This window comes from Salinicola sp. MH3R3-1, from assembly GCF_001937155.1.
In the GTDB taxonomy this organism is placed as follows: domain Bacteria; phylum Pseudomonadota; class Gammaproteobacteria; order Pseudomonadales; family Halomonadaceae; genus Salinicola; species Salinicola halophyticus.
In genome coordinates this window covers 1-57,671 of sequence record NZ_MSDP01000019.1, presented here as the reverse complement: position 1 = coordinate 57,671, position 57,671 = coordinate 1, and the positions used below count along the sequence as shown (strand labels likewise).

The following is a 57,671-nucleotide window of genomic DNA, read 5'->3' as shown; positions in this document are numbered from 1 at the left end:
TTCCGCGTGAGTGATGTGATGGAAAGCGACCGACTCATCGCTGAGCTGGCGTCGAGGCGATAGGACCCAGTAACGGCCATCGGCGGGACGAATCCGTCCCAGCGTAAATGGCATGACGCCGACGCTGACGATGTCATGGCGACTGCCATCGAGACCGGTGGTCTCGAAGTCCATCGCCACCAGCGGCGCCTCGCCGATCGGCGTGTCGGGATCCAGCGTACCCTGCGCATAGAAACTGGCCAGGCGCGGCTCGCGTACCCGCTGGGCCCGCGAAGCCAGATAATCCGGCCAGTTCGGCTCCGTCTTCTTGTCGGCTCCCCAGCGCCAGGTCATCGGCCGCCTCTGCGCGGCGCACCGCCCTGTGGCGATCCCGATCTGTCAGGCTCGGTTTTCGACGAGCTCTGCCGGGTGGGCATGATGTAGCGAAACGAGAGGAATTTCTGCGCGTTGCTGATGGCTTCGAAGGCGTCCTTGAGGTTGTGGCGCTCCCGACTGCCGATGTTTTCCGGATCGACGCTGTTGTCGGGCTCGACGCCCTGCTCGATCGCCTCCGCCTGATGGCGGATTCTCACCATCGACATGAACTCGAACGCGTAGCGCAGACGATCGGTGACCCCGTCCGCGAGCAGTTTCGTCTCGGCGATATCGTCGAGGCGGGTGAAGGTATTCTGCGCCTTCGAACCACACGCCAGCGCATGCACGCGAACCAGATCTGTCAGCGGCGCAGTGCCACGACGCTTGAGGTTGATCGATTTGCGATGCTCGCCGTCCTGATCCATGACGAACTGACGGAAAAACCCCAGCGGGGGCGTGCGATTTCTGGCGTTGCGCGCCAGTGCCGCCAGAAAGACGGGGCGCTGTGGCGCCAGTTCGGCAATCAGATCCTGCAGCGATTCGACCATCGGCGCTTCGCCATGGACCGGTGCCAGATCGAAGAAGATGGAGCTGTGCAACAGGCGTTCGCCGTTGGGCTCCTCCATCCACTCGGTGAAATATCGCTTCCAGACGTGCAGCGGCTGCCGCCAGCGCGAGTTGGTCGCCATGACATCGCCCTTGCAGTAAGGGTAACCACAGGCGTCGAGGCCTTCGCAGACGAATTTGGCCAGCGCCTTGAAGTACTCGCCGTGCCGATCCGGATCGTAGTCGTCGTCGAGTACCAGCGCATTGTCCTGGTCGGCGTTGATGGTCGGCTCTTCTCGCGCCATCGAGCCCAGTACCATGAAGCAGTACGGTACCGGCGCCGGGCCCAGCTCGCTCTCCGCCAGTTCGAGAAGACGCTGCGTGAAGGCGCGACCGATCGTCGCCAGCGCCCGGCACACCATCTCGGAGTTGGCACCATCGGCGACCATGCGCACGAACCCGGTGCGCACTTCGGGCGCCAGCTTGGCGAGCTGCTCCGCGCTATTCTGAACGAAGACGTTATTGACCAGAAACAGACTGCTGTGGGTTTCGTGACGGACGATATCGGAGAGATGCAGCACGCCGATCGGCTGGCGCCGGTACAGCACCGGCAGATGGTGGACCTGGTTGCGCAGCATGCTCAGCATCGCCTCGTAGACCGACTCGTCGGACTGGGTGACGATGAGCTTGCGCGACATGACATCGCCCACCGGGGTCTGGGGCGACTTGCCCTCCGCCAACACGCGGGTGCAGAAGTCGCGATCGGTCAGGATACCGTTGAGTTTCCAGTGGCGGCCGTCCGGCCCGGTGAAGGTATAGGCGGACTGCGTCTCGGTGACATCGATCACCAGCACGCAGGTGGCATTGGCGTCGCGCATCTGCTGCGCGGCCTGCTGGAGGGTGGTCGTGGCTTCCACCATCTGCGGCTGCCGGTTGATCAGCTTGCGCACCCTTGTGGTCATCAGCCCGCTGTCGTCGCGCTGCTGCTCGACCGTCACCTTGAGGCGCTGCCCGCCGGTCTCCACGAACTCGGCGAAGTCGTCGTCCTCCTCGCACACCGCCTCGAAGACATCGCCGGGGATGAAGTAGATCAGCGTATCCTCGATCGCCCCGACCGGATAGCGAACGCGACGATTGCTGCGCAGCAGATCCGAATAGCCAAAGATGTCGCCTTCGCTCAGACGGTTGAACAGGCGGCCACTGCGCTGGTACATCTCCACCGCACCGCTGCGGATGTACCAGAGCGAATCGATCGGCTGGTCCTTGACCAGAAGCTCGCTGCCGGCCTGAAAATAGCGAATTTCGACCTCGCCGGCGATGCGATCGAGCAACGCATCGGGGAGATTGTCGAACGGCGCGAACTGCGCCATGTGACCTCGGATATCCAGCTGTTCAACGTTCATGCCCTTCTCCCCCGTCGCGAGCTCTCATTGTCGAAGGGCCAAGAGATGGCGTCAACGACGACTCGTTCGCTATCCGGTTGATCTCTCGATGGAAACGGTCAGGAACCCGATTCGGGCAAATGCGTCCGATGCGCAAGGATCGGCCAGCGGCGGGCGCAACCCCGGGGAAAACGGATCGGCAGGAGCCGATACGACAGTCAGGCGCTGTCGGCCTGGGAGAGTGGCGTGGGATGCTTGCCTTCGACCCAGCCGAGGCTGCCACTGTCGGTTGGCTGGAACCACTCGAGACGCGATGCCAGCTCGACTACGCTACCCACGACGATCAAGGTCGGCGGGCGGGGCTGATGCGCGCCCAGGCTATCGGGCAGGCGGGACAGCGTACCCAGATGCACGCGCTGATTGGCTGTCGTGCCCTGCTCGATCAGCGCCAGCGGCGTAGCGCCATCCAGCCCGTACGCCATCAGCCGCTCGCGAATCAGATCCAACGCGCCTAGGCCCATATAGAAGACCAGCGTCTGATCGCCACGCGCCAGCGCCGTCCAGTCGAGATCGCAGCTGCCATTCTTGAGATGGCCGGTGACGAAGCGCACCGACTGAGCATGATCGCGATGGGTCAGCGGAATTCCCGCATAGGCGGCGCAGCCGGAGGCCGCGGTGATTCCCGGCACCACGTCGAAATCGATGTCGGCGGCGACCAGCGCCTCGAGCTCCTCACCGCCCCGGCCAAAGATGAACGGGTCTCCGCCCTTGAGACGGACCACCCGGTTACCCGCCTTGGCCCAGTCGACCAGCGCCTGATTGATACCCTCCTGGGGCACACTGTGCCTTGAACGCGCCTTGCCGACGTAGAAACGCCGCGCCGAGGGATCGATCAGCGCCAGGATTTCCTGGCTGACCAGCCGATCGTGTATCACCACATCCGCGCGCTGCAGCTGCCTGAGCGCCTTCAGCGTCAGCAGCTCCGGGTCGCCGGGACCGGCACCGACCAGCGAGACATGGCCGCGTCGCCAATGGCCATCGGTAGGGACGGAGGCAGAGGCGGGCTGCGCGGCATCCTCCACGGTCACCCGCGGCGGCAGACGGACGCTGCACAGTGTCGGATGCGCCGGTACGTAAACCGCGACGCCGGCTTCTACCGCCACGCTGGCGACTTCTCGGTCACGCTCCCCATCCCCGCTGGCGACCAGCCATAGCTGCCCCGCCCCAGCCACCGGTTCATCGTCACGCACCACCCACCCTTGGGCGCCGCACAGAGACGCCAGGGCTGGCATCAGCGACACCGCATGCACGGTCACGACCGGCATCAGCCCGGTGATACGCTGCGCCAGCGCCAGCGCCTCGCTGCCGCCACCGATCAGGTGAACGTCGAGGCGGGACGGATCGTATTGCAGGGTGAGGAAATCGGTCACGAGTCGGGCCGTCGGTTGGGGATGGGCGATGGAACCGTCGCGTCTGGTATGCCGCCAGCCATCGGTTCAGGACGCAAGTAGCAAAGTTTAATGCCCCGTAGCGGATAGGCGAAGTAACGCTTGTTTGTAGGGTTATAACCAAACGACCCTTCATAACCTTTTGCTATGAAGGGTCGGGAATCGTCACACCGTCACTCGGCGTTGAAGCGCGTGAGCCCGCCCATGTACGGCGCCAGGGCTGCCGGCACGTCCACGCTGCCGTCGGCATTCTGGTAGTTTTCCAGCACCGCCAGCAGACAGCGCCCTACCGCCAGACCGGAGCCGTTCAGCGTGTGCACCAGCTGCGGCTTTTTCTGTTCAGGGCTGCGGAAACGCGCCTGCATCCGCCGCGCCTGGTAATCCTCGCAGTTGGAGACCGAGGAGATCTCGCGATAGGTCTGCTGGCTCGGCAGCCACACTTCCAGATCGTAGGTCTTGGTGGCGCTGGCGCCCATGTCGCCGGTGCACAGGGTCACCACCCGATACGGCAGTTCCAGCGCCTGCAGGATCGCCTCGGCATGCCCCCGCATGGATTCCAGCGCCTCGTAGCTGGTGGCCGGATCGACCACCTGGACCATCTCGACCTTGTCGAACTGGTGCTGACGAATCATGCCGCGGGTGTCGCGACCGTAGGCGCCGGCCTCGCTGCGAAAACACGGGGTATGGGCGGTCAACTTCAGCGGCAGTGCGGCGTGATCGAGAATCTCGTCGCGCACGAAGTTGGTCAGCGGCACCTCGGCGGTGGGGATCAGGTAATAGTCGCTGTCGGCAAGCTTGAACAGATCCTCACCGAACTTGGGTAGCTGTCCGGTACCGGTCAGCGTCTCGGCGTTGACCATATACGGCACATAGCACTCTTCGTACCCGTGCTCCTGCGTCTGCTTGTCGAGCATGAACTGCGCCAGCGCCCGGTGCAGGCGGGCGATCGGCCCACGCATTACGGCGAAACGCGAACCGGTCAGCTTGGTCGCCATCTCGAAATCGAGATAGCCGAATCGAGCGCCCAGATCGACATGGTCACGGACGTCGAAATCGAAGTCCCGCGGCGCACCCCAGCGATGCAGCTCGACGTTGTCGCTCTCGTCCGCCCCTTGTGGCACGTCTGCATGTGGCAGATTGGGCAGCCCGGCGACCAGATCGTCCCAGGCCTGCTGCACTTCGCCCAGCTCACGCTTGGCCGTATCGAGGTCGTCGCCGAGCTGGCCGACTTCGGCCAGCAGCGGCTGAATGTCCTCGCCGGCGGCCTTGGCCTTGCCGATCGACCTGGAGCGCACGTTACGCTCGTTCTGCAGCTGCTCGGTCCGCGTCTGCAGCTCACGACGGCGGGACTCGAGCGACTCGAGCTGCGCGGTATCGAGAGTGAAGCCCCGCAGGGCCAGGCGTTCGGCGATGAACTGCGGATCGCTACGCAACAGCTTCGGATCGAGCATGAGTGGGTTCCGTTGTTTGAAATGGAAAGTTCGAAATGAACAGTCTGAAATGAAAACCGTGACGACCGCCGCACGACCGGCGACGGCAGCTAACCGTTCTGGCGATCATTGTTGACGAGGAGAATATTGTAGGGAAAACCCCACCCCGGCACCATGCGCCACCCGGGATTCGTGTCACACCACGATCTGGCGCGCTAAACTGTTCGCCCTCGAGCGCTGTAAGCGCTGTGAACCGACAACCTGCCAGGTGGAAATCTACCCGGCGACGGCCGCCTGACCGGCCCGACCTGATGGCTTTGCTGCATGACGATAATGACACGCCTTGACCCGGCCGATGCCGAGCTGACTCTGCCCGAGCGCTACCGCCGATTCCTCGACGAGCTGGCTGCGGCCGGCTTTCACGGCGATATCGGCGATGACGCCGCCAACCGCACCGTACTGGCCACCGACAATTCGATCTACCAGCGTCAGCCGGCGGCGGTTCTCTATCCGCGCGTCGCCCAGGATCTCGAGCTGATCGCTCGGCTGATCGGCCGGGAGACGTATCGCGATATCGTGCTCGCCCCGCGTGGCGGCGGCACCGGCACCAACGGTCAGTCGCTGACCGACGGGCTGGTGGTGGATGTTTCCCGGCACATGAACCGGATCCTCGAGATCGACGTCGAAAACCGCCGCGTGCGGGTACAGGCAGGCGTGGTCAAGGATCAGCTCAACGCGGCTCTCAAACCGCACGGCCTGTTCTTCGCTCCGGAACTCTCGACCTCCAATCGCGCCACACTCGGCGGCATGATTTCCACCGATGCCAGCGGTCAGGGCAGCTGCGAGTACGGCAAGACCCGCGACCACGTGCTCGGGCTCGATATCGTGCTGCCGGGCGGCGAGCGTTTCGAGAGCTGGCCGCTGGACAACGAGGCGTTGACGACCGCCTGCCAACGCGATGATCGGGTCGGCGAGATCTACCGCGCGGTCAGCGGCATCGCCGAGACCGAGCGCGAACGCATCGCCTCGGTTTTCCCGCCGCTCAACCGCTGTCTGACCGGCTACGATCTGGCCCATCTGATCGATGACCAGGGCCGGTTCGATCTCAACAGCGTGCTATGTGGTTCCGAAGGCTCGCTGGCGCTGCTCAACGAGGCGACGCTCAACGTGCTGCCGTTGCCGCGCCATTCGACCCTGGTCAACGTGCGCTACGCCAGTTTCATGGAGGCGCTACGCGATGCCAAGGCGCTGATGTCGGTAGGCGATCCCACCTCGATCGAGACGATCGACGATCGCGTGCTCCAGCTGGCGATGGAGGACTTCGTCTGGGACAGCGTGGCGGAGTTCTTCCCTGCCGTCGTTAATGACAATGGTGATCGAGGCGCGCCCATTCGCGGCATCAATTTGGTCGAGTTCAACGACGACGATTCGGCACGACTGGCCGAGCGCGTACGGGCCTTCACCGATCATCTGGGCGCGGACGCCAGCGTCGAACGGCTCGGCTATACCCTGGCAGAGGGCCGACCGCAGATCGGCCGGGTCTACGCCATGCGCAAACGTGCCGTGGGCCTGCTCGGCAATGCCAGGGTCGACGCCAAGGGCGAAAAACGTCCGATCCCGTTCGTCGAAGACACCGCGGTGCCGCCGGAACGCCTGGCCGATTATATCGCCGAGTTCCGCCAGCTGCTGGACGCCCGCGACCTCGAATACGGCATGTTCGGTCACGTCGATGCCGGCGTGCTCCATGTGCGCCCCGCCATCGACATGAAGGATCCCGATCAGGCGCGCCTGATCCGCGAGATTTCCGACGAAGTCGCGGCGCTGACCCAGCGCTATGGCGGCCTGCTGTGGGGCGAACACGGCAAGGGCGTGCGTTCGGAGTACTCGCCGCGCTTCTTCGGCGAGCTCTATCCGGCATTGCAAAGCGTCAAGGCGGCCTTCGATCCGCACAACCAGTTCAATCCCGGCAAGATCGCGACGCCTCTTTCCATCCCGCCGCTTTTTAGCCCTCCCGAGACCGAGGGTCTTTCCATCCCGCCCGAAGCCGCGGGCAGCGCAAATGAGACCGCCACGCAATCCGCAGCGTCGAGAGACAGGTCAGCACACATCGGCATCGTGGACGGTCACGATCCCGGGTTGCTGGCGATCGATGGGGTGACGACGCGGGGCGAACTGGACCGCCAGATCGATGAGCGCGTGTGGCAGGAGAACGCCAGCGCGGTCTACTGCAACGGCAACGGGGCCTGCTACAACTACGACCCCGATGACGCCATGTGTCCGTCGTGGAAAGCGACTCGCGAGCGCGTGCACTCCCCCAAGGGGCGAGCCAGTCTGATGCGCGAGTGGCTTCGCCGCCAGGGCAATGCCGGCGTCGACGTCCTCGAGATGGCTCAGGCGCAGCGCCGCGCCGGGTTCGGCGCCTGGCTCGCCGCCCAGCCCGGCAAGCTCCAGCGAGCGATTGCCCGGCGCCGGGGCGAGGACGATTTCTCGCATCAGGTCTACGACGCCATGGCCGGGTGTCTGGCGTGCAAGTCCTGCGCTGGCCAGTGTCCGATCAAGGTCGACGTGCCCGACTTCCGCTCGCGCTTTCTCGAGAGCTATCACAGTCGTTACGCCCGGCCGCTACGGGACTACCTGATCGGCGGGCTGGAGTTCGTGATTCCACACCTGCAGCCTGCCGCACCGCTCTACAACGCCCTGCTCGACAACCGCCTGGTCGACCGCTTCCTGGCGAAAGGTCTCGGCATCGTCGATAGCCCGAAGCTCTCCCGCGCCAGCCTCGGGAAAATGCTCGATGCCTGGGGGATCGCCGAGGCCACGCCGCTGACGCTGGGCAGGCTGACCGACGCGCAGAAGCGTCGCAGCGTGGTGCTGGTCCAGGACGCCTTCACCAGCCACTTCGAGTCGCGGCTGGTGATGGACGTGATCGAACTGCTGTCGCGGCTCGATATTCGGGTGTTCGTCGCCCCGTTCCAGCCCAACGGCAAACCGCTGCAGGTGCAGGGATTCCTCGGCCGCTTCGCGCGCACGGCCGAAAAGCAGGCCGCCGGACTCAGGGCGCTCGCCCGTTTCGGCGTGCCGCTGGTGGGCATCGATCCGGCGATGACGCTCACCTATCGGCAGGAGTACATCAAGACACTGGGGCCGCAAGCGGTACCGGAAGTCCTGCTGCTGCAGGAGTGGCTGCTGTCGCTGGGGCCCTCGATCCTGCCGCCGGATTTCAGCGCCGACGCTCTCGAATCCGTCGATCTCGGGTATCGTCTGATGAGCCACTGCACCGAGAAAACCAACGCACCGGGCAGTCCCAAGGCGTGGCAGCAACTGTTCGCGCGTTTCGGGCTCACACTGGACCTCGTTGCCACCGGCTGCTGCGGCATGTCAGGCACTTACGGTCATGAAGCCCGCCATCGCGAGACGTCGGAAACGATCTACGATCTCTCATGGCGCGCGCCGGTGGAGGACGATGCCCATTCAGGCCGACTGCTGGCCACCGGCTACTCCTGCCGGAGCCAAGTCAAGCGGCTCTCCGATCAGACATTGCCGCACCCGCTGCAGGCGCTGCTGAAGCACGTCAGGATCGTCGGCGCAGTGTCTTGACGTTGAGACGAGGCGGTAAGCCATCGGCGGACGTCGGCAACCGTCGATCTCGTGCCATACTTTGCCGACCCAGAGCCTGTCGCTTCACGTTCTGGCCTGTCGCTTCATTGAATAGGAGCACGCTTCATGTCGAGCAACTGGATTCTGGTCAATTTCATCGCCATCTGGACAGTAGCTGCCGTCACCCCGGGGCCTAACTTCTTTCTGACGCTGCAGACGGGGATCGTACACGGGCGCCGTGCAGCGATGATCGCCGTCGCCGGGCTCGCCACGGGTACATTCGCCTGGGGGCTGTTCGGCTATTTCGGCATTGCCCTGCTGTTTGCGCTGGCGCCGTGGCTCTACCTCACGCTCAAACTGGTCGGCGGTGCCTATCTGCTGTTTCTCGGCGGACGACTGATTCTGCACAGCTTCCGCGGCGCGGGCGATGAGGCGATCCACACGCATCCCGGGCTATCCGGTAGTCAGGTCTACCGCCGAGGCGTGCTCACCGGCGCCTCGAACCCGAAGACGGCGCTGTTCGTGAGCAGCCTGTTCGCCTCGACGCTGCCGGCCCACGCACCGGCATGGATGGGCATTATCTGTATCGCCGCGATGCTGGCGGTCTCCGTGTGCTGGTACAGCTTGATCGCACTCGCCTCTACCACGCCGCGGCTGCGCGCCCTGTATCGGCGCACGCGGCACTGGATCGAACGCTGCGCTGGTGTCGTGTTCATCGGCTACGGCGGTCGACTGATCACGCTGCGCTGAAGTTGCGACATGAGAGCGCGGTACATCTGAAGCGCTACCCCGAAACCGCATGACTCAACGGCCGTCGATCACCCGAGCAACCGCACTCTTCTTCATCTATGCTCGGCGGCAATCCTTTCATCCGGAGCTCGTCTCGCCATGTCCGAAGCCCAACACGTCGTCTGCCCCCACTGCCACGCCGTCAATCGCGTCGCCAACGCTCGCCTGACGGACAGTCCCAACTGCGGGCAGTGCCATAACGCGCTGTTCACCGGCGAACCGTTGGCGCTGGATTCCGCCAACTTCGACCGCCACCTGTCGCGCAGCGATCTTCCGCTGCTGGTCGATTTCTGGGCCGACTGGTGTGGGCCGTGCAAAGCGATGGCACCGGGATTCGCCAAGGCTGCCGGCGAGCTCGAACCGCAGATCCGCCTGGCCAAGCTGGATACCGAAGCCGCCACCGATGTTGCGTCACGCTATGGCATCCGCAGCATCCCCACGCTGATTCTGTTTCGCGGCGGTCGCGAGATCGCCCGCCAGGCCGGCGCCATGGGTCAGGCGGATATCATCAGCTGGGTCCGGCGACAAACTGCCACACCCTGAAAATCTCGTTTCTCGGGCCGTTCGGCATTGCATCGGTCGCATGCCCCGGCTAGTCTGCGCGCCCTTTGCCCCGGCCCGGAGAGACTGCCATGGAAAATGCCGCCCTAGCGCTGACCGGCATCGGCCTGCTGGCGCTGATCTGTCAGTGGGTCGCCTGGCAACTGCGTGTCCCGGCCATTTTACCGCTGCTGATAGCCGGCATCGTCGTGGGTCCGGTGACCGGCGTGCTCGAACCCGACGCGGTGCTCGGGGAGCTGCTGTTTCCGCTAGTGTCGCTGGCGGTGGCGGTGATCCTGTTCGAGGGGGCGCTGACGCTCGACTTTCGTGAGCTGCGCGGCCATGGCCGGACCGTCAGTCGGCTGGTGACCTGGGGCGCGCTGATCACCGCGCTGATCGCGATCGCCGCCGCTCATCTCATCTTGGGATTGTCGTGGGAAATGGCCAGCGTGCTGGGCGCCCTGCTGGTGGTTACCGGGCCGACCGTGGTACTGCCGATGCTGCAGACGCTTCGCGCTCGCGAACACGTCAGCCAGATTCTGCGCTGGGAAGGCATTCTGATCGATCCGATCGGCGCCATCGGTGCCGTACTGGTCTATGAATTCGTCTCGCTGGGGCTCTCCAACGGTGCCGCCGCCCACACCTTGATCAGTTTTGCCCAGACGGCGGTGATCGGCTTCGGGCTAGGTACCGCAGGCGGCTACCTGTGGGGCAGCGTGCTGCGTCATTACTGGCTGCCGCAGCGTCTTCACAGCTTCGGCACCCTGATGATCATGCTGACGCTGTTCACCCTCTCCAATCAGCTGTTCCATGAATCCGGTCTACTGACAGTGACCGTCATGGGCGTCTGGATGGCCAACATGCGTGGCGTGCCGACGCAGCCGATCCTGGAATTCAAGGAGACGCTGTCGATCCTGCTGATCTCGGGACTGTTCATTCTGCTGGCGGCACGCCTGAGTCTCGAGCAGCTGGGACTGCTGTCGTGGGAAGCCTGGGTGTTTCTGGCCATTCTGGTATGGGTGGCGCGTCCGCTGGCGGTGTGGTTGTGCACCTGGGGTAGCTCGCTCAACTGGCGGGAAAAGGCGTTACTGGCGTGGCTTTCCCCGCGCGGTATCGTCGCGGCGGCGGTGGCGTCGCTGTTCGCGATTCGACTCGAAGCCTTGGAAGTGCCCGGGGCCGAGCTGCTGGTACCGATCACGTTTCTGGTGATCATCAGTACCGTCGTCGTCCAGAGCCTGTTTTCGCGGCCGCTGGCCCGGCTCCTGAAGGTCAATGCGCCGAGGGCGTCGGGCTTTCTGGTCATCGGCGCCAACCCGGTCGCCAGAGCACTGGGCAGCGCTCTGCAGGAAGCCGGCTTCGCGGTGCGCCTGTGCGACCACAACTGGGATGCGATCCAGGAAGCGCGAATGGCCAATCTGCCCATCTACTACGGCAATCCGCTATCGGAGCACGCCTCCCAGCATCTGGGCCTGGCCGGTCTCGGCCATCTGCTGCCGCTGTCGCCCTATCGCGAGCTCAACAACCTCGCCGCGCTGCACTTCGAGCATATTCTGGGTCATGGCAAGGTGTTTCGCCTGGCCGTCGAATCATCGCGCAGTGCGCGGCGCCACCATCAGCAGGCACTGGCCCACCTGCCACTGCTGTTCGACGGCAATACCACCTTCACCCGGCTATCCAGCCTGATCTCTCAGGGCGCCGTCGTTCGTCACGCCAAGATCAGCGATAGCTTCGACATCGACGACTATCGGCGCATCCATCGCGATCGGCTGTTGACGCTGTTCACGCTCTCGACCAGCGGTCGCATCCGTATCGCCACCGCCGACAAGCCTCTGACGCCCAAAGCCGGCGACACCCTGATCAGCCTGATCTTTCCCGACTCGCCGGAGTTCTAACCCGCCCTTTCCCGACTGGACTTCCCGGCTGGCCTCGCATCTCCACGAAGCCATGCCGTCAATGCGTCGAGAGTGACCGCCTAACCAACGACAGACGCCGCTCCTCGACTAATACTCGAGCAGCGGCGTCGACAGGATCGATGATCGTTCCGGGGCCGTGGGTCAAACGCGAATCGACGCTAGAAGAACATTCGGCGTAGCGCGCTGCCCGGCTCTTCCTCACGCATGAACGCCTCGCCCACCAGGAAGGCGTTGACGTCATATTCGCGCATGCGGGCGACATCGTCGCGGGTGTTGATGCCGGATTCGGTCACGACCGTCACCCCTTGGGGGATGCGCTTGAGCAGCTCGAAGGTGGTGTCGAGCGAGGTTTCGAAGGTGCGCAGATCGCGATTGTTGATGCCGACCAGCGGCAGATCCAGCATCAACGCCCGCTCGAGCTCGAAGATATCGTGTACTTCGACCAGCACATCCATGCCCAGCGCCGTCGCCTGCTGGTGGAGATCCTTGAGCTGGGCGTCGTCGAGCGCCGCCACGATCAACAGGATGCAGTCGGCGCCGATCCCTCTCGCTTCGGCGATCTGATAGCCATCGATGATGAAATCCTTGCGGATGACCGGCAGGTCACACGCTTCCCGCACGGCGATCAGATAGTCTTCGTGGCCCTGAAAATAGTCGGCATCGGTCAATACCGACAGACAGCTGGCGCCCGCTGCCGCGTAGTCGATCGCAATTTCCGCCGGGCGAAAATCCTCGCGGATAACGCCTCTGGACGGCGAGGCCTTCTTGATTTCGGCGATCACGGCGGGGTCTCCGCCATCGATGCAGGCGTTGAGCGCCGAGACGAATCCCCGCGGTGCGCTCTGCGTTTTCGCCCGCGCGAGCCATTCCTGCTCACTGACCGCCTGGCGACGCTCGGCGATCTCCTCACGCTTACGCGTCAGAATCTTGGCCAGAATGGTCGGCAGTTCATTATCGGCGGCGTCGGTCATCTTGGATTCCTGTTGAGCTGGTTCGGCTACAACGCTCGTTCGGCGAAGGCACTTAGGCTAAAAGGCATTTAGGCTAAAAGGCACTGGGGCTATAAGACGCGCTGACATCAGTCGGCAAAGACGCGAGTGAAATCGGAGAGCTCCTTGAGCTTCTCCAGCGGCAGCTTGGAGGCCTGGGCGTCCTGCGCCATCAGCACGCCTTCCTTGAGCGAGTCGGCGATGCCGGCGGCAAATAGCGCCGCGCCGGCGTTGAGCGCCACGATATCCCCTGCCGTACCCTTGCCGACCAGCGCCTCCTTGACCAGCTTGAGACTGTCTTCGGCGGTCACCACCTTCAGCGCTTCGAGCGATTGCCGTTCGATCCCCAGGGATTCGGGCGTGATGGTGTACTCGCGGATCTCGCCATCGCGCAGTTCGGCGACCCGCGTCGGTGCCGCTACCGAGATTTCATCCAGACCATCCTCGGCGTGGACGACCAGGACGTGTTCGCTGCCCAGCTTGCGCAGCGATTCCGCCACCAGCGGCACCAGATGCGGCGCGTAGACGCCCAGCAACTGATTGGGGGCACCGGCCGGATTGGTCAACGGCCCGAGAATGTTGAATACCGTGCGCACGCCCATCTCACGTCGCGGACCGATGGCATGACGCATCGCCTGATGATGCCGTGGCGCGAACATGAAACCCACGCCGACCTGTTCGATGCAGCGCGCAATGGTCGCCGCATCCAGATCGAGATAGATGCCCGCCACGTCGAACAGATCCGCACTGCCAGCGGAAGACGATACGCCCCGGTTACCGTGCTTGGCGACGTGGCCGCCAGCCGCCGCGACGACGAAGCTCGAGGCCGTGGAGACGTTGAACAGGTTGGCGCCGTCGCCGCCAGTACCGACGATATCGACGATGTTGTCGCAGTCGATCGAGACCGGCTGCATCAGTTCACGCATCACCTGTGCCGCCGCCGTGATCTCGTCGGCGGTTTCCCCCTTCATCGCCAGTCCGATCAGGAAGCCGCCGATCTGCGCTTCTGTCGCTTCCCCGGTCATGATGGCGTGCATCACGGCATGGGTATCTTCGTAACTGAGGTTGTGACCGCGCATGACCGCGCCGATCGCGTCCCGCATTTGCATGTTGTGTCCTCGCCCTTCCCGGCCGACCGTTTCGGATCAGGCGCGCCGTTTCAAGAAATTGGCCAGCAGTTCGTGCCCCTGGCGAGACAGAATCGATTCGGGGTGAAATTGCACCCCTTCGATATCCAGCGTCTTGTGCTTCAACCCCATGATCAGCCCCGGGGTCGGATCGTCGTCGTCCACCCATGCCGTGACTTCGAGGCAGTCAGGCAGGCTTTCCACATCGACTACCAGTGAATGGTAGCGCGTCACTTCCAGCGGATCTTCGAGCCCCTCGAAGACCCCCTTCTCCCGGTGGCGAATTCGTGAGGTCTTGCCATGCATCACCTGCGGCGCCCGAATCACGTCGCCACCATACACCTGACCGATCGCCTGATGACCCAGGCACACGCCCAATATCGGAATCTTGCCGGCAAAGTGGCGAATCGCCGCCATCGAGATACCCGCCTCGTTGGGCGTACACGGCCCGGGCGAAACCACCAGATGAGTCGGTTCGTAGCGCTCGAGGTCAGCGAGGTCCACTTCATCGTTGCGCACGGTAATCACTTTCGCCCCCAACTCCCCCAGATACTGGACGATGTTGAAGGTAAAGCTGTCGTAGTTATCGATCATGAGGACGGACATGGAAACAAACTCCTGGTATGTCGAATCAATCGGCCTGAGTTCCCGATTTCCTGCTCGGCATCATCACCCGAGCCGATCGTTTCAGCGATGCCACCTCATGGAACGAAACGAGCACACAAAAAAAATGCCGCCCCATGGGGCGGCATTGTTATCGAACGTCAATCCACAGACGCCGGCGAGCCACCCTTGCGTTAAAGGCGCCACCACCACTGGTTCGGTCTGTGCGATTGGTTCGTTTTCATGTCCGGTATAGTGCCGTGTGCCGACTCGCCCTGTCAATCGGTGGCGCGGCCTTGTCGACACCTCGTTCGTCCGCGTTCCCGGTCTCTCTCACGCAGCACCTTCACTCGTGTCAGGCCTCGTCACTCGACTTCTGCTTCTTCCGCCGACAGGTCCTCGACGATGCCCCCTTCGAGTCTCGTCATCAGCTCGCCGATATCAGGAAAGATCGGCTCGATCGCGATCTGCCCGGCCTTCAAGGGACCCAGTCGCACGCTCAGGAATTGCCAGAAAACGAGGCCATAGCTGCCGACGTATTGACCGACTCGAGATTGCCGGGGAACGCCTTCGCCACGCGCGAGTCGCCGCGCCAGGTGAGGAAGGATCTGATCCTGGATCTGCTCGAAGGCCTCCATGTCGCTTGGCGCCTCCGTCGTCAGCCCCGGCAGAGCGGGTACCAACGCCTCCCAGCATCGCGGAGACGAAAATTTAGGTCTGATGACCACATCGAAAACGAACTCTTGCATAGGGCTCCCCGCCGATATCCCTGACCACATCGCGGCTTATCATTGTGACTGCTCGACACGAATCGCTGTCGCGTTCGCGGCGTGAAACATTGTGGGAGACGTTCGGCGAGGCAAACGGGCGAAGAAGCCCGCATAATTCGCCTAATTCGAATGGCCAGAACTTAGGTCAGAACTTAGGTCAGAACTTAAGCCAGAACTTAGGCCGTAAACACGAAAAAGCCGCTCGACGCGTTGGCGGCGAGCGGCTTTTTCGAAAGCGATTCTGGTGGAGCCTAGCGGGATCGAACCGCTGACCTCAACACTGCCAGTGTTGCGCTCTCCCAGCTGAGCTAAGGCCCCTGATAACGACTGTCCCTCAGGACGCGACGCACTATAAAAGGCCTCGAACTCGAGGTCAACCCCCGAGTGAATTCCCCGCCGCGACCTGCGCCCGGCACGCCGAATATCGCCGCCCGACGCGATTTTGTCGGCCGCAAATTCCCGGCTCGAATAGGGAGCATATGATCGGGTAATCTGGCACACTCGATCAACAAGGGATAAGCAAAATCGGACATCGCAGAATACCGATCCAGCGTTCCTCACTATCATCGAGGCCTCAGCTAGACGGATCCTGGCGTTAACACCTTGGACCTCAGCGCGTGGCTGGCCCATGCAGAAAAAGCAGATTTCAATGTTGCCATTGGTGGGCGCCCAATATGGTCGTCCACGGCGAGTTTGCGCGGATAACGCCAGAATTCAGGAGTCATCTTGATCAAGGTACTGGTAGCCGACGACCATCATCTGGTGCGTACAAGCATTGCTCGCGTACTGGCCTGCGAGCCTGACATCGAGATCGTTGCCGAAGCCGACAGCGGAGAAAGTGCGCTGCAAGGCTGTCGGGAGCATCTGCCGGATATCGCGATGATCGATATTCGAATGCCGGGCATCGGCGGTCTGGAAACGATTCTGAAACTGCTCAAGACGCAACCCGCGATCCGGATCGTCGTCCTCACCGGCCAGGTCGAAGAAGGAACTGCCCAGCGGCTGATCGATTCCGGCGTCAGCGGGTTCATCAGCAAGGGCACCGAACTGGACCTGATGATCGACGCTGTGCGCCGAGTTGCCGCCGGCGAGCGCTTCATTAGTCCCGACATTGCGCAGCGATTGGTGCTCGCTCGCAGCGCAGGACTTCAGAGCCCGTTCGATCAGCTCTCGCACCGCGAGCTGCAGATCGCGACCATGATCATCCACTGCCAGAAAGTGAATCGGATCTCGGAGCAGCTCTGCCTCAGCCCCAAGACGGTCAACACCTACCGCTACCGTATCTTCGACAAACTGCAGGTGCAGTCGGACGTGGAACTGACCCATCTCGGCCTGCGCTACGGCATGCTGGAAGGCTTCGAACCAATATCGTGATGGCCCGGAAATCATGGATTCTACGCCTTTCCACAGCGGTAAACCTCGGCGTGTACCGCCAGGATTTTGATATACTTCGGCGATGAATGAATCCTCGATCGATACCCTGCCACGCTTTGATGCCAAGCACTTCCTGAAGTCGGTTTCGGAGTCGCCGGGCGTGTACCGCATGCTTGACGAGCATGCCAACGTGCTTTACGTCGGCAAGGCCAAACGGCTGAAGCCGCGGCTGGCCAGTTATTTTCGTGGCGCCCTGAATGCCAAGACCCAGGCGCTGGTCGCGCGAATCGAAGACATCCAGGTCACGATCACCCGCAGCGAGACCGAAGCACTGCTTCTCGAACAGACCTTGATCAAGGAGCTGCGCCCGCCCTACAACATCTTGTTGCGCGACGACAAGTCGTATCCCTACGTCTTCGTCAGCGACCGGCACCCTTACCCCGCGCTGGAGTTCAAACGGGTTCGGCAGAAGCGGCGTGACGGGCGCTATCTCGGGCCCTACCCGAGTTCAACCGCGGTTCGCGAGAGTCTGTCGCTGATGCAGAAGATCTTTCGTATCCGCAACTGCGAAGATAGCGTCTTTGCTCATCGCCACCGCCCTTGTCTGCAGTATCAGATCAAGCGCTGCAGCGCGCCCTGCGTCGACTACATCAGCGAAGCCGACTACCGTCAAGATGTCGAGCACGCCATGATGTGCCTCGAAGGGCGCAGCGAGCAGGTCACTCAGCAGCTGACCGCCAGCATGGAGCGCGCCAGCGACTCGCTGAATTTCGAGGAGGCCGCACGCCTGCGGGACCAGGTTCAGCAGCTGCGCCGGCTGCAGGAGAAGCAGTACGTCGACAACGCCGATGGTGATGCCGATATCTTCGCGCTGGCCGAGCAGCCCGGCGGACTCTGCATCAGCGTCCTGGCCATTCGCCAGGGGCGCATGCTCGGCGCCAGGCACCATCAGCCCGACAACGGCCTGGATCTCGCCGCGGACGAACTGCTCAGCGAATTCGTCAGTCAGTACTACCTGGGGCAGTCCAAGGAGATTCCGCTCGAGATCATCGCCTCGCATCCGTTGACGGATAGCGAACTGCTGCAGGCTGCGTTAAGCGAGCACGCCGGACGCCGAATCCGCGTTGCTGCCCAGGTACGCGGCCACCGCGCGCAGTGGCGGAAACTGGCCATCACCAACGCCGAGCAGCACTTGGCGACCCAGCTCGCCAATCGCAGTCAACTGGGCAAGCGTTTCGAGTCGCTGCGCGAGGCGCTGGACGTGCCGGCGACTCCTGCTCGCCTCGAGTGTTTCGACATCAGTCACAGCCATGGCGAGGCGACTGTTGCCTCCTGCGTGGTGTTTGATCACAACGGCCCCGCCAAATCCGACTATCGGCGTTTCAACATCGAAGGCGTCGCCGCCGGTGACGACTACGCGGCAATGCGGCAGGCATTGACCCGACGCTTCAAGCGTCTCCAGAAAGGCGAAGGCAAACTGCCGGACATCCTCATCGTCGACGGCGGCAAGGGCCAGTTGAACATGGCCCGGGAAGTGCTTGTGGAACTGGAGGTCACCGGGGTCGCATTGATCGGCGTCGCCAAGGGAACCACTCGCAAGGCCGGCCTGGAAACCTTGTTCATCGAGACGGTGGACCGCACACTCGATCTCGATACCAGTTCTCCAGCGCTGCACCTGCTTCAGCATATTCGCGACGAGGCGCACCGTTTCGCGATCACCGGGCACCGTCAGCGCCGCGACAAGCAGCGCCGGACCTCGACGCTACAGGATATTCCCGGCGTCGGGCCGAAACGTCGCCGTGAGCTGTTACGCTTTTTCGGAGGGCTGCAGGGCGTGCGCAAGGCGACCAGAGACGATCTTTCACGCGTTCCCGGGATCAATGAACAGATGGCAGCTACCATTCACCAAGCACTTCATGGATGAGCACACTCATCAGGCGTAAACTGCCCGACTTTCACCTCCCAGTAAGGATGCTAGAGGCACGATGAACATTCCCAACATGCTCACCCTGGCAAGAATCGTGTTCATCCCGCTCATGGTGGTGCTGTTCTATATTCCCTACAGCTGGAGCATGCTGGTGACGGCGGCGCTGTTCGGGCTCGCCGCGATCACCGACTGGCTGGATGGCTATCTGGCCAGGCGCTGGGATCAGAGCACACCGTTCGGCGCCTTCCTCGATCCCGTCGCGGACAAGGTCATGGTGGCGGTCGCGCTGGCGCTGCTGATCGAGCGCTACCAGGTCTGGTGGCTGACGCTGCCGGCCCTGGTCATCATCGGCCGGGAAATCGTGATCTCGGCCCTGCGCGAGTGGATGGCGGAAATCGGTCAGCGCAAGCAAGTCGCGGTATCCTGGATCGGCAAGTCGAAAACGACGCTGCAGATGATTTCCCTGCTGCTGCTGCTGGGCTTTGCTCCGACTTCCTCGATCGCCCATCTCGGCATCGTACTGCTCTACGCGGCGGCATGTCTGACGCTGTGGTCGATGGCTCAGTATCTCAAGGCCGCATGGCCGGAACTGACGCGCTCGCTCTGACCGAAAAACGACATAAGCGTTTGACACTTACGCACTTATCCTTATAATGCGACGGCGTGTTCAGCGGGAATAGCTCAGTGGTAGAGCATCGCCTTGCCAAGGCGAGGGTCGGGAGTTCGAATCTCCTTTCCCGCTCCAAACATGATGTGATGGAAACGGTCAGCGAGGGTCGGAAGCTGGAACGCCAGCCCGGTCAAATCTCCTTTCCCGCTCCAAACGCATATTTCGATCCGAGATATCCAAGTCATCTGCACTGGAAAGATCAGTCCAAACGACAGATTCTCGTAACTCGAAATCAGGCTGGATGGCAGAGTGGTTATGCAGCGGACTGCAACTCCGTGTACGCCGGTTCGATTCCGACTCCAGCCTCCACTTCTCAAGTAGATCGAATCCGAGCGATTCGGTTACTCCTCTGGTTACCGGCACTTCGTTTTTCAGAAAGCGACCGGACAAGATTGACCGGATGTCGTCGGCCCGGATGGCGAAATTGGTAGACGCAAGGGACTTAAAATCCCTCGGTGGCAACACCGTGCCGGTTCGAGCCCGGCTCCGGGCACCATCTTCAGGCTAGACCCTTCCCTCGCTGCAAATGATCGACGGTTCCGGTGTTCATCATCACTACACTATCGGCTCCCGGTAGATCACGGCCCGTGTGATAGATGATTCGCCCCCTGCGATAGATACGCCCTCCCCAGAAGCGTGATTCCCATTCTGAAAATGCCCGCTTCATGCCAAGCTTGAAGGCGGAGTGCCGTTCTCGAGAGCCATCAATCGAATGTAGAGTGTGGAAAACTGGCGCTGAGATTCGCAGGGAAAAAGCGACTCGATGACACCTGGCGTTGCCACCCCGTGCATCGAGTCGAAGGTGTCGCAGGGAAGCGACAAAAAGCGTCGGACGACTCGATTCGAAGTCATCGAAGGTTGGCCCGATCATCGGCGGCGAACGTGCGAGCCCGGCCTTTGATGGGAATGTTATCGACCAATGCTCCAACGACTTGAGCACACGGCGCCACGCGGGCCGCGCCAGGCGATTCGGTTTAGAATAGGTGACACTTTGCGTGCCACCGTTTCGATATCGCCACCAGGACCCGACACCAATCCAACGCCACAACGACAACGCTCAACCGTACCTTCTCCGTGGCGCCCATGAAGGGTTCCAACACGGTGTAACACTGTCTTTTGCTGAAACCTGCCGTTAAGATGAAAGCAACTGCTACACCTAACCTCGTCCTCGCCCGCCAAGCGGTCGGGGTCTTTTCGTAGCAGAGGGAGAAAACATGACAGCACTCACAGGCATCGGGCTTTACAGTCCGCGACAAGCGGCGGAGCTGACGGGTATCGAATCCCGCACACTCAGGCGCTGGCTGCTGCGTGATAACGACACCCATGAACCTCTCTGGCATCCGGAGCCGGAAGCGAAGGGGGCGCCGGACGCCTTGAGCTTCCGCGATTTGCTAGAAGTAAAAGCAGTGTGGGCGCTCAAGCAACAGGGCGTTTCCCTTCAAACCATTCGTCGTGCACTCGACAACCTGAAAAGCCACTACCAGGTCGACTACCCGCTGACGAACCCGCACTTGGCGACCGACGGCAAGAACGTCTTCTTCAGCACGATCGCGGAAAGTGGCGAAGAGTGGATTTCGGATTTGGCCAAGCGCCAGAAAGTATTCGCCGAAGTCATGAGTCCCGCGATCCTGAAGAGCATCTCTTTCGATGAACGCCAAAATCCTGTGACCTGGCAGCCGGACCCGACTGACCCATTGATCCAGATCGACCCAAGGCGCGGGTTTGGTAAGCCATACGTGCTACCCAGCTATCTTTCCACGTACACGCTGTCCAGGGCTTACGAAGCCGAGAATGAAAACGCCGAGACTGTCGCTCGGTTTTTCGATGTCACCGAGGATGAAGTAATCCGCGCCGCGAACTTTGAAAAAAGGATAGCCGCGGGTGCACATCTTCATTGACGAAAACCTGAGCCCACATCTCGCCATCGCCCTGCACCACCTTCAGACGTTGCTGCCTGAAAACCACACTATCCAGCATGTCACCGACAAATTCGGTGGCTATGGCACGCCTGACCTTGAATGGCTGCAAACGTTGGCCGATGAAGGGAACTGGGTCATTCTCTCCAAGGACCGATTCCGCAAGGGAGCAGCGGAGATACACGCTTTTCGTCAAGCGGGAATAACCATCTTTTATCTCGACAATCAGTGGTCAAAGCAAGACGGCTGGAAAGAAGCGATGCGATTGCTAAAGTGGTGGCCAGATATTTCTCGGCTGATAAACGCCACTTCCCAACCCACATGGTACGAAGTGCCGTGGCCACATAAGCCAAATCTCAAAGGCAGTCGCCTCCAATAGCCTGAGCCTCACTCTCAGCTGAACAGCGCTGCCCTAGCCCCGCTGGTCTTCCAGCCGACGTCACCGCCGAACCGTACTTGTCCACAACCGGTGCGCCTCCGCCCTGCCGAGCCCGGTGACTGTGTTCGGTGCTGATTGCACTTAGCGACCTAACGTCACACTAACCCGGAGCTTACCCCATGAATCCTAGGCCGTCGAAGCCTACTCTTGGTCCGCGTGGCGTCGTAACACCGACAGCGATCCGGAATTTCCAAAGATGAAGCGATTGATACTGAAGAACGTGATCAAAAGGTAGTCAAGCAAGGACAAGATGCAGCGCCATTCTGTGACGGATGCCCTTTCTTCCGTACAATGGCGCGCCACCGTGTACCACACCGCTGAAAAGTCGCCTGGTGTACCACACGCCCCGATGAATCAGGTTCAAAGGGTCGGCTGGTACACTAGCGGTACGGCAAGCCCGGTATCGACGGGATTTGATGGTATTAAATAGTGTGTATTTACACAGCAGGCCATGACGCAACTAACTGATATGCCGACACAAAACCCAGCCGATCAAGCACGCCGATTTTCGGTGGCGCCCATGATGGAATGGACGACCAGAGACTACCGGGCGCTGGCTCGCTGTCTGACGCGGCGTGCTCTGCTGTACACCGAAATGGTCACCACCGGTGCGATTCTGCATGGTTCGCCGCGGGAGCGCTTCCTGGGCTACAACGCCGATGAACATCCGCTGGCGCTACAGCTGGGCGGTAGCGACCCGGGGGAACTGGCCGAGTGCGCAGTCATTGCCGAAGAATGGGGCTACGACGAGGTCAATCTCAACGTGGGTTGCCCCAGCGATCGGGTGCAGAACAACATGATTGGCGCCTGTCTGATGGCCTACCCCAACAAGGTAGCCGAGGCGGTGGCCGCGATGCGTCGCGCCGTTTCGATCCCGGTCACGGTGAAGTGCCGTATCGGTATCGACGACCAGGACGAGGATGCCGATCTCGAGCGCTTCATCGAGCAGGTGGCGGCGGCCGGTTGCGACACCTTCATCGTGCATGCGCGCAAGGCGTGGTTACAGGGATTGTCTCCCAAGCAGAACCGCGACGTGCCCCCGCTCAACTATGAACGCGTCTATCGCCTCAAGGCCAATCATCCGGCGCTGCATATCGGCATTAACGGCGGCGTGAAGACGATGGAAGCGTGCCAGACGCATCTGGCGGCGGGCGTCGATAGCGTAATGGTCGGCCGCGAAGCCTATCAGAACCCCTGGCTGCTGGCCGGAGTCGACAGCATGCTCTACGGCGAGAACGCGCCGGCTTTCAGTCGTCACGATGTCGCTCGCGCCTTTCGTCCCTATGTGATCGAGCGGCTCGACGAGGGCGCCAAGCTCAACCACGTGACTCGGCATCTGCTGGGGCTGTTTCAGGGTTGCAAAGGAGGCCGTCGGTTCCGCCGTCATCTGTCGGAACATGCTCATCGAGACGGCGCCGGCATCAGGATCTACGATGACGCCGTGGGTCTGGTGGACGAGCAGAAACTGATGGAAGCCTCATCTGAAGCGATCTAGAAGCCGGCCGTTTAGAAACAGGGAGTCTAGAAGCCTGTGGTCTCGTAGCGGGACTGAAAGCTTTCCACTGCGTTCTCGACGTCGTCGATCTCCTCATAGCGAGCGACGTGGAATAGCGCCTCGCCCTCATTGACCAGCGGCAGATTGCTCATGCCGATGACGATGCCGTCGGCACTCGCGACCACCGGGGCCTCGGCATTGCCGAACGGATCGGCGACCACCCCCAGCGTCTGCTGCTTGGCAACCCGCGCCCCCAGCCTGACCCGTGGCCGCAGGATGCCATCGATCGGCGCCCGCGCCCAGCTCGAGCCGTTGGCGATCTCCGCCGCTGGCGGCGTCCGTCGGCGGCTGTCCGCCGGCAGCATGCCGATCAGACGCATGACACGCCGGATCCCTCTAACCCCGGGCGCAATTGCCCACTCGTCAAAACGCAGGGCCTCGCCGGCCTCGTAGGTCAGCACCGGCACGCCGCGGTTCTGGGCATACTCACGCAGGCTCCCTTCTCGCAGCTCGGCATTCAGAATCACCGGCACGCCGAATGCCTCGGCCATAGCCTGGGTCTCTAGATTCTGGCGCAGCTGGGAGCGAATCTGCGGCAGATTGGTACGATGAATCGCCCCGGTGTGCAGATCGATAATGTGCGTGGCCCGATCGACCATCTCTTCACGCAACAGCGCGGCGATCCGCGAGCCAAGCGACCCGCCCTCGCTGCCCGGAAAGCAGCGGTTGAGATCACGCCGGTCAGGCAGGTAGCGGGACTGCTGCACAAAGCCGAAGACATTGACGACCGGCACGGCGATGAGCGTTCCCCGAAGCCGTGAGAGGTTGGGCAACCTCAGCAGTCGACGGACGATCTCGACGCCATTGAGTTCGTCGCCATGAATGGCGCCACAGACCAGCAGTACCGGACCCGGCTGACGGCCGTGCACCACCTCGACCGGAATATGCATTGGCGCGTGCGTATAGAGTTTGGCGACCGGCACATCGACCTGGCGACGAGTGCCCGGCTCGATTCGCTCGCCAACGAGGGTAAAAGCTTCCTGCGCCATGAGTAGCCTTGATAATGAATGGATCGGTAAAGAAGATCCTGAGATCGTAAAGCCATCAGGCCATCATGGCGAGCCGTCTTGCTCCACGGCTTCCAGTTCGAAGATCAGGGTCACGTGATCGCCGACCATGCCGTTGTCGACGCCGTAATCCATGCCCCAGTCGCTGCGGTCGAGCGCCCCGCGGACCGATAGACCCAGGGTGGGACGTCCATGCCCGAAAGGGTAGACCTCATCCTGATTCAGCGTGACGTCCAGGGTTACCGGCTCGGTGCGTCCCAACATGGTGAGTTCCCCGTTCAGCGTCCCGGTGGTCGGTGAAGAGGGCTCGAAATCGGTGGCCACGAAATGCAGTCGGGGGTAATCATCGGCATTCAGAAAATCGTCGTCCCGGAGGTGGCGGTCACGAGCATCGAGATTGGTGAAAACGCTGTTGGCCTGGATCGTGACCTGGGCTGAACTCAGCTCCTGCGTCTCGCGGTCGTAGACGAAACTGCCCTCGCCCTCCAGAAACTGGCCCAGCAGGTTCTCGTATCCCAGATGATTCACCATGAAAGCGATGGTGAAGTGCTCGGGATCGATCTCGAAACGCCGCGGCTCAGCCTGCGCGGTCGAGATCGACGAACCCAGCACGAACGCCATGGAAGCGGTGAGTAGAGGCAATCGCATCAGGCCCATGGTGAACTCCTTGTCTCGAGTGCGAATGACGGAAAAACGTCACGCGCGAAGGGAATCAAAGCCCGCTGGCGTCAACGGTTCGGCGCTGCCACAGCCAGACGATATCCCGGCCGAAGGAGAGCGCCAGCAGCAGTGCCGCCAGCAACGTGAAGCCGGTTACCCAAGTCGGCTCGACGAAAGGCAGCAGGCAGGCCATCAACGTTGCCACCTGCCACACGCAGACCGTCTTGCGGAAGACGCTATCGGGTAACGTGCGGTGAAGCCAGGGCGCGTACATCCCCGCCATCACGAAAGCGTAGCGCGCCAGCCCGATGATCAGAATCCAGGCACCGGCCTTGTCCAGCGCGATCAGTGCGGTACACAGCACGACGATGAAAAACGCGTCCAGCTCCATGTCGAAGCGCGCACCGAAGGCGCTCGCCGAACCGGTCCGGCGCGCTACCCAGCCGTCAATACCGTCGAGGGATAGCGCCAGCAGCGCCAGCGCGGCAATGCCCTCGGCATGACGCTGGATGAAGTCCGGATAGACGACCACGCCCGCGATAATGGCGATCAGGACGGCCCGAATCAGCGTGATCCGATTGGCCCAGCCCAGTCCGTGACGAGACGCCGGCCAGGCCCACAGCACGGCCGTGGCGATCGCCACATAGATCCCGCCTGCCGTGAATCGCAACCCCGAGGGGGCGGAAAATGCCCACTGTACCCACTCGGTCAGCAAGGCAACCAAAGCCAGGCCCGCCGCCAGCTCGATCCATCCTCGAACGGATTGAAGCCGCCGTCGAGGCGCCACCGCTATACGCGCCGACGAATGTCGCATCGCTGGATCCCTCCACTTCGCAAGAACATTGCCTGATTCCCGTTCGGCATACCGTCCACGTACTTTCCGAATAGTCGCCGTTGACATGGATACGCGACTCGTACAACTCTGGATGCACTTCGACCTGCTGACGCTACAGGGTCGTTACCGCCGGTCTCGGCCGGTCTCGGCCGGTTGCAGGCAGGCCCCCAGGCTGAAACGCCAGCCAGTGCTCGCCCGCCGGGGAGGCGATCGAGATCGGCCGCCGCAGCCGTGAATTTCGACCGACACCGTTTATCTGTACACTTCTTGTACAACGCCAAATCGTCACACTCTGCCATACTCGTCTCAGGGTAGCGACGAACCAGCGCCACGACGAATTCATCAGTCATGTCCGACTTCAAGGAGCGCAAATCTCGATGACCACGCCTTACGCCCATGCATTCTGGTCTCTTGGCGACGGCAGCGGTGAAATTCGCCAGGCCGAACTTAGTGCCAGCGGTGATCTGATGGTGAGAACCTGTTACTCCGCCATCAGTCGCGGCAGCGAAACCCTGGTCTTCAATGGCCAGGTGCCGGTCAGTGAATATCAGCGGATGCGCGCCCCGTTTCAGAGCGGCGAATTCCCTGGGCCGGTCAAATACGGCTACTCCAATGTCGGCGTCGTCGAACAGGGCGCGCATGACTGGCACGGCCGCTACGTCTATTGCCTCCATCCGCATCAGACCCACTACCGCGTGACCGTCGACGATGTCGTGCCGCTGCCCGCCGACGTACCGCCGCAACGGGCGATCCTCGGCGCCAACATGGAGACGGCACTCAACGCGCTATGGGATGCCGCCCCCGGTATCGGCGACCGCATCAGCGTCATCGGTGCCGGCGTGGTCGGCTCGCTGGTGGCGTGGCTGTGTGCCCGGCTACCCGGCGACCGCGTCCAACTGATCGATATCGACGAACGCAAACGTTTCCTCGGCGACGCCCTGGACGTCGATTTCCATACTCCCGAAACGGCAGCGGCCGAGCAGGATTTGGTCATCCACGCCAGCGCTTCCGATGCCGGCCTGCAGACCGCCCTCTCGCTGGCCGGATTCGAAACGACCGTCCTCGAGATGAGCTGGTACGGCAGCCGCGAGGTCAACCTGCCGCTCGGCGAAGCCTTCCACGCTCATCGCCTGACGCTGCGCTCGAGTCAGGTCGGCAGCGTTTCTCCCGGGCATCGACCTCGCTGGGATCACAAGCGGCGGCTCTCTCTGGCGCTATCGCTGCTCAATCACGACTGTCTCGACGTGCTGATCAGCGGTGAAAGCCATTTTAGAGACCTGCCCGAGACGCTGAAGCGCCTGAGTCAGCGCGAAGACGATACGCTGTGCCAGCGCATCCGCTACGGCTGATACCACGTAAAGCTATTGAACTCGTCGCCGTAGTGCCTCAGCGGTTCAGTGGCTGGATCGAACGAATCATGCAACAAGGACGCACTCGTCAAGGAGCGACAACAATGTTCAGTTTGACCGTCCGCGATCACATGATGATCGCCCACAGTTTCAACAGCGAGACCTTCGGCCCGGCGCAGAAGCTGCACGGTGCCACCTACGTCGTCGACGTCACCTTCAAGCGCCCCGAGCTCGACCACGACGATCTGGTGGTCGATATCGGTCTGGCGAGCGAAGTTCTGAAACGCATTCTCGGCGAGTTCACCTTGAACAATCTCGACGAGATCGACGAGTTCAAGGGTCGCAACACCACGACCGAATTCATGGCAAAGGTCGTGTTCGACCGTCTGTCCCATGCCATCCGTGATGGCGAACTGGGCGATGGCGCTCGCCATCTCACCGCGCTGGACGTCACGCTGCACGAGTCGCACGTTGCCTGGGCAAGCTACGAAGGGGGCCTATGAGCGATTTCACCCTGATCGTCGCCGGCGACCCCGGCCAGTTGACCGGCGGCTATGTCTACGACGCGCGAATCGTCGAGGCGCTGCGCGCCGACGGTTGGCAGATCGACGTGGTCGGACTCGAGGGCCGCTTTCCGGAGCCTGACGCCGTCGCCTCTCATGCTCTGGATAGCGCTCTGACCACGCTACCGGACGGCAGTCGAGCCGTTATCGACGGCCTCGCATTGGGCGGGCTGCCGGCGATCGTCGAGCGTCATGCGTCACGGCTATCGATCACCGCGCTGGTGCATCATCCGCTCGCCGATGAGACCGGGCTGGGGGCGCCCGAACAGCAGCGCTTCCGGATCAGCGAGACCCGGGCCCTGGCGGCCGTCGAGAGTGTCATCGTCACCAGTGTCTATACCGCCCGGAGGTTGGCCGATTTTGCCGTACCGGCCGAGAAGATCGCAGTCATCGAGCCCGGCGTCGAAACCGGAGAGTTGGCGAGCGGCGACGGCAGCGGGCCCCCGCGCCTGCTGTGTATCGCTACGGTCACGCCACGCAAGGGCCAGGATCTGCTGGTCGAAGCCCTGGCCGGCCTGACTTCGCTACCCTGGCAGTGCGATCTGATCGGTGCCCTCGATCGCGCCGAGGCTTACGTCGACAAGGTGCGAGAGGCGATCGCGCGCCATCAGCTGGACGATCGCGTCCACCTGCTGGGCTCCCAGTCCAGCGAGAGTCTGAACGCCCATTATCGGCAGGCCGACCTGTTCGTACTGCCCTCGCACTACGAGGGCTACGGCATGGTGATCACCGAAGCGCTCGCCCACGGTCTTCCTGTGGTGACCACGACAGGGGGCGCTCTAGCTCATACTCTGCCGGACACCGCCGGAATCAAGGTGCCGCCGGGTGACGTCGACGCGCTCCGCGAGGCGATCAGGAGCATGCTGGAAGAGCCTGAAACCTACCGACGCTATCAGGCGGGCGCTCGAGAGATTCGCGCCACGCTCGGCAACTGGCAAACCGCCGCCGAGGCTTTCGGCGAGGCCCTGAAACGTGCCACGACAGCGGAGGCGACGCGCTGATGTCGATGCCTTCATCACCTGCCACCGACGCCCTGTACGGCAACGCCCTGTTCAGCGATGCCCTTTTCAGCGATCAATGGCTGACGCTGCGGGAGCCTGCCGATCATCTGGCGCGGGATGCCCAGCTCACCCATGCCGCGGATCGCTGGCTGACACGACGAGCCACGCCGGCCCGGCCGCTGGAAACGCAGCGCACACTGGTGGACCTGGGATGCGGCAGCGGTTCGAACCTGCGCTATCTGGCACCGCGACTTCACGGCACCCAGCACTGGCGCCTGATCGATCACGACGCCGAACTGTTGGCCCATGCTCGACTGCGCTGCGAGCACCTGTCCAGTGCCGATGCCCAACCGATCCATCTGGAGTCCCGGCATTCGAGCCTGACCGAAGCCTGGGAACACGGCCTGCAAGGCGCCGATCTGGTCACGGCGTCGGCACTGTTCGACCTGCTGACGCCCGCCGATGTCGAAGCGTTGGCGGACGCCTGCCAGAACCACGGCTGCGCCGTGCTGTTCGCGCTCAGCGTGGATGGCCATATCCGCTTCCACGATGCCAGCGGGGCGCCGTTATTCAGCGACGACGACCGTTTCATGCTGGCGGCGCTGGAGACACACCAGCATCGCGACAAGGGCAACGGCCCGGCCATGGGGGCGCAGGCATCTCGCCATCTTCGCGAAGCCTTCCATCGTCGCGGTTACCATATTCGCGAAGCCACTTCGCCCTGGCGTCTCGGCCCCGAATCACTGACGCTCGCCGAGTCCCTGCTCGCCGGCTGGCGCAGCGCGCTCCACGAGCAGCTACCGCAGCAGAGCAGCCGCGTCGATCGTTGGCATGGCGAACGTCTCGAAGGGCTGATGCGTGACAAGCTGACATTGACCGTCGGCCATAAAGACCTGTTCGCCACACCGATGGCGACTGCTTCGGGAGCGCCAGCGTGAACCGCTGGCTATCGCCCGGGCTGCGTCTGGCGGCAACGCTTACGCTGCTCGGCCTGCTGGCCTGGCAGCTGGACACCCGGGAACTGCTGGATCGACTCGGCGCGCTGTCGCCCGGCTGGGTGATACTGGCCATTCTCATCGGCGTTCCCCAGGTCTTACTGTCGGCCTGGCGCTGGCGCATGACGGCGCATCAGATAGGGATCTCCCTGCCCTGGCCTACCGCCATTCGCGAATACTATCTGGCGACGTTCCTGAATCAGGTGTTGCCCGGCGGCGTCGTGGGCGATGCCGCGCGGGCCTGGCGCCACGGCAGCGCCAAGCAGACGTCGAATACGGCGTCAACGTCGCAGTCCGGCCCGGCGATACGCGCCGTGATCATCGAACGCGCGTCCGGTCAGGTCGCTCTGCTGGCCGTCGCCATTCTGGCGATAGCCCTTTCGCCCGCGCTGCGCGGTGGCATTCGTCAGCTATGGCACGCACACGCTGGGGCCGGTTGGGTAGGCATCATCGGGCTATCGTTGACTGCCGTTTTAGTGCTTGTGGCCGCTTTCTGGCTGACGCGAAGCCGAGCGGGGGCAGCGTTGAAACGGTTCTGGCAGGATCTTCATCGTGCCCTGCTGACGGTCAAAGTGTGGCCGGCACAACTCGCAAGCTCGCTGCTGATCGTCGCGACCTATATCGCGGTATTCCTGTGCGCCGCCCGCGCGCTCGGACTCGAACGTCCCGTTGGCGAGCTGTTGCCGCTGATCCCCCCGCTACTGATGGCAATGGCGATTCCGCTGACCATCGCCGGCTGGGGTTTGCGTGAAGGTGCCGCCGCCGTGATCTGGCCGCTGGCCGGCCTGCCGGCGCAGGAGGGCGTGATGCTATCGGTGACCTACGGCCTGCTGATCCTCGCCGCGAGCCTGCCCGGCCTAGCCGTGCTGTTGATGGATCATCGGTCGGCCCGCCGGAATGCTGGCCGACGAGCGGCTGATCGGCGAATCGTCCGGGACCTCCAGACTTTCGCCCCCGATAGCGTCGTTCCCGATAACATCGCTTCTGATCGCCTCGCCTCGGGAGGAGAGCCAAGATGAGATCACTCTCCAGTCGCTACGCGATCGCGCAGGTCCAGATCGAACAGCATGTCGTCGCCCAGTCGAAAATGGCGGCAGGCCGGTCGCAGCGCGTCATCCAGCGTGTCAATCTCCGGCAGCGTCAGCGCCGGACGGCCGGAGCCGATCAGCATCGGCGCAACAACGCTGTGCAGACGGTCGAGACAGCCCGCTTCGAGAAACCGCGAGATCGTCAGCCCGCCGCCCTCGACCAGAATCCGTCGATGGCCATGCTCGGCCAGCAGCGCCACGATCTGCGCCGGATCGATACCGGACGGCCCCGGCGACAGCGGTTTCACGCTGACGTGATCAGCGTCGCCGTGGCCGGCCACGCCTTCGTTGACGAGATGCCAGGTCGGCGCGACCGGCTGTCGGAACACGCCGCGCTCTGCCGGCACCCGGCCGCGCGGGTCGAGCACCACGCGCAAGGGATTGTCCCCCTCGACGTGGCGAACCGTCAGCTGCGGATCATCGGCGGCCACCGTTCCTGCGCCCACGACGACGGCATCCACCAGCGCCCGCAGTTGGTGAAGGTGAACCAGGCTCTGCGCGCCGGTGACGTAGTGGGAAGCGCCACTCGCCGTGGCGATTCGGCCGTCCAGGCTCTGACCGAGCTGGGCAATGACACAGGGGCCACGAGACGTGTCCGTCATGCACCACGGCAACCAGATCGACAGCAGTCGAGCGGCCTGATCGTCGAGCTGATGATTACAGGACCAGCCGCCGTGAGCGTCGATTTCGAGGCGCAGATCGCCCTCGACGATGACACCGTCGAAGCGCGCTTCGGCCCTGCCATCCCGGGTCAGCGCTGCCACGCGACGAATCCAGCGCCAGGCCTTGACGCTCTGCTCGGAAGCGATCGGCAGGGAAGGTTCGCGAAGAGTCATGGTCACTCCTTGGCCAGACGGCATGACAAAGTAGCAAAACAGAGTAGTAGAACCGAGTCGTAAAACCGAGTAGCAAAGATCGTCGTGGCAAAGATCGTCGAACGGGAAACGCTGGCCCGACGATCGCGGAAACCCGCCAACCACGCGGACTGCAGGATGACAGGTGAAACGGATCACGGATGACACGAATCATGGACGACAAAGCGAGGAGACGAGCATGCGACAGGTAGAACGCGCGATTTTCGATCTGCGACGCGGCCTTCCGGTTCTGGTACGAGCCGACCAGGGCGACGTGATGGTTCACCCGCTCGAGGGCTGCGACGATGATGCCCTGGCAGCGCTGCACGTCTTCAGCGGTAATCGCCCCGCCCTGGCGTTGACGCGCCACCGCCTTTCCCGGCTGGGCATCGAGTTCGAGCCGAGGGTTGGACTGATGCCGATCGATCCCGCCGACAGCGCCGACGACGTCATCGCCCGAGCCAGTGCCGTCGGGCATCGATTGGCGCCGGATCGTCGACCGGACGCTGCCAGTGAGGGCAGCGTGGCAGCGCTGGACCTGATGCGAATCGGGCTGCTGATCCCGGCGGCGATCGTCGCCGACATCAGCGATGCCCAGCGCGACCATGTCGAGACACTGGTTGCCGAAGGCACGGTGCTGGCCGTCGCTGCCGAACAGGTCTCGGACTACGCCGACGCTCGTTCGCACTTCCTCAAGCGCACCAGCGACGCGGAAATTCCGTTGTCCCACGCGGAGCGCGCGAAGTTCGTGATGTTTCGCGAAGCGGACGGCATGCGGGAACATATCGCTATCGTCATCGGCGAGCCCGCGGAATGGAGCGATGCCGTCCCCGTGCGGTTGCACTCTGCCTGTCTCACCGGCGATCTGTTCGGCAGCCTGCGCTGCGACTGCGGCGAACAGCTGCGCGAGAGCGTGCGTACCATCGATGAACGCGGCGGCGGCGTGCTGCTCTATCTTGCCCAGGAAGGACGCGGCATCGGCCTGGCCAACAAGCTACGCGCCTATACCCTGCAGGATGGCGGACTGGATACGGTGGACGCCGATCACGTCCTCGGTTTCGGCAACGACGAACGCACCTACGGCGTCGCGCTGGAGATGCTCGAACAGCTCGAGATCACTCGCATCGAGCTGTTGACCAACAATCCGGAGAAGATCGCCGCCATGGACCAGGGCGGTGTCGAAGTCGTCAATCGTCGCGGCGTCTACGGCAAATTGACCAAGCAGAACCGGCGCTACCTGGATGCCAAGGCCAAGCGCGCCGGCCACTGGCTGGAAGAGGTGCTCAACGATGGCGACGAGGGTCCGGTGACGCCGCTCAGACGACCCGCGGCACACTGAGCACTCAGCACTTAGCACTGACTGAGCCGCCGCGAGCGTCCCGGCAGAACCGTACGCGCTATCGCAGCGTCGCCAGATCGAAGCGGCCCGTCTCCTCGATGATCCGTGCCAGGCGATCGGCGAAATGGGAGACCAGCCGGCGTCCGGTCTCGGCGTCGGCCAGGGTTGCATTGCCGGTGACGCCGCTCGGGTGCAGATCCTGCGCCATCCAGGCGTAGCCGGCGTCCCCTTCCGGGCCCAGCGTCGAACCGGCCTGCTCCTGCAATTGGCCCGCGGACACCGCATCGGCCAGATGCTCGGCGCGAACCTTGTGGGGCGCCAGATACAGCATCATCGAGGTTTCCAGTGCGCCGCCGTGCAAGCCGTGGCGCAACTCCTCGGCGGGCAGCGCCTGCGCTGGCGGTGCGAAGCGAAAGTAGTTGGCCTTGACCACCAGCATGGCGTGGGCCGCGCGCAGTTGGAGCGCCGTCAGATCGATCACCGCCTTGTTGCCGCCGTGACTGTTGAACAGCACCAGCCGTCGAATGCCGGCACGATGAACGGCCTCGCCCAGCGACTCGATCACGCGAATCGCCGTTTCCGGCATCAGGCTCAGCGTGCCCGCGAAAGCGGTATGCTCGAGACTCGAACCCAGTTCAAGCGGTGGCAGCACGATCACCGTCTGCCCCGCCTCTAGCTGCTCGGTTGCCGCCTCGAGCAGCCCCAGGCCGATATCCAGATCGGTGGAGAGCGGCAGATGGCCGCCGTGCTGTTCGATCGCCGCCAGCGGTAACACTGCCACCGTCGCGTCGTCGACCAGCCCCGCGAGCTCCGTCGTGGTCAAATCCTGCCAGTGATGGACACTCATGCGTCACTCCCTATCGAATCGGTCGAGCTGGATGCCGGAATACCGCGCAGCAAGCGTTCGGCGATCGCGCTTTCCCGCACCACCTGCCGCCCCACGGCGTCGCGCAGCTGGCGCTCGTCTTTGCCTCCTCGCGCCAGCGCCAAGGTCAGCCGCGAGCGCGCCCGGGTGATACCCGTGTAGATCAGCTCCCGGGTGACGATGGGGTTGGCTCGCCCCGGCAGCGCGAACAGCACATGCTCGAATTCCGAACCCTGCGACTTGTGCACGGTCATGGCGAATGCGGTTACAGCGGCATCGAGTCGGGACGGCAGCACCTGTCGCACGCCGTCGCCCTGGGGGAAGCAGACTCGCAATCGCCCCGCCTCGTCGGTCAGTGTCAGCCCCAGATCGCCGTTGTAGAGCCCCAATTGCGGATCGTTATGGGTCACCATCACCGGACGGCCGGCGAACCAGCCATCGGTGCGCGAAATAAAGCCCTGCTGCCACAATGCCCGCGCGATCCGCTCGTTCAATCCCTCGACGCCCCACGGCCCCCGCCGCAGTGCGCAGAGGACCTGAAAGCGACTCTGCAACGCCAGGATCGACGGTAGAGAACCTTTGTCCCGCAACGCCTCGAACAGCTCCCGATAACCCGACACCACGGCCCGTTCGAACGCCGAAGCATCGATATCCAGCGTCGAGACGTCGGCAAAACCCGCGGCCAGCGCTCGGGTAAATGCCCGCCCGTCGCCGGCATTGGCGGCGCGAGCGAGCTCGCCGATGCCGCTGTCAGCGTGGAAACGGAAACTCTTGCGCAGCATGGCGACATGGTCGGCCAGCAGATTGGAGGCTCCGGCTGCCGGAAGCGATTCACCGGTCATGGTCTGCAGATAGTCGCGGGTCGCTTCCGAGTAGCCAAGCGTTCCGGCAGCCGAGCTAGTGGCAATCGAGCTAGTGGCAGCCGAGGCGGCCGCATCGAAAACATTGGCCCCGGCACACAGATCGCCGAGTACCGACCCCGCCTCCACCGACGCCAGCTGATCCTTGTCGCCGAGCAGGATCAAGCGCGCGTCCGCCGGCAGCGCATCGAGCAGCGCCGCCATCATCTCCAGATCGACCATCGATGCCTCGTCGACCACCAGCAGGTCCAGGCTCAACGGCTCCTCGGCGTTGTGACGAAAATGACGGGTGTCCGGTCGCGCGCCCAATAGCCGATGAAGCGTCAACGCCTGCTGCGGTATCGCCTCACGCACGGTCTCATCAATGTCCAACCGGCCCACGGCGCCGGCGATCGATTCTGACAAGCGAGCTGCGGCCTTGCCGGTGGGCGCCGCCAGCCGGATACGCAGCGCCGCGCCACCGCCGGCCAGCGACTGCTGCTGCAGCAGCGCCAGCAGCCGCGTCACCGTGGTGGTCTTGCCGGTGCCCGGGCCGCCGGAGATGATCGTCAATCGCTGACGAAGTGCCAATGCGCAGGCCACGCGCTGCCAGTCGGGTTCGTCACCCTCACGCTGGTTGCCGGCGAACAATGCCTGAAGACGATCCGCCAGGTCGGCGGCGACCGGTAACGGCTCGCCCAGCCGCAGGCGAAGATGCGCCGCGACCCCGCTTTCGGCCTGCCAGTAACGACGCAGGTAGAGCCGATCGCCTTCGAGCACCAGCGGCGTGGCGAGGCCTGCGGCGGCATCGCCGGCAGCCACGGTGGAGGACCCGCGCAGCGCCTCGATCCAGTGCGCCAGCGTCACGCCCTCGAGCAGCGATTCCGGTAGCATAACCGGCACGTCCGTCTCGAAGCCGCCATCCAGGGGCGGCAACGACAGCGCGGACCTGGGCGCGGCGAGAGCCCGCGGTAGCGACAGGCACACATGGCCCCGCCCGACCTGATGGCTGACCAGAGCCGCCGCCAGCCACACCAGCGGATCGCTGGGCGTTCCGACATCGTCATCGCGCGCTGCCAGGAAGATTGCGAAATGGCGATCGAGCTGTCGCAGCCAGCCGAGTTCGACCCACAGCGCCAGGGTCGCGAACAGCGTCTCGCGATCGAGCGAGGACGGTGGCAAAAGTGATGACGGCGCCATATCGAGCGCCAGCGAGAACTGATCGTCGTGTCCGGTTCGACTCATGAATCGGCCTCCGCTGGCTGCCGTCGGGTTTGCTGAATCAGCGCCCGCGCCGGCTCGGCGTCACCGTCGAGCCACGCATCCAACGCCTCGATCAACGCCCGCGACGGCCGACGATGAAACACCCCGCTCGCCGACGAACCCACGACGCCCTCGGACGCGTCTCCGGGCTCCGTAGAAAGCGATATCGTGGAAAGCTCTGGCGCGCCCTCGGGCGACTTGGAAATCGGCGCCTTGGAAGGGTCTGGCGCGGCTTCGGGCGCCATAGAGAGCGGCGCCATAGAGAGCGAGTCCCTGGAAAGCCCCCTCAGAAAAACATAGCAGGCGCCGCCGACGTGGCGGTCGTAGTCGTAATCTTCCAGCCGGGACTTGAGCAGCCGATGCAGCGCCAGCACGTAGAGCACGTACTGCAGATCGTAGCGGTGATCCACCATCGCCGCCGCCAATCGCGCGCCCTGATAATCCTCCGGGTCGTCGCCCAGATGGTTGGACTTCCAGTCGAGCACGTACCAGCGCCCATGAACCTGAAAGACCAGATCGATATAGCCCTTGAGCATGCCGTTGAGTTTGCGCGGCGCCAGCCGAGGACGCGGACCCGGCAGCGGCTCAAGCCGAGTGACGAGCCGATCCAAAGGTTCGCTCCAGGCGGCTGTCGCCGGGAGCCAGAATTCCAGCTCGGTGCGCCATGCCTCGAGCCGATCGAGCTGCACCGGCTGCCCGTCGAGGTGGATCAACGGCTGTCGCAGTCGCTCCAGCAGCCACTCGAGCAGCAGTGGCGCCCACGCCACGTCGAAACCACTCGTCACCAGTCGGCGTTCGACATCCCGGCGCAGCGTATCCGCATAGGCGGGATCCGCCAGGCGGTCGAAATCGAGCATCTCGAGCAGCCCGTGAAGAAAGGTCCCAGGGCGCGGGCCACGGGGGAAATCGAACAGCGAACGAATCCTGGGCCGAGGCACGGGGTCGCGCTCGCGGCTGACCTCGACGTCCAGCGTCGCAGGCAGATCCTCGCTGGCCGCGGCGTCATCCTCGCCGATACCTTCGCCCTCATCCTCGCCGATACCCTCGCCCTCGCCCTCGCCTCGCTCGCTTCGACCCGTATCCTGACGAGCGTCGGCGATCAGCGCGGTATAGGAGGCGATCCACCAGTCGTCATCGATCCGGCCCTGAAAGCGCCGCGCCGGCTTGGTCTGCGGCACGACGCTAACCAGACGCAGCCGATGATCCGGCAGTGCCGGCGGAGGCTCGATCGCCAGCCAGCCCGCCCGCTCGCCTTGTCGCAGCCGTTCCAGCAGCGCCGCGCCGTCGTCGTCCTTCTCGCTGCCCAGCAGTCGCCCCAGGGCCGTTTCGTGCAGGCATCCGCTCTTGCCCCGGCCACGCCCCACGTGCGCCACACCCATCCGGCAGGCGTAGGCCGCGCGGGTCATGGCGACATAGAGCAGACGCACATCCTCGTCCAGGCGGGCCAGGTCGGCCTCGCGCGTCTGCGCGTCATCAGGCGAGGCCACCATCACGCTGCCTTCGCCCTCGGCCGGCCGCAGCGCCAGCAGCTTGGTATTTCTATCGGGTTCCGCCGGGCGGTGCGAACAGATGAACGGCAGCAGCACGATGGGATATTCGAGCCCCTTGGACTTGTGCACCGTGATCACCCGCACCAGGTCTTCGTCGCTCTCCAGACGCTGACTGAGCGCCTGGCTATCCAGCGTCTCGACGCCTTCCTGCAGCGCGCGGTGCCACCAGCGCAGTAGCGCCTGCTCGCCATCGAGCCGCTGCTGGGCATTCTGTGCCAGTTCACCGAGATGCAGCAGATCGGTCAGCGCGCGTTCGCCGTCGGCGCGTTGGGCGAGGCGCTCGGCGATCCGGAAATCCCGCATCACCGCGCGCAGCATGGGGAGCACGCCACGCCGCTGCCACTGGCGATGGTAATCGCTAAAGCGTTCGACCTCGCGCTCCCAGGCCAGCTCGTCGGCCAGCAGCGGCTCCAGCGCCTGCGGCGACTCGTTCAGCAGTTTGGTCGCCAGCGCCGCCTTGAGCCGCGAGTCCTGACGCGGCTGTGCCACGGCTTCGAACAGCTGCAGCAGCTCGAACGCCTGAGGCGTATCGAACACGCTCGAACGCTCGCTCAGATAGACGCTGCGAATGCCGCCGTCGGCGAGCGCGGCGCGCACCTTGAGCGCCTCGCCGCCGTGACGGACCAGGATGGCGATATCGGCGGGTTTCACCGCGCGCTCGCCGGTCCCACCGACGAAGCGCCACTCGCCTTCCAGCAGCCGCTGCACCTCGGCACGGGTCGCGGCGGCCATCACGTTCTGATAGTCGTTTCTGGCGTGGCGCTCGGTATCCGGCCACCACACCCCGAGCGCCTCGACCGGCTGGCCTTCGCGGTCGACCAGACGCGTCGCCTTGGGGTTCGACTCGACGGCGACGAAAGGAATCTCGTCGCTACCAAACGGCTGCGGATGACGCAGAAACAGCGCGTTGGTGGCATCGACCATGGATTGGGTCGAGCGGAAGTTGCGCATCAGCGTGAAACGACTGGGCGTCGCCCGGCGCGCATCGAGATAGGTATGGATATCCGCGCCGCGGAAGGCGTAGATCGCCTGCTTGGGATCGCCGATCATCAACAGCGCGGTCGCGGCCGGATCGCTATCCGGCGCGCGGTAGATGTGCGAGAAAATTCGATACTGGACCGGATCGGTGTCCTGGAATTCGTCGATCAGCGCCACCGGCAGCTCATGGCGGATGCGCGCCGCCAGCCGCAGCGCCGGACTGTCGGTCGCCGCCGCCGATTGCGGGCGAGCCAGCGCGGCATCGAGATCGTTGAGCAGATCCGAGAACTCCCACAGCCCCCGGCGACGCTTGTCGGCGGCAAAGCTCACCGCGACCTGGTCACGGGCGTGAACGAGAACCTGCCTGGCAATCGTGGAGAAAGGTTGACCGATGGCAGCGAGGCGATCGAGCAGCGCGAAGAAAGGGTGCGTTGGCGCGGTCTGCCCTTTGCTGGCGGCGGCCTTGACCAGCGCCCCGTCGAGCTTCTGCTGGCTCAGCCAGAATCGCCCGCTGCTATCGGTGATGCCGTCGCCCGCGCCGAAATCCCCCTGGGCCAGCCAGGTCTCGAACGCCGCCAGCCGATCCTCCAGCTCGTGGCTCTTGTAGCTGGTCTTGTTGAGCGTCTGGTTGCGAAACGCTTCCGCCATGATCTCGGCGATGGCCTCGCGATCCCAGGCGGCCGTCAGCGACGTCTCAAGCGTCGCCCGCTCGTCCAGGCCGCTTTCCAACTCGGCGAACAGCGGGCCCAGCGCGCGCGGTGCTTCGACCTCTTCTCCCGCGACCCAGAGCGGCTGCGGCTGGCCATCCTTCAGCAACGGCCGCAGCGCCCCCGCAAGCGCCTCCGGCCCGCTCCACTGGGCGCGAATCTGGCGCTGCCAGCGTTCGTCGAGCGGATAGAATTCGCGCCGCCAGTAGTCCTCGACGGCCTGATTCAGCAGTGTCTGACCATCCTGCAGCAGTTCGGCGGAAAACCGCGCGCCGGCATCGAAGGCGTGACGAGTCAGCATCCGCTGACAAAAACCATGAATGGTGAAGATCGCCGCCTCGTCCATCAGCCTCGCGGCCTGGTCCAGTCGTCTGGCGCCACTGCGGCAGGCTGCCTCGCCCGCCGTGGCCAGCGGCTCGAGCAGGTCCGCCAATACCGCATCCTGTCGCGTCTCGGGACTCGCCAGCAGCCAGTCGCGGGCCTGCTTGAGACGCGCCCGAATACGCCCGCGCAGCTCGGCGGTGGCGGCCTCGGTGAAGGTGACGACCAGAATTTCCGGCGGTGTCAGCGGGCGTGGGAAATCGACCGTTTCACGCCCGGGCAACGGCCCCAGTACCAGCCTCACGTAGAGCGCGGCCAGCGTAAACGTCTTGCCGGTGCCGGCACTGGCTTCGATCAGATGATGGCCGGTCAGCGGCAGGCCAGTCAGTTCGAGCGGTACGGTCTCATCAGGCATTCGCGGGTCACTCATTGACTCGACCATGCCCTCGGTCGCTGGCTCATTCGAGTCGTTCATGCTTTTGCCTCCGCAGATCGCTTCGCCGTCGCGTGTGCATGAACCTGCTGGGAGGCCCGCAGCAGCGCCTCCAGAATCGGCTGATAGTGCGCCACGCTCTCGCGGACGCCGTCCGCCGCTTCGAAGGCGTCGAAATCCGGCCATAGCTGACCCAGACTGCCTTCGCGCTGAATCAGCGACGACATCCCGAAGCCGCCTTCCTCGTACTCCTCCGCCAGACGGTCGCGCCAGCCGGCGTCGAGGGATTCGCCCGCCGCCAGCCCCGCAAGCGCCTCGCGATCGCCCAGGCCCCACAGCATCCTGGCCAGCGCGCCGTTGGCGGGCAACGGTGCGCACCAGGCTCGCCACCAGGTCCGAAGCCACGCTTCCAGCGACTCGCGAGCCTCGAGCGGGGCCAAAGCCGGGAACTCGAGCCAGCGGTCCTCGAAGATCGCCGTCCAGCGGCACGGGGACTCGCCGCGAGCGTTGGCCAGCAACCAGCGGCCGTAACCGGAGAACAGCCGATGCGGCTTGCCCAGCTTTTTCCATGGGCCGTTTCCGGCATTCTGGCCCTGGCTGTCGAAGTGGCCGAAATGGCTCACTTCCAGGGTTACCAGGCTCAGGCTGCCATCCTGCTCCCGGTGCAGCCCGTCGACGCGGGATTCCAGCGCCAGCGCCGGACAGTCGTCAGTGTCGTCGATCGAGAAACGCAGCATCGGCGGCGAGATCGGTTCGCTGTCGGCGATCCGCCGATGCCAGCTCTCCAGCTGAATCTGCAGTCGCTTGAGCGGGGGCTCGATCAGCGCCAGACCGAAGCCCGCGGCGGGCAGACGCCCGGCCAGCCGTAGCCGATCGGCGACCTGCAGCAGCGGCTCGCCACGACGCCCGGCATCCAGCAGCTCGCGCTTGAGCGTGTGGTCCTCGAGAGCGTCCAGAATGAACGGTTCGCTATCCTCGTCAGGCACCTCCGGATCCTGAAAGCGCACGCCCAGCCGGCCGAGGTAGACGCTCCAGGGCCGTCGCAGCAGCCGCTGCAGATCCGCCAGCCCCAACGCCTCCGCCGGCAGCGCGACGGAGTCGGACCCCGCGGGCGAAGCAGCCTGCTCTGCGCTCTTTGCAGTCTGTTCTTCGCACATGGCAGCCTGTTCTTCGTCCTTGGTAGAGAGGTGCAGCGGCTCCCAGCTGGTATCGAAGGTGAAACGTGAATCCTCGGCCTGGAAATAGCGCCGCGAGAACGGCTGCAACGGATGCGTCTCGATCAGTCGCTCCACCAGCGCCGCTTCGTCGCCCGGCGTCGCTGCGTCAGCCTCACCTGACGTGATGGCCGGACGCCAGCCCTGCTCCAGCGTATCGAGCAGTTCGCCGATCAGCACCGAGGGCGGTCGCGGCGTGTTGTCGCGTTGATCGAACCCGACCCAGGAGAGCGTCAGCCGTTCGCGGGCGGAGAGCAGCGCCTCGAGCAGCAGATAGCGGTCGTCGTCGCGGCGCGAGCGGTCTCCCGGCCGCGGCCGCTGCGCCATCAGATCGAAATCCTGAGGCTGGCGTGTTCGCGGGTAGGCACCGTCGTTCATCCCCAGCAGATAGACCTGCCGGAAGGGAATGGCACGCATCGGCATCAGCGTGGCGAAGTTAACCTTGCCGGCCAGGAAGCGCTGGGCCAGCCCGCCATCGTCAAGTTCGGCGCGGAGCGCATCGCGCACCACGGCGAGGCTGATCGGCTGGGTGAAGGATGCCAGCTCACAGCTCTGCTGCCAGCGACTGAGCGATTGATCCACCCGCGCCAGCACGTCGTGCTCATCCAGCGCCGTGGGCGCAAACAGTGCATCCATCAGCTCGCGCAGTCGCGTCAGCCACGCTTCCGGCGTGCCGTCATGGCTCAACGCTTCGCACTGAGCAGCCATCACCTGCATCAGCTCGGCCAGGCGCCCGGCGAGATCCGCTTCCAACCCGCCGACCTCGTCGTAGGGCACGATACCGTCGAACTGCCACGCGCTGTCGACAGACGTCCCTTTCGGGACTTGCGGCCCGGCATCGGGCCGGTGGACGGCCCCGGTGGATTGCCCCGGCGGCATCGGGCCGGAAGATGGCAAAGCTCCGGTGGATGGCAAAGCTCCGGTGGCATACCCCAGCAGCATGCGCTCGAGCCCGAAGGCCCAGCTGTTCTCATGCAGCCCGGGGAAACCGAGCGACTCGCGGTGCGCGCCGGACAGCCCCCAGCGCACGCCGCTTTCCGCCAGCCACTGCCGTAGGCGCGGCAATTCCGACTCCTCGATGGCAAAGCGCGAGCGGAATGCCGGCACGTCGAGCGCATCGAGCAGCTCGCTGACCCCCAGCCGCCGTTCGGGGAGCTCCAGCAACGACAGTATCAACACCATCATCGGATGCGCCTCGCTGGCGACCTGATCGGCGATGGTGAACGGAATATGGCGGGGGTCGTTCGGCGGCACCTGGCCAAAGACGGCTTCGATATACGGCGCGTAAACGTCGATTTCCGGCACCATGACCAGAATGTCCCGCGGCCGAAGCGGCGTGCCCTGGCCACTGGCTTCCTCGAACGCCGCCAGCAGCCGATCGTGCAGCACTTCCACTTCACGCAGCGGCGAGTGCACGCTGTAGAGCGACAGCGAGGCATCGTCTTCGGCGATCTCTCGCTTGCCGCCGGTTTCGCGGGTCCGCTCGCCGGGGTGCTTGAGATCCAGGATGTCCTGCTGCAGCTGATTGAGCAGCGGCGCCTGCTCGGCAGGAAATTCGTCGCCCGGCGCGGGATCGCGGAACAGGTCGGTTTCGACATCGAAGCCGCCATCCTGGCTCTCGAACTCGTAGAGACCGACGATGAAATCCCGCCCCTGGGCGCCCCACGCCGCCAGCAGCGGGTTGGCCTGAAGATGCAGCGCCTCTTCGTCCAGGGCCTCGAGCCATGGGGCCTCCGGGTGACGGGATTGCTGACGCGCCACGGCGTCGGCTGAGAGCCGCCCGGCACGTTTGATCGCCTCACGGTCGGAGATGATGTCGCCCCAGTAGTGCCGACAGGGATTGGTGATCATCAGGAACACGTCGATGACCCCGGAAAGCGCGTGCAGTGCTTCGAGCGTCTGTGCCGGCAGCGTCGAAATACCGAACACGAAAACTCTTGGCGGTAATGCCTTGGGGCAGCTTTCCAACGCCCGGGCGGCACGCAGGAAACGCCCGTGCAGATTGGCGCGATGGAAGGCCCGTTCGTCGGGGTCCGCATCGGCGATCAGCGCTCGCCAGAGCGCCGGCTGCCAGCGCTGATCCGCTGGCAGATCTTTCGGCGAGTCCTCCCCCGCCTCCCAGGCCGCCAGCCAGTCGGGGCGGTAGTTGAGGTACTGATCGAACAGGTCGGCCAGTCGCACCGCCAGTTGCCAACGTTTGCGCTCGGCCTGCTCGGCGGCCTGGCGCTGCATCAACCCATGCGTCGGCGACGCCCGTCCGGGGCTTGCATCCTCACGTTCAGTATCCAGATAGTGGGCCAGCGGCGCGAAGGTGACCGGATCCCGCACGATCTCGCCCTCCAGCAGACGCAGAATGCGCCACGCCAGCGGGCGTTTGTCGAACGGCGAATGCAGCGGAATCGATTGACGCTCGTTTTCCGGCCCGGCCTGCTCGAGTACCGCACGGTAGGCCCGCCAGACGAAGCTCGATGGCAGCGGGAAATCCACCGACGCCGCGATGCCGTCCGCTTCCGCCAGTGACAGCCGCAGCCATTGCGCCATGCCGTTGGACTGCACCAGAAAGGTTTCCGGTGTCAGCGGCGGCATGCGGTGACGCTTGATCAGCGCCAGGGCCAGATCGTGCAGGTCTTCGAGGTGATTGGCATGCAGGACGCTGAACATCCGCTCTCCCGGGTTCTGGAGTCGATGAGATATCGGTAACGATCGTGCCATCCTACCGTGGCGCAGGGCGACGATCATCCAGAGCCTGTGGCAAGATATGACGATCTCATGACTGCGCTATCGTCGACGCCTCGTCGCTGCCGAGACAAAACTGCGAATAAGTAAAACCCCGAATAAGCAACCCCCCGAACAAGCCAAACCCGAATAAAAAGGATTCACGTTGACGACGCCCGTCTTCCTCGCCGTACTCGCCGGCGCCCTCATGCATGCCAGCTGGAACGCGCTGGTCAAGGTGGGCCTCGATCGGCTGCTGAGCATCTCGTTGATCCAGGCCGCCTGCGCGCTCATTGCTCTCGCTGGCGTGACCTTCGTGCCACTGCCGCAACCGGCCGCCTGGCCATGGCTTGCCGGTTCGGCCGTTCTGCATATCGGCTACAACGTGTTCCTGGCACGCGCCTACCGGGTTGGCGATCTCGGCCAGATCTATCCGATCGCCCGCGGCTGCGCGCCGTTGCTGGTCACCGCGATCAGTGTCTTCGCGCTCAGCGAGCACCCTTCCTGGCTCGGCTATCTCGGCATTATGGTGCTGGTGCTGGGCATCTTGTGCATGGCATTCCGCGGTGGAAAGGGGCCCCGCCTGGAACGTGCGTCGCTGATCAATGCGCTGACGACCTCGGCTTTCATCGCGGGCTACACCCTGGCCGATGGCAGCGGCGCTCGCACCAACGGCGATGCCATCGGCTATGTGATCTGGCTGTTCCTGCTCGACGGTTTCGGCATGCTGCTGGTCCTGATCGCCATGCGTGGCGTTCGCGTTCTCCCCGAGCTGACGCGCCATTGGCGAGTGGGCCTGATCGGCGGCGCGCTCTCCATCGGCGCTTACGGCATCACGATCTGGGCCATGACTCAGGCCCCGATCGCGCTGGTCGCCGCGCTGCGCGAAACCAGCGTTCTTTTCGCCATCGCCATCGGCGTGGTCTGGCTGAAGGAACCGCTACGCCGTGAACGCCTGCTGGCTGCCGGGCTGATTCTGGGTGGCGTCATTCTGACGCATTGGGGATGACTGCCATACCACGGCAAGACTGCTAGGCTTAACGATACTAAGCCACTGCTCTGCCAACGCCGTTCAACCGTCTTGCGGCGCGCATCGACGCTCACTAAGACGAAAGCCATCCAGGCGACAGCGATCGGCAAGGAGCCCATTTTGTCTCTTATCGCTCCACCCAACGCCACCAATGCCGACGGTCAGCCGCGCAAGGTCGGTGTCGAACTCGAATTTGCCGGTGTCGGCCCGATTCAGGCCGCGCGCCTGGTCGAAATGACCTTCGGCGGTCACGTCGAGCAGCACAGCGCCCATCGGCTGACGGTAACCGGCACCCCATGGGGCAATTTTCATGTCGAGCTGGACAGCAAGTATGTCCACCCTGATGAGCAGATACTCGACCGCATTCGTGCCAGCGATGGTCAACCCCCGGGGATCGGCGAACACCTTCGTGCCAGCGTGCACAGTCGCACCCGCGAGTGGCTAGGCGACATGGTGGCAGGTCTGGTGCCGACCGAAATCGTCTGCCCGCCGATCCCCTGGGACGAGCTGGAACGGCTGGATGAGCTGTTCGTTGCCCTACGCAGCCATGGCGCCCAGGGTACCGATGCCAGTCTGCTCTACGGTTTCGGGCTTCATCTCAATCCGGAGATCCCCTCGCCGAGGGTCGAGAGCGTGCTGGCCCATCTTCGCGCGTATCTGATTCTGGCAGACTGGCTACGCGACGAGATCGTGGTCGACGTGACGCGGGACATGCTGCCGCATACCCAGCCCTTTCACAGCGACTACACGCGGAAGGTACTGGCACCGGACTACCATCCCTCCTTGAAGACGTTGATCGACGACTACCTGCTCGCCAATCCGACGCGCAACCGTGAGCTGGATCTGCTGCCACTGTTCTCGTGGCTGATGCCGGATCACCCCAACGAACTGCTGCGTGAGACGCTGGTCAAGCCGCGCCCGACCTATCATTACCGGCTGCCCAACGCGGCGCTATCCGACCCGGAATGGGGCGTGGTCGTGGAGTGGAACCGCTGGGCGGAAGTCGAGCGGCTCGCCGCCGATCGGGATCGACTGGCCGAGCGCGGCGCCGCCTATCGCGAACATCTCGCCCAGCCGACGCTCAGCCGCTGGCTCGACTCCCTTCGACACTGGATGCGTCATTGATGAATTCAGCGAAACGTCCGGGAACGGAAGCCAGATCGCGCCAGACTCGCCCGGTCATCGGCATCACCACCTCGGATCACAAGAGCCTTCTGGCCTGGTGGTGCGACTGGCTCTCGGTCTGGCGCGCGGGCGGGAAACCACTACGTATCTCGCCGTCACGGCCTCTGACGCAGCCAGTGGATGGCCTGGTCATCGGCGGCGGTGACGACATCGGCGCCCAGCGCTACGGTGGCGAAGTGCAGCTTGACGTTCGTATCGATCCGGCTCGCGATGAACTCGAACTCGATCTGCTCGGCCACTACCTGCCGTCGAGTCTGCCGATCCTGGGCATCTGCCGCGGCGCCCAGATCATCAACATTCACTGCGGCGGCAGCCTGATCGAAGATATTCAGACGACCTACAGCCACATCAAGAATCGGCGCATGGTTCTGCCTCGCAAGCGAATCGAGATCGAGCCGTTCAGCCAGTTGGCCGACATTCTCAACCGCCGCTACTGCAACGTGAACAGCCTCCATCATCAGGCCGTCGACCGCCCGGGGGACGGCCTGAAAGTGGTCGCCCACGATCGCGACGATCTCGTTCAAGCCATCGAGAGTGAACGCCACCCGTTCCTGATCGGTGTGCAGTGGCATCCGGAATTCCTGCTCTTCAGTCGCTCCCAGCAGCGCCTGATTCGAGCGCTGGTGGAGGCGGCTCGACAGCAGCGCCAGGCGCCGATTGAAACCGGGGAGCGACAGCGGCCGGTGGATGAAGACTGACCGCACCGCCGCATTCCTTGCCGTATCCCTGGCCGCACCAGGTTGCTATCACCGAGCCATCAGGACGGCATCACCGCCAACCTCCGCCCTGCCGGGGAGCGCAGCAGGAACAGGCCGATGCCGATGCCCATCACCGATAGCGCCGCGACGTAGATCGCCGGCGACATGGGATACCAGCGCATCAGCGTAGTGACGATGATTGGTGTGAAACCACCGAAGAGTGCGTAGGCGACGTTGTAGGAGAACGAGAGCCCGCTGAAACGCACTGCCGCGGGGAAGGCCTTGACCGCAATCGCCGGTATCGCCCCGGTGATACCCACCGAGAAACCGGCCAGCGCGTAGAGCGGCAGCAACTGCTCCGGGCGCTGGCCGACCACGCTCATCATCAGCCAATAGCTCGACCCCAGCAGCGCACTCCACCCCACCAGCGTCGCCCCGCTACCGAAACGATCGGCGCACCAGCCGGCGACCACGCAGCCGACTATTAGACACAGAATCGCCACCACGTTGGCGAGCGAGGCGTCGAGCCCGGCGTACTGCGCCGCCAGCAGCGGCGGCGTCATCAGCATGACGACGACGATGGCTGCGGTCAGAATCCAGCTCACCGCCATGGCCAGCAGTACCCCGCCCAAGTGATCGCGGAGAACTTTCTTGACCGGCAGTTCGGCCGCCAGGGCGCGGCGTTCGCGCATTTCGGCGAAGACCGGCGTCTCACTCAGCCAGCGGCGCAGGTAGACCGCGATGAGTCCGAACGCGCCACCGAGCAAAAACGGTATGCGCCAGGCGCCGCTCGCCAGTTCTGGCGCAGAGAAGTGCGATTTCATCACCGCCGCCACCAGCGAGCCGATCAGAATTCCCGCTGCCAGCCCGGCCGATAGCGTACCGCAGGCCAGGCCGACATGACGGCGCTGGACATGCTCGGTGACGAACACCCAGGCGCCGGGTACCTCGCCGCCCACGGCAGCGCCCTGCAGCATGCGCAGCAGCACGAGCAACAGCGGTGCCAGATAGCCGATCGACTCGTAGGTGGGCAGACAGCCGATCGCCAACGTGGGCAGCGCCATCAGCAGGATCGACAACGTGAACATGCGCTTGCGCCCCAGCAGGTCGCCGAAGTGCGCCATCACGATGCCGCCCAGCGGCCGCACCAGGTAGCCGGCGGCAAAGATGCCGAACGTCTGGATCTGGCGCAGCCACTCCGGCATGTCCGGCGGGAAGAACAGTTGCCCGATGACCGTGGCGAAGTAGACGAAGATGATGAAGTCGTAGAATTCCAGCGCGCCGCCGAGGGCGGACAGCGACAGCATCTTGACGTCGCCACGGGAGAGCGGACGCGACGACTCGGACGAGGTGGGGTCGTGAGACATAGTGATCTTCCAAAAAGGACGGCACCCGAAGGTGCCGTCGCGATCATTCCATAGCGGAACTGCCGAGATCGAAACTCGCTCGTCAGCGCGGTTCGGAACTCGAGACGCGGCTCAGTGCTGCATCAAGGCCAGACGCTGTCCGTTCGGCGCGCGCAGCAGGAAGATACCGATGACGACGCCGAGCGCCGACAATGCGGCGATATAGTAAGCCGGGGCCGCGGGATGGCTCGCCATCAGCGTCGAGACCACCACCGGCGTGAACCCGCCGAAGATCGCATAGGCAACGTTGTAGGAGAACGAAAGCCCGGAAAAACGCACCGCTGCCGGAAACGACTTGACCGCGATGGTCGGCACGACGCCGACGATACCCACGCCGAAGCCGGCCAGGCAGTAGAGCAGCATCAACTGGTCGGGATGGGTCGGCACGGTGTGCATCATGACCCAGTAGGTGATTCCCAGCAGCAGGCTCCACAGAATGATCGTGATGCCGCTGCCGATGCGATCGCAGCACCACCCCGACACCACGCAGCCGATGATCACGCAGACGATCGCCCAGACGTTGGCCAGCGAGGCGTCGATACCGTAGACCGACTGCAGCAGGCTCGGCGTCATCAGCACGACCACTACCACCGCACCGGTGAGAATCCAGGTCACCGCCATCGACAGCACCACGCTGTCCAGATGCCGACTCAGCACACGCTTGACCGGCAGCCCGTCGGAAAGCGCCTTCTTGGCGCGCATCTCGGCAAACACCGGGGTCTCTTCCAGGTAACGACGCAGATAGACCGCCAGGAATCCGAATACACCGCCGATCAGGAACGGCACGCGCCAGCCGTAGGTGCTCATCTCTTCGGGGGTGTAGTAGGACTTCAGAAACGCCGAGATGATCGAGCCGATAAGAATGCCGGCGACCAGCCCCGAGGCCAGCGTGCCGCAAGCCAGGCCCACGTCCTTGCGTGACACGTGCTCGGTGACGAACACCCAGGCGCCCGGGACTTCACCACCGACCGCCGCGCCCTGCAGGATGCGCATCAATACCAGCAGCAGCGGTGCCAGATAGCCGATGGTTTCGTAGGTGGGCAGGCAGCCGATCAGCAGCGTCGGCACCGACATCAGGAAGATCGACAGCGTGAACATGCGCTTGCGACCCAGCAGATCACCGAAGTGCGCCATGATGATGCCGCCCAGCGGGCGCGCCAGATAACCGGCGGCGAAGATGCCGTAGGTCTGGATCATCCGCAGCCACTCCGGCATGTCCGGTGGAAAGAACAGATGCCCGATGACCGTGGCGAAATAGACGAAAATGATGAAATCGTAGAATTCCAGCGCGCCGCCCAGGGCGGAGAGCGACAGGATCTTGATGTCACCGCGTGACAGCGGACGCGACGGAGCCGCATCGTATTGGGGTGCGTTAGCCATGGCCGTGTTCTTTTTTCTGAGGCGTTGAAACGTACGTGTCCAGTAGCCTACGTGCTTCACGGAAGCTCGACAGAGGGTGTCATCCGCCGCACGAAGGGGTCATGACATTATCAGACTTTATAAGTTCCGTCAGTGTGGCCGACGGGTCCTTGGTTGGCTTCCGCGCAAGATCCAGATACCGATACAAAGAGGCTTGCGCTAGAGTCTCTTTCGTCCGCTCCAATCACAGGCCCAGGTCATGAAACCCTTGCTCATCCTGTTGCTCCTCGTCTCCGCGCTGGGCGTATCGACCGTCCATGCATGTCCCAAAGGCCAGCATCCTCACGGCGGAACTGGATCGCACCACAAGGGCGGCTGGTGCTCCTAGCCCCGCGACAGAGCGCCTAATACCCAGACATAAAAAAACCGGCCTCCGAGGGCCGGTTTTTCATCATCGACGGATGTTCAGCTTTCCAGCTTGGCATCCAGCGAAATCTTGGCGTTCAGCAGCTTGGAGATCGGGCAGCCTTCCTTGGCCTTCTGCGCGGCGCTGTCGAAGGTCGACTGATCGGCGCCGGGGATCTTGGCTACCGTCTTGAGCTGGACTTCGGTAATGGTGAAGCCGCTGTCGTCCTGCTCCATGATCACCGTCGCGTCGGTCTTGATGCTCTCCGGCTCGATGCCCTCTTCACCCAGCATCATGGACAGCGCCATCGAAAAGCAGCTGGCGTGCGCGGACGCTATCAGCTCTTCCGGGTTGGTGCCCGGCTCGCCCTCGAAACGGGTATTGAAACCGTAGGGGTTTTGCTTGAGCGCGCCGCTCTCGGTGGATACGACACCCTTGCCTTTCTTGAGACTACCTTTCCATTCGGCGGATCCGGATTTCTTGATCGTCATCATCAACTCCTTCTGGTTCGATGTAACCGTTCGAGGCTACCTGCCATCGCAGTGGATGGAGTGGCAGTCAGTGTAGACCACCTGCGCCAGACGTCATCCCAATCGCTCTCCAACAAGCCGATTCGAAATCGAAAATCCTGTTTTAGGCCTTGAGTGCTGCCAACGCGGAGTCGTAGTCAGGCTCGTTCTTGATCTCGCTGACCAGTTCGGCATGCAAGACCTTGTCCTGCTCGTCGATCACGATGACCGCCCGCGCGCAGAGCCCGGCCATGACACCGCTCTGCAAGGCGACGCCGTAGCGTTCGCGGAACTCCGGATGACGAAAGCACGACAGCGTGATCACGCGGTCCAGACCCTCGGCGCCGCAGAAACGGCTCTGGGCGAAAGGGAGATCCGCCGACACGATCAACACCGCGGTATTGTCGAGGCCGCTGGCATACTCGTTGAACTTGCGCGTGGACATCGCGCAGGTCTTGGTGTCGACGCTGGGAATGATATTGAGCACCTTGCGCTGACCGGCAAAGTCGGAAAGCGAGCGCTCCCCGAGTTCGGCGTCGGTCAGGGTAAAGGCGGGCGCCGTATCGCCAACGACGGGAAATTCACCACCCACTTCGACGGGCACCCCGCCTCGCGTCACGCTTTGCATGATTGTCTACTCCCGCTGGAATGATTCAGAGATCAAAGGAACTAGAGAGGTGGCGTGCCTCGCGGCGCGCCATTCCAGACCAGCATAGCCTATCCCTCGACCTTGCCGGCCGATCGCGTCAGCAGTTCCCGCGATGCTGCCAGGGCTTTCGAATCCGAAGCGCGTAATAACGTCATGTTGCGCTCGGGGATGGCCTCGGGGTCGGCGTGACTTGCGAGTGCTCGTTCGAGCTCGGCTTCGCGCAGGATATGCAGCATCGGGTAAGGCGAACGGTTGGTGGCATTGGCCGCATCGGTCGCCTCGACGCCATCGAAGACATAGTCCGGATGAAAACTCGCCAGCTGATAGATCCCGCGATAGCCCAGATCGTCGAACAGCCGCTCGGCCAGCTCGAGCCAATCCAGATAATCATCGAAATCGTCCATGCCGGCGGGCGCAATCAGCAGCGTGGTGGCAATCGAAGGCTCCGCGTCCAGTCGGCGACATTCGTCCACCAGCTCGTGCAGCAACCCTTCCAGTTCGGCGGACTCGGCCAATGCATAACGAATGGCATCCCGGCGCATCTCGCGCCCGGCAAAAGGACAGATATCGTGGGCCACGACGAAGGATTCGAGCCAGGCTCGGGTGAGGCTGATCGAAGAAGATTCGATGGTGGAACTCCTGAATTCGGATGGGTCACCCGGGTGGCGTGTTCACACAAATCGCAAATCGATTCACGTAAAGCGAACGTACGCGCCACACAAGTCGAGTAATGTTACGCAGTTACCGCGAAAGTGATTTGCGAAACCCGCGAGCGGCGGCCAGCATAACAGTAACACCTTCATGGAAAGGGAGTTTCCGATGCCAGATACGCCGCCGCATATCGTCCTGCCCGAAAGCCTCGGGGCACCGTCAATTGCCCTCCCGGCCATGGGTCAGGGCACTTGGTACATGGGAGAGGATCTCGTTCCCCGTCAGCAGGAGATCGACGCCCTGCGTTACGGCCTGGATCTCGGCATGAGCCTGATCGATACCGCCGAGATGTATGGCGACGGCGGTGCCGAGCGCGTCGTCGGCGAGGCGATACGCGGTCGCCGTGACGACGCCTTCGTCGTCTCCAAGGTCTATCCCTGGAATGCTGGCCGGGATAGCGCCATCGCCGCCTGCGAGCGCAGCCTCGAACGCCTGGGGATCGATTGCCTGGATCTCTACCTGCTGCACTGGCCGGGCAATATTCCCCTCGAAGAGACGTTCGAGGCCTTCGAGCGGTTACGTGATCAGGGCAAGATCCGGCGCTTCGGCGTCTCCAATTTCGATGCCGACAATCTCAGGGCCCTGGACGCCATTCCTGCCGCCACCGAATGCGCAACCGACCAGGTGCTCTACCATCTCGGCTCCCGCGGTGTCGAAGTCGACATCATCCCGTGGATGCAGGACCACCACATTCCAGTGATGGCGTACTGCCCGCTGGCCCAGGGGGGCCGGCTGCGATCCAAACTGCTTTCGTCGAGCGTGGTCAACGAGATCGCCGACAAACACGGTGCCAGCGCCGCGCAGATCCTGCTGGCCTGGGTGATTCGCCCCACCTGCGTGAGTCAGGACGGCATGCGTGGGGTCGTTGCGATTCCCAAGGCGTCGAATCTCGCCCACGTCGAGGCCAATGCGAAGGCGCTCGAAATCGAACTCGACAGCGAGGACCTCACGCAGCTCGATGACGCCTTTCCGGCACCCAAGGAGCCGGTATCGCTGGATATCGTCTGAACTATCGGCGAGGCCGTCGTCTAAAACCGTGTCAGCGCCCTTTCTCATTCAGCACTTTCCCCACTCAGCCCCATCAGGAGCGACGCATGCAAGCGATGTCAGCGACCCCGGCCTCTCCCTACCGCCGTTGGCTACCGGCCTTGAGCCTTGCCCTGGGCGCCACGCTGGCTGGCGCAACGGTGAGTGCCGAGGCCCAGGAAGCCGACGCTGCCGAGCCAGATCGCAAGACAACGCCGCGCTACGGCGCCGAACTGGAAGGCTTCGACTATCCATACCCGGTGGAGCGCTTTCGCTTTACCTCCCAGCGTCAGAAGATGCAGATGGCATATCTGGACGTCCCTGCCGACGAGCCCAACGGCCATACCATCGTGCTGCTCCACGGCAAGAATTTCTGCGCCGCAACCTGGGAAGACTCCATCAAGCGTCTCAACGAGGCGGGCTACCGCGTGATCGCGCCGGATCAGATCGGTTTCTGCAAGTCGAGCAAGCCCGAAGCGTATCAGTTCAGCTTTCATCAGCTGGCGACCAACACGCATGCCCTGCTCGAAAGCCTCGATCTCGACGACGTCACGATCATGGGCCATTCCATGGGCGGCATGCTGGCGAGCCGCTACGCGCTGATGTATCCCGAACAGACCGAGCAACTGGTCTTGGTCAACCCGATCGGGCTCGAAGACTGGAAGGCCATGGGCGTGCCCTATCAGCCGATCGACGAGGCCTACGCCAGCGAACAGAAGAAAGACGCCGAGGGGATACGCCGCTATCAGCAGTCGACCTACTACGTCGGCGAATGGGAGCCGCGCTACGATCGCTGGGTCGACATGCTGGCCGGCATGTACGCCGGGGATGGTGGCGATCTCGTTGCCTGGGATCAGGCGCTGACCTCCGACATGGTCTTCACCCAGCCGGTCATTCACGAGTTTGGCGAAATCAGGGTCCCGACGCTACTGCTGATCGGCGAGAAGGACAACACGGCGATCGGCAAAGGCCTCGCTTCCGATGAGGTCAAGAAAACCCTGGGCCACTACGATGTGCTGGGCGAGCGCGCCGCTGAACGTATTCCCGACGCCGAGCTGGTCGAATTTCCCGAGCTCGGCCACTCGCCGCATATTCAGCAGCCCGAGCGATTTCATGAGGCGCTGTTCGACGGCCTGAAGCGCCTCGACGACTCCTGAGCTCGGCGAGCGATCCTCCAGACCGAACGCTACAGCGATAGCTGGCCCGTCTTTGCGACCGAGCCGCGTCGGGACGCCAGCCGATCCGCCAGCCGGGTCGGCTCCGGCAGCTTGGTCTTGCCCAGGCAGCGCACGACCCAATTGACCGCGCTATCGAGAGACATTCGATGCCCCGGTGACACGAACAGCGGTTTGACGCCTTCTCTCGAGCGCAGAACGGCGCCGACTGTGACGCGGCCGCGTTCGTCGACGGCAACGTCGCTCGGGTCCTGTTCACGTCGGCGGTCGGTCAGCGGCGTCCATTCGCCTTTGACCGACGGTACCTCGCCGAACTGCCCGCACAGCCGGCTCTTGCCCACGCCGATGGTCGGCAGATCGAGCCACAGCCCCAGATGGGAGGCGATTCCCAGTCGACGCGGATGCGCGATGCCTTGCCCGTCGACCATGATCAGAGCCGGGCGCTGCGACAGCTGTTCGAACGCGCCCAGCGCCGCCGGAATTTCGCGAAACGAGAGCAGGCCCGGCACGTACGGCATCCGCGTCGGCTCGCGGTGCACCACCTGCTCGACCAGCGTGAGCGATGGCCATTCGAGCAGCACCAGCGCCGCCCGCGTCGTCTCGCCGCCATCCTCGAAGCCGATATCCATGCCTGCGATCAGGCCGACCTCTCCCAGCGTATCCTCGCGTATGATTCCTGGCGCCAGCTGCTTCTGCAGCGCGATCGCCGCCTCGGGCGTCAGATTCCATTCGTGTAGCGCCATCCTGCGCCTCCCGTCGTCCAGGTCGAGGACTCCAGCCTAGCCGCGGTAAGCGCCGACCTCCAATCGCGATTCGCCCCTTCAACGGGCTCGGCATCGCGTTACACTTGGCGACGCTTTTGCCTCTTCACTCTCTCTTCGTTGCAACAGGGCGCCGCGCCGTGAAATTGATCCACACCGCCGACTGGCATCTGGGCCAGTCTTTCCATGGCCAGGAACGCCATGTCGAACATCGCGCCTTTCTCGACTGGCTGCTGGCGACACTCGTCGAGCGCCGCCCCGATGCCTTGCTGATCGCCGGCGATATCTTCGATGTGGTCAACCCTTCGCTGCGCGCCCAGGAACTGCTCTACGACTTCATCGTCGCCGCCCACGCCGCCCTGCCGGACCTGGAAATCGTGATGATCGCCGGCAACCACGACAGCGGTTCGCGTATCGAGCTGCCGGCACCGTTGATGAAGAGCCTCAAGACCCATGCTCTGGGCCGCGTGCACTGGCTCGACGACGGTCGTCTCGACAGCGACCATCTGCTGATCCCGCTGCATGACGCCGATGGCACGCTCAAGGCCTGGTGTCTGGCGCTGCCCTTCCTGCGCCCCGCCGAGGTGACCGGCGGCGAGATCGATGACTATCGCCAGGGCATTGCTCGTGTCCATGCAGAGCTGATCGCCGCGGCCGAGGCGTGCCGCCAGCCGGGTCAGGCGCTGGTGGCGATGAGTCACGCGCATCTGCAGGGTGCCGCGGTCTCCGAGGCGAGCGAGCGCCCCATCGTCATCGGTGGCGAGGAGTCGGTCCCGGCGACGCTGTTTCCCGATTCGATCGCCTATGTCGCGCTCGGCCACCTGCATCGGCCCCAGCAGGTCGGCGAGCCACGCATTCGCTACAGCGGCTCGCCGCTGCCGCTCGATTTCAGCGAGAGCCACTATCCGCACCAGGTGGTCGAACTCACCCTCGACTGCGAAACGCTGGGCGAGATCGAGACGCTGCCGATCCCGCGTCACGTGGCACTGATACGCGTGGGCCCGGGCAGTATCGAAGAGATCGAGCAGACGCTTGGCGAACTGGAGACGGATGCCGATCTTCCTCGTGAACGCTGGCCGTGGCTGGAGATCCGGGTCGATCTCGACGCCCCTCGCCCCGATCTGCGCGCCCGCATCGAGGCCGCGATGGCGGACAAGCCGCTACGTCTGTTGCGCATTCACAGCCGCTACCCCAACGCCAGCGGGCGCGACGATGCGGACGCCAACGTCGACCTCGACAGCCTGACCCCGCAGGAGATTTTCACCCGCACCTGGCAGACGCGCTACGGCGATGCGCCGCCGGATGACGTCATGGCGGATTTTGCCAGTCTGCTGCAGCAGGTCCAGGACGCGGAAAGCCGCCATGAGGGGAGCGAGACATGAAAATCCTCGCCATCCGTCTGGAAAACCTCGCCTCGCTGGCCGGCCATCACGAGGTCGACTTCACCGCCTCACCGCTGGCCGACCAGGGTCTGTTCGCCATCACCGGCCCCACCGGCGCCGGCAAGAGCACCCTGCTGGACGCGCTGTGCCTGGCGCTCTACGGCAGCACACCGCGCCTGCGCCAGGCACCGAAACGGGACTCTCAGATCGCCGACGTCAATGACGACACCTTGACCACCGCAGACGCGCGCACCTTGCTGCGTCGAGGCTGCGCCAGTGGCTTCGCGGAAGTCGATTTCGTCGGCCGCGACGGGCGCCGCTATCGGGCACGCTGGGCGGTGCGCCGCGCCCGCAACAAGATCGACGGCAGCCTGCAGAAGATCGAACAGTCATTGACCGACCTGGATGCCAACCAGCTGCTCACCGCACAGACGCGGGAGTTCGAGAAGCTGCTGCCCGAGCGGCTGGGACTCAAGTTCGACCAGTTCACCCGAGCCGTGCTGCTGGCCCAGAGCGAGTTCGCCGCCTTCCTCAAGGCCGACGACAATGAGCGCAGTGAACTGCTGGAGCGTCTGACCGACACACAGCACTACTCGGAAATCTCCAGAGCTGCCTATCAGCGGGTTCGGGATGCCAAAAGCATTCTCGATGCCATCGAGGTCAGGCTCGCCGACGCGTTGCCGGTAGACGCCGAGACGCGCGCGGCCTATGAACGACAGGCTCAGGCCGAGGAGCAGGCGCTGGCCGACCTCCAGACCGAGCTATCGCGCCATCAGACACAGGGCATCGAACTCGAGCGCGAGTCCCAACTGGCGCAGGCCTGGCAGCAGGCCGATGACAGCTGGCGCCAGGCCGATCGCGAATGGCAACAAAATCGGGGGGAACGCGAGCAGCTCGCCCAGCTCGATGAGCTGGCACCCTGGCGGGAGCGGGCAAAGCGCCGTCAGACGCTCGAAAGTACACTTGCCGGGCATCGCCAGACGCTGGCCAGGGAGCGTCGCCAGTCCGAGGATTGCGATCGGGAGCGCGAGGCACTCGAGCCGCAGCTCGCTAGCGCCCGGCAAGCCCACGAACAAGCCCGACTCGACGATCGGGAAGCCCAGCCGCAACTGGACGAGGCCCGCCAGCTGGCCGCCGATCTCGAGCACCAGCGCCAACAGCTCATCCAGCAGCAGCGCGAGCACCGCCAGCTCGCCGAGGCAACGCAGGCCGACGCGCAGCGCCGAACGCAGTTGCAGGAAGCACGCCAGCCACTCGAGACACGCCTTCGCGAGCAGCAGGCGACCCTCGAAGGGCTGCTGAAAGGCGCTGGCGAGCCGGGCGAGCGTCCAAGCGCCCATGAACTGCGCTCGACCCTGAATCGCCGGCGCGATCTGGCGCAAGGTGAGTTGCAGGCACTGCAGGATCTGCAGCAGGACTGGCGTGAAGG

At 63.7% G+C, this 57,671-nt stretch carries 45 protein-coding genes and 4 tRNA genes (1 of these 49 running past the window's edge); 26 read left to right on the top strand and 23 right to left on the bottom strand.

Annotated elements, in window-relative coordinates; genetic code table 11:
- The 4 genes from BTW08_RS12885 to serS form a co-directional block, all read right to left on the bottom strand.
- A protein-coding gene (locus BTW08_RS12885) for a 3'-5' exonuclease (RefSeq protein WP_075562930.1) crosses the window boundary here: on the bottom strand, positions 1–333 show its 5' portion. 393 nt of this gene lie to the left of the window's left edge; only the first 333 of its 726 coding nucleotides appear in the window; its start codon is at positions 331–333; its stop codon lies beyond the left edge, outside the window.
- Positions 330–2,303, bottom strand: a complete 1,974-nt coding sequence (locus BTW08_RS12880) for a DUF294 nucleotidyltransferase-like domain-containing protein (protein WP_075562929.1) — start codon at positions 2,301–2,303, stop codon at positions 330–332. Before BTW08_RS12880 ends, BTW08_RS12885 begins: the two co-directional genes overlap by 4 nt.
- 197 nt (positions 2,304–2,500) lie before the next feature.
- Complete coding sequence (gene cobA / locus BTW08_RS12875; RefSeq protein WP_281492021.1) at positions 2,501–3,292, bottom strand: uroporphyrinogen-III C-methyltransferase; 792 nt, start codon at positions 3,290–3,292, stop codon at positions 2,501–2,503.
- Between the two features lie 611 nt (positions 3,293–3,903).
- Positions 3,904–5,181 carry a serine--tRNA ligase gene (serS, locus tag BTW08_RS12870; protein WP_075562928.1) on the bottom strand — a complete coding sequence of 426 codons (1,278 nt, stop codon included), beginning with the start codon at positions 5,179–5,181 and terminating at the stop codon, positions 3,904–3,906.
- Between the two features lie 312 nt (positions 5,182–5,493).
- On the opposite strand from serS, the gene BTW08_RS12865 reads away from it, so the two are divergent.
- The 4 genes from BTW08_RS12865 (at position 5,494) to BTW08_RS12850 (ending at position 11,978) form a co-directional block, all read left to right on the top strand.
- On the top strand, positions 5,494–8,757 hold the full coding sequence (locus tag BTW08_RS12865) for an FAD-binding and (Fe-S)-binding domain-containing protein (RefSeq protein WP_139313651.1): 3,264 nt from the start codon (positions 5,494–5,496) through the stop codon (positions 8,755–8,757).
- A gap of 126 nt (positions 8,758–8,883) precedes the next feature.
- On the top strand, positions 8,884–9,507 hold the full coding sequence (locus BTW08_RS12860) for a LysE family transporter (protein ID WP_075562926.1): 624 nt from the start codon (positions 8,884–8,886) through the stop codon (positions 9,505–9,507).
- A gap of 138 nt (positions 9,508–9,645) precedes the next feature.
- A complete protein-coding gene (gene trxC / locus BTW08_RS12855; protein ID WP_075562925.1) occupies positions 9,646–10,089 on the top strand; it encodes a thioredoxin TrxC in 444 nt (147 codons plus the stop codon).
- 89 nt (positions 10,090–10,178) lie between these two features.
- Positions 10,179–11,978 carry a sodium:proton antiporter gene (locus BTW08_RS12850; RefSeq protein WP_075562924.1) on the top strand — a complete coding sequence of 600 codons (1,800 nt, stop codon included), beginning with the start codon at positions 10,179–10,181 and terminating at the stop codon, positions 11,976–11,978.
- Positions 11,979–12,157: 179 nt separating this feature from the next.
- On the opposite strand, the gene trpC is transcribed toward BTW08_RS12850, so the two are convergent.
- The 5 genes from trpC to BTW08_RS12825 all read right to left on the bottom strand — a co-directional run bounded on the left by trpC (position 12,158) and on the right by BTW08_RS12825 (position 15,806).
- Positions 12,158–12,970 carry an indole-3-glycerol phosphate synthase TrpC gene (trpC, locus tag BTW08_RS12845; RefSeq protein WP_075562923.1) on the bottom strand — a complete coding sequence of 271 codons (813 nt, stop codon included), beginning with the start codon at positions 12,968–12,970 and terminating at the stop codon, positions 12,158–12,160.
- Between the two features lie 107 nt (positions 12,971–13,077).
- Positions 13,078–14,097 carry an anthranilate phosphoribosyltransferase gene (gene trpD / locus BTW08_RS12840; protein ID WP_075562922.1) on the bottom strand — a complete coding sequence of 340 codons (1,020 nt, stop codon included), beginning with the start codon at positions 14,095–14,097 and terminating at the stop codon, positions 13,078–13,080.
- A 36-nt stretch (positions 14,098–14,133) separates the two neighbouring features.
- Complete coding sequence (locus BTW08_RS12835) at positions 14,134–14,721, bottom strand: aminodeoxychorismate/anthranilate synthase component II (protein WP_075562921.1); 588 nt, start codon at positions 14,719–14,721, stop codon at positions 14,134–14,136.
- A gap of 362 nt (positions 14,722–15,083) precedes the next feature.
- Positions 15,084–15,356 carry a hypothetical protein gene (locus BTW08_RS12830; protein ID WP_075562920.1) on the bottom strand — a complete coding sequence of 91 codons (273 nt, stop codon included), beginning with the start codon at positions 15,354–15,356 and terminating at the stop codon, positions 15,084–15,086.
- A gap of 374 nt (positions 15,357–15,730) precedes the next feature.
- A tRNA-Ala gene (locus BTW08_RS12825) sits at positions 15,731–15,806 on the bottom strand.
- Between the two features lie 408 nt (positions 15,807–16,214).
- Here BTW08_RS12825 and BTW08_RS12820 point away from each other — a divergent pair.
- From BTW08_RS12820 to dusA, 9 genes are all read left to right on the top strand, one after another.
- Positions 16,215–16,862 (top strand): response regulator, encoded by a 648-nt coding sequence (locus tag BTW08_RS12820; protein WP_075562919.1) that lies wholly within the window; start codon positions 16,215–16,217, stop codon positions 16,860–16,862.
- Between the two features lie 82 nt (positions 16,863–16,944).
- Positions 16,945–18,786, top strand: coding sequence for an excinuclease ABC subunit UvrC (gene uvrC, locus BTW08_RS12815; RefSeq protein ID WP_075562918.1), 1,842 nt, complete (start codon positions 16,945–16,947; stop codon positions 18,784–18,786).
- A 61-nt stretch (positions 18,787–18,847) separates the two neighbouring features.
- Entirely contained in the window at positions 18,848–19,396 is a 549-nt protein-coding gene (gene pgsA, locus BTW08_RS12810) for a CDP-diacylglycerol--glycerol-3-phosphate 3-phosphatidyltransferase (RefSeq protein WP_075562917.1), read from the top strand.
- Between the two features lie 63 nt (positions 19,397–19,459).
- Positions 19,460–19,534: transfer RNA gene (locus tag BTW08_RS12805), tRNA-Gly, on the top strand.
- A 160-nt stretch (positions 19,535–19,694) separates the two neighbouring features.
- Positions 19,695–19,768, top strand: a tRNA-Cys gene (locus BTW08_RS12800).
- Positions 19,769–19,868: 100 nt separating this feature from the next.
- Positions 19,869–19,955 (top strand) — tRNA-Leu (locus tag BTW08_RS12795).
- Positions 19,956–20,673: 718 nt separating this feature from the next.
- Positions 20,674–21,357, top strand: a complete 684-nt coding sequence (locus tag BTW08_RS12790) for a MerR family transcriptional regulator (protein WP_075562916.1) — start codon at positions 20,674–20,676, stop codon at positions 21,355–21,357.
- Entirely contained in the window at positions 21,341–21,754 is a 414-nt protein-coding gene (locus tag BTW08_RS12785) for a hypothetical protein (protein WP_075562915.1), read from the top strand. The genes BTW08_RS12790 and BTW08_RS12785 overlap by 17 nt, the downstream gene beginning before the upstream one ends.
- 511 nt (positions 21,755–22,265) lie before the next feature.
- The gene (gene dusA / locus BTW08_RS12780) at positions 22,266–23,309 is read left to right on the top strand and encodes a tRNA dihydrouridine(20/20a) synthase DusA (protein WP_168170662.1); all 1,044 of its coding nucleotides are present in this window, start codon (positions 22,266–22,268) and stop codon (positions 23,307–23,309) included.
- Positions 23,310–23,335: 26 nt separating this feature from the next.
- On the opposite strand, the gene BTW08_RS12775 is transcribed toward dusA, so the two are convergent.
- The 3 genes from BTW08_RS12775 to BTW08_RS12765 all read right to left on the bottom strand — a co-directional run bounded on the left by BTW08_RS12775 (position 23,336) and on the right by BTW08_RS12765 (position 25,850).
- The gene (locus BTW08_RS12775) at positions 23,336–24,358 is read right to left on the bottom strand and encodes a succinylglutamate desuccinylase/aspartoacylase family protein (protein ID WP_075562913.1); all 1,023 of its coding nucleotides are present in this window, start codon (positions 24,356–24,358) and stop codon (positions 23,336–23,338) included.
- A 63-nt stretch (positions 24,359–24,421) separates the two neighbouring features.
- Positions 24,422–25,033, bottom strand: coding sequence for a YceI family protein (locus tag BTW08_RS12770; RefSeq protein ID WP_139313648.1), 612 nt, complete (start codon positions 25,031–25,033; stop codon positions 24,422–24,424).
- A gap of 55 nt (positions 25,034–25,088) precedes the next feature.
- Positions 25,089–25,850 carry a CDP-alcohol phosphatidyltransferase family protein gene (locus tag BTW08_RS12765; RefSeq protein WP_075562912.1) on the bottom strand — a complete coding sequence of 254 codons (762 nt, stop codon included), beginning with the start codon at positions 25,848–25,850 and terminating at the stop codon, positions 25,089–25,091.
- Positions 25,851–26,248: 398 nt separating this feature from the next.
- On the opposite strand from BTW08_RS12765, the gene BTW08_RS12760 reads away from it, so the two are divergent.
- The 5 genes from BTW08_RS12760 (at position 26,249) to BTW08_RS12740 (ending at position 30,798) form a co-directional block, all read left to right on the top strand.
- A complete protein-coding gene (locus BTW08_RS12760) occupies positions 26,249–27,220 on the top strand; it encodes a zinc-binding alcohol dehydrogenase (protein WP_075562911.1) in 972 nt (323 codons plus the stop codon).
- Between the two features lie 104 nt (positions 27,221–27,324).
- Positions 27,325–27,723, top strand: a complete 399-nt coding sequence (locus BTW08_RS12755; RefSeq protein WP_075562910.1) for a 6-carboxytetrahydropterin synthase — start codon at positions 27,325–27,327, stop codon at positions 27,721–27,723.
- A complete protein-coding gene (locus BTW08_RS12750; protein ID WP_075562909.1) occupies positions 27,720–28,784 on the top strand; it encodes a glycosyltransferase family 4 protein in 1,065 nt (354 codons plus the stop codon). Before BTW08_RS12755 ends, BTW08_RS12750 begins: the two co-directional genes overlap by 4 nt.
- Positions 28,784–29,722 carry a class I SAM-dependent methyltransferase gene (locus BTW08_RS12745; protein WP_083627854.1) on the top strand — a complete coding sequence of 313 codons (939 nt, stop codon included), beginning with the start codon at positions 28,784–28,786 and terminating at the stop codon, positions 29,720–29,722. The genes BTW08_RS12750 and BTW08_RS12745 overlap by 1 nt, the downstream gene beginning before the upstream one ends.
- A complete protein-coding gene (locus BTW08_RS12740; protein WP_075562908.1) occupies positions 29,719–30,798 on the top strand; it encodes a lysylphosphatidylglycerol synthase transmembrane domain-containing protein in 1,080 nt (359 codons plus the stop codon). The genes BTW08_RS12745 and BTW08_RS12740 overlap by 4 nt, the downstream gene beginning before the upstream one ends.
- Positions 30,799–30,800: 2 nt before the next feature.
- Here the strand turns inward: BTW08_RS12740 and BTW08_RS12735 are convergent, their stop codons facing one another.
- Positions 30,801–31,703 (bottom strand): RibD family protein, encoded by a 903-nt coding sequence (locus BTW08_RS12735; RefSeq protein WP_083627853.1) that lies wholly within the window; start codon positions 31,701–31,703, stop codon positions 30,801–30,803.
- Between the two features lie 217 nt (positions 31,704–31,920).
- On the opposite strand from BTW08_RS12735, the gene ribA reads away from it, so the two are divergent.
- Entirely contained in the window at positions 31,921–33,060 is a 1,140-nt protein-coding gene (gene ribA / locus BTW08_RS12730) for a GTP cyclohydrolase II RibA (protein ID WP_075562907.1), read from the top strand.
- Positions 33,061–33,118: 58 nt separating this feature from the next.
- Here ribA and BTW08_RS12725 read toward each other — a convergent pair whose 3' ends face one another.
- Genes BTW08_RS12725 through recC form a run of 4 tightly spaced genes read right to left on the bottom strand, consistent with a single transcriptional unit; the run spans position 33,119 to position 43,891 of the window.
- Positions 33,119–33,907 (bottom strand): creatininase family protein, encoded by a 789-nt coding sequence (locus BTW08_RS12725; RefSeq protein ID WP_075562906.1) that lies wholly within the window; start codon positions 33,905–33,907, stop codon positions 33,119–33,121.
- Entirely contained in the window at positions 33,904–36,009 is a 2,106-nt protein-coding gene (recD, locus tag BTW08_RS12720; protein ID WP_083627852.1) for an exodeoxyribonuclease V subunit alpha, read from the bottom strand. Before recD ends, BTW08_RS12725 begins: the two co-directional genes overlap by 4 nt.
- Complete coding sequence (gene recB, locus BTW08_RS12715) at positions 36,006–40,058, bottom strand: exodeoxyribonuclease V subunit beta (RefSeq protein ID WP_075562905.1); 4,053 nt, start codon at positions 40,056–40,058, stop codon at positions 36,006–36,008. Before recB ends, recD begins: the two co-directional genes overlap by 4 nt.
- The gene (gene recC / locus BTW08_RS12710; RefSeq protein WP_168170661.1) at positions 40,055–43,891 is read right to left on the bottom strand and encodes an exodeoxyribonuclease V subunit gamma; all 3,837 of its coding nucleotides are present in this window, start codon (positions 43,889–43,891) and stop codon (positions 40,055–40,057) included. The genes recB and recC overlap by 4 nt, the downstream gene beginning before the upstream one ends.
- 220 nt (positions 43,892–44,111) lie before the next feature.
- Between recC and BTW08_RS12705 the strand changes: the two genes are divergently transcribed.
- The 3 genes from BTW08_RS12705 (at position 44,112) to BTW08_RS12695 (ending at position 46,858) form a co-directional block, all read left to right on the top strand.
- The gene (locus BTW08_RS12705; RefSeq protein ID WP_075562904.1) at positions 44,112–44,954 is read left to right on the top strand and encodes an EamA family transporter; all 843 of its coding nucleotides are present in this window, start codon (positions 44,112–44,114) and stop codon (positions 44,952–44,954) included.
- A 141-nt stretch (positions 44,955–45,095) separates the two neighbouring features.
- Positions 45,096–46,100: an amidoligase family protein gene (locus BTW08_RS12700; RefSeq protein WP_075562903.1), complete on the top strand. Its 1,005-nt coding sequence runs from the start codon at positions 45,096–45,098 to the stop codon at positions 46,098–46,100.
- On the top strand, positions 46,100–46,858 hold the full coding sequence (locus tag BTW08_RS12695) for a type 1 glutamine amidotransferase (protein WP_075562902.1): 759 nt from the start codon (positions 46,100–46,102) through the stop codon (positions 46,856–46,858). The genes BTW08_RS12700 and BTW08_RS12695 overlap by 1 nt, the downstream gene beginning before the upstream one ends.
- Positions 46,859–46,917: 59 nt before the next feature.
- On the opposite strand, the gene BTW08_RS12690 is transcribed toward BTW08_RS12695, so the two are convergent.
- From BTW08_RS12690 to BTW08_RS12670, 5 genes are all read right to left on the bottom strand, one after another.
- A complete protein-coding gene (locus BTW08_RS12690) occupies positions 46,918–48,225 on the bottom strand; it encodes an MFS transporter (RefSeq protein WP_075562901.1) in 1,308 nt (435 codons plus the stop codon).
- Between the two features lie 111 nt (positions 48,226–48,336).
- On the bottom strand, positions 48,337–49,644 hold the full coding sequence (locus BTW08_RS12685; protein WP_075562900.1) for an MFS transporter: 1,308 nt from the start codon (positions 49,642–49,644) through the stop codon (positions 48,337–48,339).
- A gap of 444 nt (positions 49,645–50,088) precedes the next feature.
- Positions 50,089–50,520: an OsmC family protein gene (locus BTW08_RS12680; RefSeq protein ID WP_075562899.1), complete on the bottom strand. Its 432-nt coding sequence runs from the start codon at positions 50,518–50,520 to the stop codon at positions 50,089–50,091.
- A gap of 142 nt (positions 50,521–50,662) precedes the next feature.
- Positions 50,663–51,166 carry a thiol peroxidase gene (tpx, locus tag BTW08_RS12675; protein ID WP_075562898.1) on the bottom strand — a complete coding sequence of 168 codons (504 nt, stop codon included), beginning with the start codon at positions 51,164–51,166 and terminating at the stop codon, positions 50,663–50,665.
- Positions 51,167–51,255: 89 nt separating this feature from the next.
- A complete protein-coding gene (locus BTW08_RS12670) occupies positions 51,256–51,801 on the bottom strand; it encodes a DUF1415 domain-containing protein (protein ID WP_281492020.1) in 546 nt (181 codons plus the stop codon).
- Between the two features lie 205 nt (positions 51,802–52,006).
- On the opposite strand from BTW08_RS12670, the gene BTW08_RS12665 reads away from it, so the two are divergent.
- Together BTW08_RS12665 and BTW08_RS12660 are read left to right on the top strand one after the other, a co-directional pair.
- Complete coding sequence (locus BTW08_RS12665; RefSeq protein ID WP_075562896.1) at positions 52,007–52,906, top strand: aldo/keto reductase; 900 nt, start codon at positions 52,007–52,009, stop codon at positions 52,904–52,906.
- Between the two features lie 86 nt (positions 52,907–52,992).
- Positions 52,993–54,081 (top strand): alpha/beta hydrolase, encoded by a 1,089-nt coding sequence (locus BTW08_RS12660; protein WP_246837735.1) that lies wholly within the window; start codon positions 52,993–52,995, stop codon positions 54,079–54,081.
- Between the two features lie 29 nt (positions 54,082–54,110).
- On the opposite strand, the gene nfi is transcribed toward BTW08_RS12660, so the two are convergent.
- Positions 54,111–54,842, bottom strand: coding sequence for a deoxyribonuclease V (nfi, locus tag BTW08_RS12655; RefSeq protein ID WP_075562895.1), 732 nt, complete (start codon positions 54,840–54,842; stop codon positions 54,111–54,113).
- Between the two features lie 158 nt (positions 54,843–55,000).
- On the opposite strand from nfi, the gene BTW08_RS12650 reads away from it, so the two are divergent.
- Together BTW08_RS12650 and BTW08_RS12645 are read left to right on the top strand one after the other, a co-directional pair.
- Entirely contained in the window at positions 55,001–56,242 is a 1,242-nt protein-coding gene (locus tag BTW08_RS12650) for an exonuclease SbcCD subunit D C-terminal domain-containing protein (RefSeq protein WP_075562894.1), read from the top strand.
- On the top strand, positions 56,239–57,671 hold a 1,433-nt coding region (locus BTW08_RS12645), incomplete at its 3' end, for an AAA family ATPase (protein WP_168170660.1). The genes BTW08_RS12650 and BTW08_RS12645, both read left to right, overlap by 4 nt.

Excerpts from the sequence above, each read along its gene's own strand:
- BTW08_RS12755 (WP_075562910.1), top strand. The coding sequence starts at position 27,325 with ATGTTCAGTTTGACCGTCCGCGATCACATGATGATCGCCCACAGTTTC.
- BTW08_RS12830 (WP_075562920.1), bottom strand. The coding sequence starts at position 15,356 with ATGGAGGCCTTCGAGCAGATCCAGGATCAGATCCTTCCTCACCTGGCG.
- trpD (WP_075562922.1), bottom strand. The coding sequence starts at position 14,097 with ATGCAAATGCGGGACGCGATCGGCGCGGTCATGCGCGGTCACAACCTC.
- BTW08_RS12760 (WP_075562911.1), top strand. The coding sequence starts at position 26,249 with ATGACCACGCCTTACGCCCATGCATTCTGGTCTCTTGGCGACGGCAGC.
- uvrC (WP_075562918.1), top strand. The coding sequence starts at position 16,945 with ATGAATGAATCCTCGATCGATACCCTGCCACGCTTTGATGCCAAGCAC.
- BTW08_RS12835 (WP_075562921.1), bottom strand. The coding sequence starts at position 14,721 with ATGTCCGTCCTCATGATCGATAACTACGACAGCTTTACCTTCAACATC.
- BTW08_RS12765 (WP_075562912.1), bottom strand. The coding sequence starts at position 25,850 with ATGCGACATTCGTCGGCGCGTATAGCGGTGGCGCCTCGACGGCGGCTT.
- trxC (WP_075562925.1), top strand. The coding sequence starts at position 9,646 with ATGTCCGAAGCCCAACACGTCGTCTGCCCCCACTGCCACGCCGTCAAT.
- nfi (WP_075562895.1), bottom strand. The coding sequence starts at position 54,842 with ATGGCGCTACACGAATGGAATCTGACGCCCGAGGCGGCGATCGCGCTG.
- tpx (WP_075562898.1), bottom strand. The coding sequence starts at position 51,166 with ATGCAAAGCGTGACGCGAGGCGGGGTGCCCGTCGAAGTGGGTGGTGAA.
- BTW08_RS12860 (WP_075562926.1), top strand. The coding sequence starts at position 8,884 with ATGTCGAGCAACTGGATTCTGGTCAATTTCATCGCCATCTGGACAGTA.
- BTW08_RS12690 (WP_075562901.1), bottom strand. The coding sequence starts at position 48,225 with ATGTCTCACGACCCCACCTCGTCCGAGTCGTCGCGTCCGCTCTCCCGT.
- dusA (WP_168170662.1), top strand. The coding sequence starts at position 22,266 with ATGACGCAACTAACTGATATGCCGACACAAAACCCAGCCGATCAAGCA.
- BTW08_RS12665 (WP_075562896.1), top strand. The coding sequence starts at position 52,007 with ATGCCAGATACGCCGCCGCATATCGTCCTGCCCGAAAGCCTCGGGGCA.
- BTW08_RS12790 (WP_075562916.1), top strand. The coding sequence starts at position 20,674 with ATGACAGCACTCACAGGCATCGGGCTTTACAGTCCGCGACAAGCGGCG.
- BTW08_RS12725 (WP_075562906.1), bottom strand. The coding sequence starts at position 33,907 with ATGAGTGTCCATCACTGGCAGGATTTGACCACGACGGAGCTCGCGGGG.
- BTW08_RS12735 (WP_083627853.1), bottom strand. The coding sequence starts at position 31,703 with ATGACTCTTCGCGAACCTTCCCTGCCGATCGCTTCCGAGCAGAGCGTC.
- BTW08_RS12880 (WP_075562929.1), bottom strand. The coding sequence starts at position 2,303 with ATGAACGTTGAACAGCTGGATATCCGAGGTCACATGGCGCAGTTCGCG.
- recC (WP_168170661.1), bottom strand. The coding sequence starts at position 43,891 with ATGTTCAGCGTCCTGCATGCCAATCACCTCGAAGACCTGCACGATCTG.
- trpC (WP_075562923.1), bottom strand. The coding sequence starts at position 12,970 with ATGACCGACGCCGCCGATAATGAACTGCCGACCATTCTGGCCAAGATT.
- BTW08_RS12770 (WP_139313648.1), bottom strand. The coding sequence starts at position 25,033 with ATGGGCCTGATGCGATTGCCTCTACTCACCGCTTCCATGGCGTTCGTG.
- BTW08_RS12865 (WP_139313651.1), top strand. The coding sequence starts at position 5,494 with ATGACACGCCTTGACCCGGCCGATGCCGAGCTGACTCTGCCCGAGCGC.
- BTW08_RS12680 (WP_075562899.1), bottom strand. The coding sequence starts at position 50,520 with ATGACGATCAAGAAATCCGGATCCGCCGAATGGAAAGGTAGTCTCAAG.
- recD (WP_083627852.1), bottom strand. The coding sequence starts at position 36,009 with ATGAGTCGAACCGGACACGACGATCAGTTCTCGCTGGCGCTCGATATG.
- pgsA (WP_075562917.1), top strand. The coding sequence starts at position 18,848 with ATGAACATTCCCAACATGCTCACCCTGGCAAGAATCGTGTTCATCCCG.
- BTW08_RS12695 (WP_075562902.1), top strand. The coding sequence starts at position 46,100 with ATGAATTCAGCGAAACGTCCGGGAACGGAAGCCAGATCGCGCCAGACT.
- ribA (WP_075562907.1), top strand. The coding sequence starts at position 31,921 with ATGCGACAGGTAGAACGCGCGATTTTCGATCTGCGACGCGGCCTTCCG.
- recB (WP_075562905.1), bottom strand. The coding sequence starts at position 40,058 with ATGAACGACTCGAATGAGCCAGCGACCGAGGGCATGGTCGAGTCAATG.
- BTW08_RS12685 (WP_075562900.1), bottom strand. The coding sequence starts at position 49,644 with ATGGCTAACGCACCCCAATACGATGCGGCTCCGTCGCGTCCGCTGTCA.
- BTW08_RS12850 (WP_075562924.1), top strand. The coding sequence starts at position 10,179 with ATGGAAAATGCCGCCCTAGCGCTGACCGGCATCGGCCTGCTGGCGCTG.
- BTW08_RS12745 (WP_083627854.1), top strand. The coding sequence starts at position 28,784 with ATGTCGATGCCTTCATCACCTGCCACCGACGCCCTGTACGGCAACGCC.
- serS (WP_075562928.1), bottom strand. The coding sequence starts at position 5,181 with ATGCTCGATCCGAAGCTGTTGCGTAGCGATCCGCAGTTCATCGCCGAA.
- BTW08_RS12775 (WP_075562913.1), bottom strand. The coding sequence starts at position 24,358 with ATGGCGCAGGAAGCTTTTACCCTCGTTGGCGAGCGAATCGAGCCGGGC.
- BTW08_RS12750 (WP_075562909.1), top strand. The coding sequence starts at position 27,720 with ATGAGCGATTTCACCCTGATCGTCGCCGGCGACCCCGGCCAGTTGACC.
- BTW08_RS12660 (WP_246837735.1), top strand. The coding sequence starts at position 52,993 with ATGCAAGCGATGTCAGCGACCCCGGCCTCTCCCTACCGCCGTTGGCTA.